Below are 57671 nucleotides of genomic sequence, written 5' to 3'. Positions count from 1 at the left end.
GAAAATACATGACGAACATGCGTTTATTCAAGCCTATCTGATTTGCAGACAATCCAACTCCTTCACGCAAGTTGAACTTCTTTTGGAGTTTTGGATCCTGACTATTTTTCAGGTATTGCATCATGCATTCCAACGTTTCACGATCTTCATCCGAAATCGGCAGGCTAACTTCATCCGTTACCTGACGCAGAATGGGATCCCCTTCTCTGACGATATCCTTCATCGTAATCATATAGTCTTTTATAAATTTACTCATAAAACTTCACACTCTTCTACCATTTTATTTTTTCATGACTTAGACCATTTCACTTTAGCATTTCGCATTTAAAAAGTCTAATATGCCGGTTAGATTAAATATTTCTTAATTGCGGACTCTTTAAACTTTCATAATAAATATTATTTCTTGACCTTAACATTATTTACCTTTAATTTAAGGTATAAAAACATGTTTAAAAATTTTATACTTAATATATATTCTTAAAGGAGATGAAAAATTGAACTCGAACTCTAAATTAGTTTCGAAATTGCTGCCGTTCCTTACGGCTCTCATTGTGATAATTGCTGGAATCAGTTGGTATGTTGTTACTCAGTCAAAGGAAATGGTCATTCCCTTTTCTTCGGTAGAAAAGACGATTAAAGCCCAAAATGGAGCCCTTGTCACCATTGAAGAAAAGAGAAATGGCACTCTTCATATCACCACACCGGATGGAGAATACGTTTCTAGTATTCCTCCCAACAGTCAAATGATCAATAAACTTGTCGAAACTTATAACGTTCAATATTCTTTTTCATCAACTAATAAATCAGCATTATGGATTTTAGGCGGATTAATGGCGGCTCTCGTCACAACCGGTGTCATTATACAGAAAAAATCAAAGGGCGGATTGCGGATCGGCAGCAAAAAACAAAGCCTTTCCACCCCGAAACCCCTGCCAGAGATAACTTTGGATGATGTAGGCGGTTTGCAATCCGAAATCAAACAGGAAATCCTTCAGACACTCACTACACTAAAGGAACCTGAACGTTCAGCTAAAATTGGAATTAAGCCGCCTCAAGGCATTTTATTATATGGCCCCCCTGGAACGGGGAAAACGCTGCTTGCACAGGCAATTGCAAAAGAGCTTGGTGCAAACTTCTTCTCAACGAGCGGTTCAGCCTTCAACGAAATGTTTGTTGGAGTAGGTGCAGCCCGTGTCCGCAGCCTTTTCCAAAATGCACGTAAGCAATCGCCAGCTGTCATTTTCATCGATGAAGTGGACGCGTTGGCTGGTAAAAGGAAAGCCCATGGCGGGGAAGAAGGCGAAAAAACGTTAACTGAACTGCTTGTGCAATTAGATGGAGGCCATCCAAATGAAGGCATTTTATTCATTGCAGCGACCAACCGGAAAGATATGCTCGATGAGGCATTTCTACGTCCGGGCAGGATCGATTTCTCTTTCCAAGTCCCACTTCCAGATACACAAGGAAGAAAGGAAATCATCGATATCCATACGAAGGGAAAGCGTCTAGCGACAGATGTCCTGGCTTCCCTGGATGAGTTGGCTGAAAGTACATCCGGTTTCTCCGGCGCTGACTTAAGCTCCCTGTTCGATACTGCCTCACGTCATGCCCTGAGGAATGAACAGGATATGATTCGTAAACAGGATCTTGATTACGCCATTGACCGTACGATACTTGGAGCGACATCACGTACCTTGAATGATGCGGATACGAAGCGACGTGTGGCCATTCATGAAAGTGGACATGCCCTGATTGCAGCTTTGACAAAGCCGGGTTCCGTTCGAAAGGCGACCATCATTCCGCGTGGGGAAGCCCTTGGATATGTAGCGCCGATACCAAAAGAACTCCATCTGGCAACAGCCAGTGAATTGCTTGATCAAGTCAAAATGATCTTAGCAGGCGGCGTGGCGGAAAGAATGTATTTAGGAGAACATAGCATTGGTGTAGGCGGAGATGTACAGCAGGCGAAACATCTACTGGAACAAATGGTCGATACCGGAATGCTTCAAGATGGATTTACCCTCACCTTTAATAAAGGTGAGAAGGAGCAAAAGATGCAGGAATTATTCACGAAAGCGATTCAAGAAACGGAAATGCTGATTGACTCGAATCGCTTACAGTATGAAGAGCTCGTTGAAGAGCTATTGAAAAAAGAGACACTAGAGGGTTCAGAAGTTCAGCGTATCGTCGATGCTTCAGAAATAACCGGCATTTGCTCGAATGCTTAACGTGTTTAAAAGACTAATGTAATGTTTAGAGCCTGTTCGAATCGAACAGGCTCTTTTTTATATATGGTAGTGAGCCGCAAATCCAATCTTTAATTAATATTTTATGTAGGCAGTCCCTTTACTGCTAGAAAAATGAGAGGGAGGTCACTGGCAAATCACAGTTATCCGCTTCTGACCTGGTTTTACATTAAGGGATTTAGCCATATTCTGTTTCGGTATCTTGGCCTTAAAATAAAATCATCCTTGTGCAAACACATCGCAAATAATAGGGCTATGACGAGCAAAGCCACAGAACCGAGGAGAGCAAATTGATAGGATGTTAAATTACATGCTGCTCCCCATTCGTTCCCATCGAGCTAATGCCCACTGCCCCCAGAATGCTGGCTAGGATGCCGACAATGCTAATCAATGTATAAATGATGATTGTACCAAGCAGCCCTATCCGGATCACCGGATTTCTGCTGGATCTTCTTTCAAAGAAAAAAACTGCAGGCAAACTCGCTTTTCATCGAGTTTGACTAAAGTCTAAAAAGGGATGTCGACAATGTCGACATCCCTTTTTAACACGTTTTATAGTTTTTCCAACTGGATGATATCTGGTGCATTTTGTTTCTGGATCCCTGGCTTTTGCAATTTCACTGCCGTTCCTTCTGGTAAGTTAGTGAATATAATAGGAGTGACCGTTGATGGTGCATTCCGTTTTATGAAATCTAAATCAATTTCCAAAAGAGGTGTTCCTTTTGTTATTCTTTGACCTTCTTGCACAAGGGATGTGAACCCTTCTCCATTTAACTTAACTGTATCTAAGCCAACATGGATCAGAATTTCCAGACCATTATCCATTTTCAATCCCAGTGCATGATTTGTCGGGAAGATACTTAGAACTTCCCCATCGATTGGGGATACTAGTTTTCCATTGGCTGGCTCGATAGCAAAGCCATCCCCCATCATTTTCATCGCAAACACTTGATCGGGAACTTGTTCTATCGGTAAAACGGTTCCTTCAATTGGAAGGACAAAGTCAATTGCACCCAAAGCTTGGTTTTCTTCCATTCCATCCTCTGCCACTTGTGCAGATGGACTTGTTTTCACTTTGCTTGGGTCGACGCCATTCTTGACAAGTTGTTTCATTGCATTTGCAACGAATTCAACATTCGTTCCAACAATGACCTGCACACTCGATTTGTTCAACTTCATGACACCGCGCGCACCATGCCTTTTTAAGGCTGCTTCATTCACATTTCCTGAATCGGCCACTTGTAAACGCAAGCGCGTTGCACAGTTATCAATTAGCATTATATTCTCTTTACCGCCAAGATCTTGAATGAAAAGCGATCCCATATCGGTATATTTATCCCCTGTTTTCACAATGGTTTCTTCTTCCACAACTTCCTCATCATCTTCACGGCCAGGTGTTTTTAAATCCATGATCTTGATGACAAAATAGAAAATCACGAAGTAAACTGCCGCGTATACCAATCCAATCGGGATTAACCATAGCGGTTTTTGCGCTATACCAAAGTTCAAGAAATAATCAATGGCTCCTGCGGAGAATCCAAACCCATGATGGATATCCAATATAACAGCTAGCGCCAGAGAGACCCCGGTTAAAAGGGCATGTATTACATATAACACCGGTGCGATGAACATGAACAGAAATTCAATCGGTTCAGTGATTCCTGTTAGGAAAGAAGTGAAAGCCAACCCAACAAGCATCCCCGTCACCAATTTACGTTTCTCTTTTTTAGCAGCTGCAATCATGGCTAATGCTGCAGCTGGAAGGCCGAACATCATGATCGGGAAAAAGCCGGTCATGAAGGGCCCAGCAGTCGGGTCCCCTGCGAAGAAACGATTTATATCACCTGTCGCTCCATTGTATTCACCAAAAACGAACCAAACCATACTATTCAAGACATGATGCAATCCTACTGGAAGCAATAAGCGATTCAATACGCCGAATACGCCGGCACCCAAGGCCCCTGCACCCGTAATCCAGTCTCCAACACTATTGATTACATCTTGAATCGGCGGCCAAACAAAACCAAATATTCCCGCAAGTATAATCATCGCTAGCGAAGTGATGATCGGGACGAATCGTTTCCCTGAAAAGAATCCAAGCCATTCAGGGAGTCTTATGTCGGAGTATCTATTATATAGAAGAGCTGCAACTATACCTGATATAATACCGCCTAATACAGCCATGTTGATATCTTTATTAATCGCTTGTGTACCATTCGTTAATACAAAGTAACCAACAAGACCCGCTAATGCCGCAGCACCGCTGCCATCTTTAGATAATCCAATCGCTATACCTAAAGCGAACAATATGGCAAGGTTATCAAAAATCGCTTGTCCCGAGGCAGCCATGAATGGAATATTAAGTAAATCCGGTTGCCCTAAACGAAGCAATAAAGCCGCTGCCGGCAAAACAGCAATCGGTAACATCAAAGCTTTCCCAATCTTTTGTAAAAAATTTAACATCGAACTCATCTCCCTTGTTCCTAACTTCTTTTAATTCAGCAGAACGAAAAGACGTATAAAGCGTTTTCATTTTATCAATATAATAACTTTTCTTTGGCTTATACTAGCACAAAAAATATATAGATGTCTATACCAATTTACTTGAAAGTATACTATATTCTTCGAAAATAAAGCAAAAATATCTTTTTTATCCGGTTCCCTCTCAACTGGTCTAGACAACTTTTAATAAAAACGATAAAATGAGGGCAAAATATATGAGACCATTTCATGACTCATTCATTAAGTTTTACTTTCATAAAGGGGATTATGTATGAAAACATTCATTATTAATAATCTAATAGTTCATAGCGAAAAGGAAACATACAAAAATGGGTACATTAAAGTCGTGGATGGAAAAATTGCCGAAGTTGGTCCAGTCAGCGAATACAAACAGGACGATGATGCCAAGGTAATTACCCTTTCACCGGATTATCAGGTAATTCCCGGTGCGATCGACATTCATATTCATGGGGCATCCAATTCCGATGCAATGGATGCCACACATGAAGCATTATCCACAATGGCAGAGACCCTTCCCAAAGAAGGAACCACCAGCTTTCTGGCCACAACAATGACCCAATCTACCCAAGCTATTGAATCAGCACTTCTTAATGCTGGTAAATATATCGAAAATCAAACTCAGGAACACGCTGAAATAGTTGGGATCCATTTAGAAGGTCCTTTCATTTCACCTGCCCGTAAAGGAGCACAGCCTGAGGAGTATATCGTTGATCCTGATGTCACTCTATTTAAAAAGTGGCAGGAAATGGCCGAAAATCAAATCAAGCTTGTAACGCTTGCTCCTGAACAACCAAATGGATTAGATCTTGCCGCTCACTTAAGAGGGACTGGCGTCGTGGCCTCCATCGGCCATTCAGATGCAACATTTAACCAAATAGATGAAGCAATACAGGCAGGTACTACCCACGTTACACATCTTTATAATGGGATGCGTGGACTCCATCACCGCGAACCTGGTGTTTTGGGAGCTGCTTATCTTCGAGACGAGCTATATGTTGAACTTATTGCTGACGGCATTCACTGCAGGCCGGAAATGGTAAAACTGGCATATAACCAAATAACCAGTGAACGCATGATCTTGATAACGGACTCGCTGCGTGCCAAATGGCTTGAAAAGGGTACCTATGATTTAGGTGGTCAGCCTGTTAATGTTGACGAAACAAGAGCAACGCTTTCAGACGGTACACTGGCCGGAAGTATATTGAAAATGAACGATGCCATCAAAAATACATTGGAATATACCGACTGTTCCATGACTGACATTATAAAAATGACGGCAGAAAACCCTGCCAAACAGCTTCGGATATTTGATAGAAAAGGGAGCATCCAGGTCGGTAAAGACGCGGATCTTGTAATTTTGAATGACCGCTTGGACGTTGAAATGACGTTTTGCAGAGGAAATTTAGCTTTTAAAAAGGAGAATGTAAAATGAATATCATTCAAGTGCGGGATTACGCAGAAATGAGCCAGACAGCCGCAGAAATAGTGATCGGAAAAGTTAAAGGAAATCCAAATATCAAATTGGGCCTTGCAACGGGCGGTACCCCAAAAGGTATGTATGATAATTTGATTGAAGATCACGGGCGTAATCATACCTCATACGAAAATGTAACGTCTTTTAATCTTGATGAGTATATCGGCTTAAAACCAAATGATCCAAACAGTTACCATTATTATATGGATGACTCCTTATTCACTCACATCAATATAAATAAAGAGCGTACTCACCTGCCAAATGGGACGGCCGATGACACCAACGGAGAATGTAAACGGTATGACGAAATGATTGATTCCGTAGGAGGAATCGATCTTCAGATACTAGGTATTGGCCAAAATGGCCATATTGGTTTTAATGAACCTGGAACTCCCTTCACATCCGGTACACATGTCGTGACTCTTGAAGATTCAACGCGCCAAGCGAATGCACGTTATTTCAATTCCATAGACGAAGTTCCGACACATGCCGTTACGATGGGCATTTCCACAATCATGAAAAGCAAAGAAATTCTGCTGCTGATTTCTGGTGAAGAAAAAGCCGAAACACTGAAGAAATTGTTACACGGTGACATTTCCGAGGAGTTCCCTGCATCTATCCTAAAAAAACATAATAATGTTACAATTATCGCAGACCAAAAAGCGTTATCCGGAGTGATAATACCTTAAAAGGAGCGAAAGTCGATGATTGATAAAAACTCACCTCTTCCGATTTATTTTCAAATCGAAGAACAAATAAAAAGACAAATAGAAAACGGTGAGTTCCAAGCGCACGATGCCCTTCCATCTGAACGTGAATATGCCGAGCAATTCGAAATTAGCCGGATGACCGTCCGGCAAGCCATAAATAATTTGGTGAATGACGGATACTTATACCGTCAAAAAGGAAGGGGAACCTTTGTCGCCGATAAGAAATTGGAGCAGCAGCTCAATGGGCTGACCAGCTTCACCGAGGACATGAAAGCCAGGGGATTAAAACCAAGCAGTAAGCTGCTGAGTTTTGAAATCATTCCGGCTGATAAGAAAATTGCCAGTGAATTGCACATTTCCCTTTATGCTCCCGTATATGAAATAAAACGCATTCGGTTGGCTGATGATGTTCCAATGGCATTAGAGACCGTGTACATGTCCGCCAATTTAATTAAAGGATTGACGGAAGAAATCATTAACCTTTCCCTTTACCAATATGTAGAGAATTACGTTAAACTAAAAATAGATTATGCTACACAAACGTTGGAATCATCGATTGCTTCTGAATTGGAAGTCACCCATTTAGCGATTCCAAAGCACTCACCCATATTATTCATTAAAAGGCATACTTTCCTAATAGACGGAACTCCCCTTGAATATGTTAAATCGGCTTATCGTGCGGACAGGTATAAGTTCACGATAACCATAAGCAGATAAAATTGAATATTTTCATCACTATAGTCTTTTAATTGCGATAGGTAATCGGAGGGGTCACATATATGAACTCATACTTTGAAGAAGTGCAGGCTTTACTCTCAATTGTGGGAGAACAGGAAAAGCAATCAATTAAGGAATCTGTGGAACATATCTCAAAAGCAGTGATGTCAGATGGAATCATCCATCTATTCGGAAGCGGACACTCTCACATTTTGACCGAAGAGGTATTCTACCGGGCGGGTGGGTTAGCCGCAATTCGTCCCATTTTCGTTGAAGATTTGATGCTTTTCAAGGGAGCTTCAAGGTCATCCCAACTTGAACGGCAAAATGGCCTATCAGAGAAATTCATGCATGATGAGGATATCCGTCCTGGTGATGTCTGTATCGTCATTTCATCATCCGGCGTAAATCCCGTTCCAATAGATGTCGCCATTGGCGCAAAAGAAAAAGGGGCCTTCGTCATTGGACTAACATCACCGGAGTATGCAAAAAGTTGTTCTTCACGGCATAAACAGAAGCATTATCTCCACGATGTCGTTGATTTGGTCATAGACAATCATATTGCCAAAGGTGACACATTACTGAAATCAAACAATATATCTTTTGGTTCCGGATCGACCGTGATCGGGGCCGTTCTCCTCAATATGGTTTTCACGCAAGTCATCCAAACGATTATTGAATCTGGGGAAACCCCTCCCGTATTCCTAAGCAGTAATATCGAAGGGGCAGATGAACACAATCAAAAGATCATCGCGAAATATAAAACAAGAATCCCCCAATTATGATTCGATTTAGCCAAAAAGGAATACATAAGCTTTTATGTTCCTCATAAAGCGGTCATGATGAAATATTAAAGAAGGCATCCATGCGGATGCCTTCTTTAATTTAAGGGGTACTCCCCATTATTCCTTATTTTTTAAAAATGGCCACCAATTCGCGTTTCCAAACGTTGCAACCATAACCGGTATAAACAATGGCAATATGACAAACGCATATAAAGCAAGCCCCACCAATATTAAAGTGGCTATCTCCAAAAGTGATAAAACTCCTGCTGGCATCATGGCAGCAAAGGTTCCCCCCAGAATGACAGCCGCCGAGATGATCACCGTTCCCATTTTTCTCATTGACAGTAACATCGCTTCCTTGACCGGCTTATCTTTCCACTCGTTAAAGCGATCCATCAAGAAAATGCTATAGTCAATGCCAAGAGCAATCAAGATGACGAATGCAAAGAAAGGAACTGCCCAGCCGATGCCGGCATAACCGAGAATATTAACAAAAATCAACTCTGTAATGGCTGCCGCTGTATAATAAGTCAAAACGAGCGACACAATCAAATAGACCGGCATGACCAGGGATCGCAGCATGAAAAAGAGAATGATTGCAATACCCGAAAGCATCAAAACGACAGTCCTTGAGAAATCCTCCTCAGACATCATGCCCAAGTCATGATGTGTACTTGTGATTCCCCCTATCGTCACCTGTGCGTTTTCAAGCTTTGTATCTTTCGTTACTCTTTCAACGGTTGCCTCAATAGAATCGATTTGCTCGATTGCTTCATTGGAATATGGATTCGCCTTGAATACCACATCCATGGTCATGATTTTACCATCTTCAGATAAATACGCGTTCAATGCTTCCCCGAATTCTTCGCTTTCGACCACTTCTTTGGGAATGTACATGCCTGTTACCGTTTTATCCGTTTTTGCCAGCCCTGATAAATAACCCTGTGCGGACGATAGTCCATCATGGACTTCATTCAGACCATCCGCACTTTCATTTAAGCCATCAGTCAAATCAGTAAGTTGTCCGCCGAGGCTTGAAAAACCATTTAGGAGTTCTTGCTGCCCATTACTTAAGCTGGTAAGGCCTCCTTTAAATCCTGACAGATTATTTATGACTTCCCCCTGACCATTGGCCATGGTACTTAAACCTTTTTGTAAAGTGCCGACACCTGAAATCAATTGGTTCAGGCCCTCCCCAAGAGAATTTTGACCCTTTACGATCTCTTCCATATTTTCGTTCGCCGTATTCAAACCGCCGGACACTGAAACAAGATTCCTATTGAGCTCTGAAAGGCCTGCTGCCATGGGCTCCAAGCCACCCTGTGCCCCTTGAACTGTTTGCTTGATCGTTTGATAGGACTGATCCGCCTGTAATTCTGGATAAGTGGCTTCCATTTGCTCAAAGGAAGGATTTAAACCGGCAAGGCTTTGTGATACGCCCGTAAGGTTTGTTTGAATTTCTTTATATCGACCTGTGAGCTCGCTTAACCCATTAGCTGATTGTTTGTAGCCTTCGAGTAGCTGTCCGCTTCCGGTGGCGAGCTTCTCCAAGTTTGACTTAACCTCATTCAATCCGTTTTTTATGTCCCCAGTCCCTGAAGACCCATCGCGAATGCCTGCTTCAATACTTGTTAACGCCTTCTCCACCTGACCTACGCCGCTCTTTAATTCATTGGTCCCGGATATGAGCCCGCCTATTCCGTCTGTCGCTTGCTTCAATCGCGGTCCTGAATCGGAAAGCTCACTGCCTGCCGTTTTCAATCCATCGCTGATTTGTTTAATGCCTTTATTTCCTTCCCCGATTCCCTTTTCCAAAGTTTCGGCTTGATTGGAGACAAATAAGTCCTTAATGGGTTCACCTGTCGGGCGGGTCATGGATCGAATGATATCGACTTCATCCACCTTGACGATTTCCTGGCTGATTTTTTCAGCAAGTACGACGTAATCTTCCGAATCCATACGTTCGTCATTTTTTATGACAATCTGTGTTGGCATCGATTGTCCCGGACCGAATTCATCGGAAATGATATTAAATGCCATGATGGAAGGAACATCATCACCCGCTTCTTCAAGGGAGTTATAAGAAATCTTCCCATCATACATAAACAAAAAGGGGACACAGACGATTGCGACGATCATAAGCGCCAATAATGGGCGGTTCAAAGAGAAGTTACCAAGAATTCCCCACAGTTTACTTTCACTATGCGCAAGCTTCCCTTTCGCCGGCCAGAATAGCTTCTTGCCAAGAACCGCCATGAACAATGGAACGATCGTATAAAGGGCGATCATTAAAATGAAAACCCCTATGGCAACGGCCGCCGCAGATTGATAGAGCTTAAAAGTAGAAAAACCGATTGCCGCAAAGCCAATCATTACGGTCAGCCCGCTGAATAAGACAGTCTTACCGGCGGTTCGGTATGTCTCCACGATGGCTTCAGGCAAGGACTCCCGAGACGATAGCTCCTCCTTGAAACGACTAAGAAGCAGGATGCAATAATCAGTCCCGATTCCAAATAAAATACCTACCAGGAATATTTGGGTGTAAGACGAAATCGGAAAGTCCCATTTATCCACCAGGAATGAGACTATGGATTGTGAACATAAATAAGTGAAACCGACAGTTACTAACGGAATGATCGGTGTCACCACTGAACGGAAAACTATCAACAATACAGCCAGGATGAAGACAACCGTAATGCCTTCAGTTTTCTTCAGCCCCTCTTGGGAATTGGCATTAAGATCTTCATCGATCATCCAGCTGCTTGTATAATAATGCTCGACTTCCACTTGTTCCAACTCTTTATAAAGGGCATCGATCACTTCATTAGCTTCCCGGTCCCCCTTGACCATCGTGATGGATGTCAAAACCGTTGATTCATTCTCCGAGACCAACTGACCTTTTAGCGAGGGGTCTTTAAAATGGGTCATGACCTCTTTGATGCCAAGCTCTGCTTTATTCTTTTCAAGCTTTTGGATCGCTACCTCGATCTCTTTCAATTCCGAGGAAGATAACTTCTTATCACCATGAAATACGAGAGCCACTTGTGACTCATCCTTATCCTGGATCTCTTTCATTAGCTCATTGGCCATTCCAGAGGAATACTCTGCAGGTACATCCAGCTGGCCCTTATTCCGGACAAGCTCCGCCATATTCGGTGCCGCAAACAATAACGCTGCCGTAATTGCAACCCAAGCGATAATGACCAGCCATCTTCCCTTTATGATTCCCCTCATTTATATTTCCTCCCATTCCTCATTCTTCATTTGAATGAAAATCTGTGAAAGCTTCTCATATGTATCAAGGAATTTAACAATCTCTTCATAATCGAATTTCGTCATGATGCTCTCTACCAATTTATGAATCTTATTTTCCGTTTCCTGTAACAACGCTTCCCCCACTTTGGAAAGCTTCAAGTGAAAGACCCTTCGGTCAACCAGGTCCTGTTCCCGTTCTATCAATCCTTTGCCTTCCAGCCTGTTGATGTTGGACGTGACGGCACTCTTATTAATATAAAAGGCATCACTGATTTCCGTCGATGTACACAACCGCTTTTGTTGAATGAACCGTAAAGTATAGTATTGTTCGTTCGTCAGCACATCACAAATCTGATCTTTTATTAAAAGCTCCCCCATCTTATTGACATAGAAAGAAACCTTCATATAGCGATCAATCAATCCAGAAACTTTTTCATTAGTCATCGTTGCGCCTCCCAAAAAGTAGTTCAGTCATTTAACTATATGTAGATTACTATTGTTTTATTTATTATGTCAATCCCGTGATAGTTTATTATTTCCAGTTTAACTTATGGTAAATAAGGGAAAACCCAAAATAAGCAAACAATCTACTATTCTAAAGGAGGAAATATAAATGACTCAATCAACTATCGAAACTCAAACGAATAGCAAACTTTTAAAAGGGATTCTAATCGGGGGGCTTGTCGGCGGTGCGTTGACCTTACTTGACTCCAACACAAGAAATAAAGTAAAGCGATCAGCCGTCCTTTTAAAAGACAACTCCATGAATATGATTGAACAGGTGAAGGAAAATCCCGGCGAAATGAAGGAACAGATGGTATCAGGAGTCAAAGGGGCAACGGAGACGATTAAAGAGGCAATCAATGACGTTGAAACACTATATGAAACCGTCAATGAAGACGTGGTAGGTAAAGTATCCGAAGTAAAGGATATCTCCACTGATGCACTTGGTACGGCGAAGGACGCAACAAGTGAATTAAAAGACATCAGTTCAAAGGTGGTCGTTGCCGGTAAGCAGCTAAAAGAAACACCATCACAATCATTGAAATCCGATAATGATAAAGGTGAAAAAGAGAGTGATGAAATCGTTAAAAAATCAGGATTATCCAATCAAAAATCCATTTCATCCAACTTCTAATATATAAAAAAGCTGAGGCATTATGCCTCAGCTTTTTTTGTAGAGAAAATGGGCCCGGAAAATGTGCGTTTCATCAATGAAGTTCCCGAACAACCAAAACAACACCTTCAACTAAATAGGGATGGTTTTATCTAAATTTAAAAACAGAGTTGATTGGAGTGAAAGGTACGAGACTCCTGCGGGAAAAGCGCGTCTAGGGGAGACCCCGCAGGCGCAAGCCGAGGAGGCTCCACGACCGCCCGCGGAAAGCGAGTGCCTGAAGCGGAAATCAACATCCAAATCGTACAAGCCATAATAAAAGCTGAGGCATTTTGCCTCAGCTTCTTTGTTTCAGTATATCCTTCACTTGATACCTTAGTTAGAGCCCTCCAATTTATTCGTTATCTCATGGTCTTTTTTCACTTCGGCTAACCAAACGGGATATTCCTCTTGTAATCTTTCGGAAAGAAGCGTTTCTTTAATTACATCTTTACTGTCTTCTAAATTAGCTTTTTTTGCTTCCTTCTTACCGGTTACTTTTATGATATGGTACCCATATTCGGATTTGACTGGATCACTGACTTTATTTATATCAAGATCAAAGGCAACATCTTCAAACTCTTCTACCATATCGCCTTTTCCAAAATATCCTAGGCTTCCTCCGTTATCCGCCGTTTCAGTATCAGTGGAATATTCAGCTGCCAACTTAGCGAAATCACCGCCTGCTGCAAGCTCTTTCGCAACTTTTTTTGCCGTTTTTTCGTCTTCGACTAAAATATGACTAGCTTCCACTTGTTCCGCTTGAGCAAATGTATCTTTATTATCTTCAAAATACGTACTGATTTCATCGTCCGTCACGGTAATTCTCGGTTCTACCAGTTTTTTCGTTTGCAGGTAAACCACGATGTCCTTTTTTAAGGCATCCATCGAAGAACCGCTTGCTTCCAATTGCTCTTCTAACGACTTTTCATCGCCATAGGACTCAGCCATAACATCGATTTCTTTCTGGATTTCTTCATCCTTAATTTTAATTCCTGCTTTTTCCGCTTCCAATTCAACCAATTTATTAGTAATTAACAGGTCTAAAGTATCTGCTCCGTATCCCGCAACAAGTGCGTCATACAGCTCATCCTTATTTATTTTCTCGCCATCGATACTCGCCATTGTCTTATCCGCGGACGAAATCATCGCAAATGCCATGATTCCGGCAATGATTAAAATGCTCCCTGCCCAAATATATGCCTTCGTGCTCCTAAATAGTTTCATGAATACTCTCCCTTAAGTTTTCTATTATGATAGCTTGGAAATATTAATTAATCCTTAAGATTTTAATTCAACCTTCAATATGCACTAACTCAATCATTATACTAACATACTTAAATCCCTACAGATATTTTAGAGTATTCATTCTGCTACAGATTTACATTAAAATTTTGATTGATCATTACAAAAAAATATATTATACCGTTATATCAACTTTTTATATAGGTAACAAATGAGTTTGGAGCAAATACTCGCGAGTTTCAGGCTTTTACTCGTGAATTTGGAGCAAATACTCGTGAGTTTCAGGCTTTTACTCGTGAATTTGGAGCAAATACTCGTGAGTTTCAGGCTTTTACTCGTGAATTTGGAGCTATACTCACGAGTTTCGGGCTTTTACTCGTGAGTTTGGAGCAAATACTCGCGAGTTTCGGGCTTTTACTCGTGAATTTGGAGCAAATACTCGTGAGTTTCAGGCTTTTACTCGTGAATTTGGAGCAAATACCCGTGAAACACAGAAACGAAAAAGCATGGTGTACGGAGGGAATTCCTACACCATGCTTTTTTTTCTTTTGTTATTTACGATGCATCTTGAATTCAAGGAAGAGTTCGTTGTAATGGGCCAAGTTTTTCTTCCCAAGGTTTTCGTATACTTCCAGTTTCTTCGTCAGTTCAGGTGATGGATAGAAACGTTCATCCTTCACCACTTCTTCAGGCATATATTTCAGTGCTTCTTTATTGGGTGTCGAGTAACTTACATATTCAGCATTTTGTGCCGCAACTTTCGGGTCCAGCATGAAGTTGATGAACTGGTGAGCCGCATCGACATTTTTCGTTGTTTTTGGGATGACCATATTATCAAACCATAAATTGGACCCCTCTTTTGGAACAACGTATTCCAGATCTTCATTTTCAGCCATGATTTCAGAAGCAACTCCCGACCAAACAAGGCCAATTGCCGCTTCCTGGGCTTCCAATAGCATGCGGCTTTCATCACCTACTATCGCTTTAATATTCGGAGTGAGGGCATCAAGTTTGGATTTTGCCTCTTGAAGGTGTTCTTCATCTGTATCATTCAATGAATAATTCAAAGAGTTCAGACCCATGCCCATCACTTCTCTAGCCCCATCCGTCAAAAGGATTTCATTTTTTAAATCTTTATCCCATAAATCCGCCCAGGCCGTTATTTCTTTGCCATCGAGCATCTTGGAATTATAAACAATCCCAACCGTTCCCCAGAAATACGGGACAGAATATTTATTCTCCGGATCGAATGGCAGATCGATGAATCGCTCATCGATATTTTTCAAATTCGGAAGCTTGGAATGATCTAAGGGAACCAGCAAGTCTTCTTGCCTCATCTTATCGATCATGTACTCAGACGGAATGGCAATATCATAAGTGGTACCGCCCTGTTCGATTTTAGTCATCATGGCCTCATTCGAATCGAAAGTCTCATAAATGACCTTTATACCTGTTTCTTCTTCAAAACGTTCGATTAGATCCGTATCGATGTAATCGCCCCAATTATAGATGGTAAGCGTATTGCTGCTCGTAAATCCCTGTGATGAATTCAAACTTGAAATTGCATATAGCAGCAAAGCGGATACGAGGGAAATGAGCAAAAACATTTGGAGAAGCCTTTTCATCGTTTCCCCCCCATTCCCGTTTGCCTAACACGTTGAGTTATAAAGTAATATACGACAACCAACAGCAGTGTCACGACGAACAGAAGTGTCGATAGTGCATTGATATTCAATGAAATTCCACGTCGGGCCAATGAATAGATTTCCACAGAAAGAGTGGAGAAACCATTACCGGTCACAAAGAACGTAACCGCAAAATCATCAAGTGAATAAGTCAATGCCATAAAAAAACCAGCAAAGATACCTGGTAAGATGTATGGAAGGATGACCTTCGTCAATACATCCCACCGGCTTGCTCCTAAATCCCGGGCCGCATCAATTAAAGTAGGGCTCATTTCCTGAAGTTTCGGAAGTACCAGCAGCACAACGATCGGGATACTGAATGCGATATGCGACAACAGTACCGAGTAGAATCCTAGCTTGATCCCGGCCATCGTGAATAAAATCAGGAAGGAAGCACCGATGATCACATCGGGACTGACAATCAATACATTATTCAATGACAATACCGTATTCTTAGCTTTACTGCTCGTAAAGGACCGAATTCCAATTGCCCCTATCACCCCGATGATCGTTGCGATCAGTGCAGATAATAAAGCAATCACAAGTGTATTCAATACAATGATCAACAGCCTCGTATCTTGGAACAGCTCCTTGTACCACTCCATCGTGAACCCTTTAAAGTCATACATCGTTCCACCGCTGTTAAAAGAGTAAAAGACTAAAAAGAAAATCGGTGCATAGAGAATGAGAAAAATCAAAACGAGAAACGCTTTTGATATTGGTGATAATTTATTGCCCAATTTACACACCCTGCTTTCGGTTACCCGTTACAAACATAATCAGGAACATTATAATAATCAGAAATACCGCGATTGTGGAACCCATTCCCCAATCCTGTGTTACAAGGAAGTGCTGCTCGATAGCGGTACCAAGTGTAATGACTCGGTTACCGGCAATAAGTCTTGTAAGCATGAACAATGAAAGTGCCGGGATGAAGACTACCTGGCATCCCGTCTTTACACCATCTAACGTCAATGGAAAAATGACACGGCGGAATGTCATCCATCGGGACGCTCCCAAGTCATTGGCCGCATCCAATAGGGTTGGATTCATTTCATCAAGCGCATTGAATATCGGTAAAATCATAAACGGGATGAAAATATAAACCGAAACGAATATGAAGCTGAAATCCGTAAAGAGAATCTGCTGCTTTCCGATACCTACCGCCTCCAGGAAACCATTCGCCACACCATACGTGCCAAAAATACCAATGAAGGCATAAGCCTTCAAAAGTAAATTAATCCAGGAAGGCACGATAATCAGCAAAAGCCAGAACTGCTTATGCTTGGTTTTCGTTAACAAATAGGCTGTCGGGTAAGCGACTAAAAGGGATATTCCCGTAATCAGGAAAGCATACCAAAATGAGCTTAATGTCATTTTTAAATATACTGGCGTAAAGAACTTTTGATAGTTAATCAAGGATAGATTGCCTTCAATGTCAAAGAAGGAATAGTAAAGGATCAATAAAATGGGGGCAATCACGAATAAAGCAATCCATAAGACATAGGGTATGAAGTAAATATTCCGGGATATTTTATTCCTCATGACTTTCCCCATCGTGATACGCTTCCAGACGCTTATCGAACTCTTCTTCAGTTTCACCCAATCGCATGACATGAATCGATTCCGGATCGAAATATAGCCCTATTTCATCTCCTACTGTCACTTTTTTCGTTGATTGGACAAGCCATTCATTACCATCATGGTCATAACAGCTGATTTCATAATGAACACCGCGAAATAGCTGGGAGTCCACCCGAACTTGCAGTTTCCCGCGATCGACCGAAGTAATCTCTAAATCTTCCGGGCGGATGACAATATCGACAGCTTCATTACTGTTCAATCCTTGGTCGACACATTCGAACTGTCTGCCTACGAATTCCACGAGGTAATCTTCAATCATTTTTCCTTTTACAATATTGGACTCACCGATGAAATCGGCAACGAATCGATTCAGCGGTTCATCATATATATCCGTAGGGGTCCCGCTTTGCTGAATTTTCCCTTTGTTAAGGACAAAAATTTCATCTGACATCGCTAATGCTTCCTCTTGATCATGAGTGACGAAGATAAACGTGATTCCAAGCCTCTGTTGCAGCTCCCGCAATTCATATTGCATTTCTGTACGCAATTTCAGATCGAGGGCAGATAGCGGTTCATCCAGCAGAATGACTTCAGGTTCATTAACAATAGCCCTGGCAATGGCTACCCGTTGCCGCTGACCGCCGGACATTTCCCTGATCTCCCGTTTTTCATAACCCTCCAAATTAACAAAGCTGAGTGCTTCCTTCACCTTGATTTCCACTTCAGAATTCTTCATTTTTTTGATCCGAAGACCAAATGCTACATTTTCAAACACATTTAAATGCGGAAAAAGTGCATAATCTTGAAAAACCGTATTCACTTGCCTTTTATTGGCTGGTACATCATTGATCTTTTTTCCTTCAAAATAAATATCACCTTTGGAAGCTTCCGTAAAGCCGGCAATCAAACGAAGGATCGTGGTCTTCCCACATCCGGAAGGACCCAATAGCGTATAGAACTTCCCTCTCTCGATTTCAAAACTAACATTATCGAGAACCACCGTTTCATCATCAAATTGCTTCGTAACCTGATCGAAGCGTATTATATTCCCATTTGCCATAGCTTCTTCCCTCTCTCCATTACCTTACTCATCAATCATCAACGATTGGTTTGTTTTGAATTCTATAAGTATGATTCCGTCACCACGAGTAATAACTCGGACGCTCCTTCAAAATCATTGATGATTTGATGTTCATCTGAAGCATGAAAATAAATCGATTCCCCTGCCTTGACGAAATACGTATGTGTACCTAGCTTTACAATGACTCTTCCGCTTAATACATAACCGAATGTTTCCGACAAGGATGGTTCAAATTGTTTGAACTCCCCTTTTTCCTGGAGAGTCAGACGAATAGGTTCCATTTCCTTTTCATTCGATTCAGGCACGAGCCACTGAATTTGGTATCCCCGTTCTTCATCGATGAAAAATGTTTGTGCTTCTTCTTCATACACTACTTTTTGGACTTGATCCTCATCATCGAAGAACTGCTTCGGCTTGCAGCCGAGTACTTCTAAAATATTGAACAGAGTTTCAATTGAAGGGGAACTAAGATCCCTTTCCAACTGTGAAATATATCCTTTGCTTAAATCGGTTCTTTCGCCCAATTCTTCCTGGGTCAAACCTTTTTTCAAGCGAAGGTTCTTTATTTTTTTCCCAATTTGCATTCCATAACCCTCAATCAGTTTACTTATAGTAAACCCAAAGTAGATAAAGTTTTATATAAGTAAACTTTCAGTTTATTTTTACGAATATCATTATACAGGAAATGCCAGAAACTTCAAACGTAATTTCCAGCATTCGTTAAAAAAGGACTGCCCTTACAGTATAGTTTGCAGATAAACCCAAAGAAAATTATCTACAGTTTTTTTGAGTGATTGTTGAATTGGAACATTGATTTCCCTCCAGGCACTCGCTTTCCGCGGGCGGGGTCTCCCCTGAACACGTTGTGCTTGTTTTAAAATTAAAGATACTTTCTAACATGATTTTATTTCCGCGAAATCGACTTGAAATGATTACTGTAAATCAATAGGTGCGATGAGTAACAATGTTGAAGTCGGCACGGTTGTAACCAAGTATGATAATAATATCCTAGCGCCTCTATTGGAAAACGTGATTGAAAGAGGACACCAAACGAATTTGCGTTTTTTTATAGTACGATGTGCAGAAAGAAAAAGTGGGTTAACACGTCACATTCGAAGTATACGCGGAAGAATCATGAGGGGTAACTATTCTCTATACCTGCTACATTTCCAATAGTAAAAGGACCGCCACCTGGCAGTCCCCCTTTTATAACTTCAGACATATCTCTTCCGCTTTCTTTTCCCCATCAGCAATACAGTCCGGGATTCCGACACCATTGTATGAACAGCCCGCAAGTAATACATTCGGATAATTCTCGGAGATTTTCGCCTCCAGTGATTGAACGATTTGAGGATGTTTAATATGGTAGTTCGGCATATTTTCATGCCATTTCGTCACTTCACTCGTAATTGGATTCCCAGAAATGCTTAGACTGTTCTTAATGTCGCGTAAAGCCACAGAGATCAATTCCTGGTTTGTAAGTGACTGTAATCGTTCATAGTCCGGACTAGAGCTTTTATAAAAAAGCCTTACCAAAAGTTGACTGTTTTCAGAAGTATGCTCCCATTTCCGGCTTGTCCAGGTACATGCATTACAGATCAAATCACTATTATCACCTGCAATGAAACCTGTCCCGTCTTTAGGAAGCATGCTGTCCGGGATATCGAATCCAAGATAAACGCTAATCATCGAACTATTGATCAAGCCGTCGAAGTCCTCATCCAGCTCCCGATCACCCAATAATTTCTGGGCAATTGTATGCGGTGTACTCAATACGATAAAGTCCGTTTCCAGCGTTTCACCGTTTGCCAATGAAATGATGTACCCCTCATCATTTCTTCCGATTTTATCTACACTGACCCCTTTTAAAATCTCGACCATATCGAGCCTTTCCTCTATTCGTTCAACCAATGTTGATAAGCCATTTTTAAACGAAAGGAATTTCTTATTTCCCTTGCTTTTGTATTTCTGCTTATTTTCCGATAGTCCTCGTATTATGCTGCCATATTGATTTTTATAATCCAGCATCTCTGGCAGTGTTTTGGCAATGGTCAATTCATTTAACTTTCCTGAGTAAACACCTGAAAGGACAGGCGATATCTGCTTTTGCACCAATTCCTTGCCTAAGAAGCTTTCAAGAAATAAACCGATGGAGTCATTCTTCGTAAATGTCTCATTCTTTGTGTAGAAATCCTTTAAGGCCTCGACCTTCCCTTGGGCGGAAACCAGATCACTTTTCGCCAGCGACTCCAGACTCATTGGTATTCCGAATAGGGCATCTTCAGGGATTCCCTTCAGCATCCCATCTGTATGGATGAATGATTTTCCCGTCGCATTATAGACGACTTGATCCTCCAGGTTCAATTCTTTAAGAAATGGTTGGATATTCTGTTTCCTTGCGACGATCGAATCGGCACCCGCTTCAATTTTAAAAGGACCGTCGTGCACAGTCCTTATTTTACCGCCTAATTCCTCATTTCCTTCTATTAATACTAATCGTACGGAGAGACTCCTCGCTTTAACTGTTTTTTGTAAATGATACATGGTTGATAATCCGGTAATGCCTCCACCTACGACTACGACTGTTTTCATTAGGACTACACCTCGATTAACGAATTTTGCAATAAGTAAAGTGTACCATAAGGCAGCGGCATTATTAAAAGCAGCCCTTCTAAATCACTGATTTCTTAATGAAACCTGTAACAAATTGGACAAAAAAGACCTCTCCTTTTTGGAAAGGTCTACATGCCAATTATTTTTGTTATCCATCCCTTATTCCATATCCTTGTTCACCGCATCCACTCTATATTCCATTATCTCCATCAACCCGCTTCTGCCTTCCTTTTGAATCCCTGTATCCTGAAACCCCGATTTCGCATAAAGCGTTTTTGCAATCACGTTCTTGATGTTCACTGCCAGAATGATCGAATCCTTGTTTGGAAAAATCCCTTTTACGAATTCCGGAAGGATTTGCAAGGCTTTCTTCGCAATCCCTTTTCCCTGATGTTTTTGATCAACAAGAAATCCCCGGAGCAATATCGCTTTTTTATCGCTGGTGAAAGGGGTGATGTTTTCGCCAATGTGTAAAACGAAAAAGCCAACTGGGATACCATCGGCCAATATTACGATAGGGTGCCTGTCGCAATCTTCCCGGCAATATTTCAGTGACTCTTCCGGCAGAGCTGAAAAAGGGGTTTGTGCATTCGGTAAATAAAACTGGGAAAGCTGGTGAAGATGTTCCGGTAAATAAGGCGTTAAAGTTATGGTCTCGATTTCCTTTTCCATTAAGCACACTCTCTTTCATCAATTATTGAATACAATAATGATTCGATGCCCCGTCCGATATTCCCTTCACAAACCGGAAGGAGCACTGCCGAATATATCGACAGTGCTCCTTCTGTATAATCAATGTGTATTTTCATTGATAGTCAGTGCTTCTCGTAAATTGATTTGCTGGCGGAGTATGTTGGCAACATCACGGGAAATTTGTCGTTTTTCAAACATATCCTGCACTTCGTCCCGTTCTGCCTGGATCGCTTTATAGAACAGCTCTCTTTCATATTCGGCCATTTTACTCGGGGTACGGCCTCTGTTTTCACGTTTGCATTTTAAAATCAACACTTTATACTCTTCTATGATCATCGAGGATGTCTTATGATTATCGGATGTAATTCCGGCTTGTATCTCTTGGATGGCAGCTTTATACATCCTGATTTTAAGATCCCGGACCCTTTCCAATCTCTCAAGATTGATTTTTCTTATTTTACTTTTGTCAGGGAAAAATAATTTTAAAAGCCTCAACATACTTCTTCTGAAAAGCGTTACTGACCTGAAAAAACGGAACTTCAGCCGATTTGTCACGGCACCTTCCATACGCTGGATGTATTCCTTGCATATATACGCCGTTTCCCGGTCCACTTTTTCATCCTTAATGAGTTTATCCAGGAATCTTTGCTCTGCTTCAAGGGCCTTGAAGCGAAGTTCCTTCTCTTCTTCCCTTAATGCAGCCGGTTCTTTCTCCTGTTCTACATAGGACAGTTCATTGATCTTGGTACAATACCTGGAAATGATCGATAAAGCCGCTTCCCGGTTTTCATCTGTCATTTGGGACTCAACCACCCGAATGGCCGCTTGATGTGAGTGAATGGCAGCAGCTTTCGTTTTGTCAGCCTGCTTGTTCACCACTTCCTCTTCTTCCGACCGTGCCACGATTGGCAGGAATACACTCGCAACAATCAAGGTCAGCAATATGACACCTGCTGCAATGAAAATGATTAACGAACGCTCAGGAAAAGGACTTCCATCTGCCAACACATACGGAATCGAAAACGAACCCGCTAACGTTACAGCTCCGCGAACACCGGAAATGGTAATGATCCCGGCAGCTTTGAAGTCCGGTTTTTGGGCTCCCGCTTTTTTCGTCATCCAGCCAATCGACCAGGCAGCCGTAAGCCAAATGAAACGTAAAGCGAAAAGGAAAAGTGTAATGATCACGATATAAAGGATCACTTGTCCATTATTGAAGGCTGGGTCTTGAAAGATTGTTTTCGCAACGCTTGGGATTTGCAAGCCAAGCAAAACGAATACAAGGCCATTCAATACATATAAAATGACGGACCATGTACTCTTTGAAACGACTTGAAGTTCCACTGTTGGTGATATTTCGCGATCTCGTTCAATGGCATGGACTATTCCCCCAGCCACGACTGCCAAAATCCCAGAAAGGTGGAAATGTTCCACAGCGAGGAAAATAATAAAAGGAGTTAGGATTTGGATCAGCATATGCATCGTGACATCTTCCATCCCTAAACGGCGAAGAAATATACGAAGCCTGATAATGATGAAAGCTAGTATTGCTCCACCTACAAAGCCACCAGTTGCAATCCATATGAAACTGAAGGTTGCGTCGACTAAGGAGAAAACACCCGTGACTGTAGCAGCAACGGCAAACTTAAAGGCAACTAAACCTGAGGCGTCATTCATTAGCCCTTCGCCTTCGAGAAGGTGCATGATGCTCTTCGGCAATTTGACACGACTCGCCAAAGCGCTTACTGCCACTACATCCGTAGGTGACAAAATGGCTGCTAAAGCGAACGCTGCCGGCAATGGTATTGAAGGAATCATCCAATTAATTAAATATCCGCCTACCCAAACCGTTATGAATACGAGGCCCAGTGCAAGCATCAGAATGGGTGCCCTCAACTTCCATAGTGCTGTTCGGGGTACATTTTTACCATCATTGAATAATAGGGGTGCGATGAATAATAGCAAAAATAATTCCGTCTCCATCTCAACATGCATACCCAGGGGTAATAGTGCCAATATGACACCTAGTGCTATTTGTATTAATGGTACAGGTATAAAGGGTATAAAATGGTTAATTACATTAGACACTCCAATCAATATAAGAAGCGCTAATATAACAAGAAAAAACTCCATACAAACATCAAACTTCCTCTCTCATCCATAATCGTAACTATAAGCGTAACATACTTATACCCAGTCATTCATGCATTAACTATTCTAACCTGGAATCCCCCTGAATAATGATACCTTTTATAAAAGCGAAGGAGCTTACGTCGTGCACGATGAACACCGCCAACAAACTTCATCAACAAGCTTGGGTAACCTCATAGAAAAAAGCTGATTGGCTAACCCATAATCAGCTTTTCCCACATGATGAATGAAATTGGCACTAAACGGCTCATTTAGTTCCCGGGACGAATAGACGAAGATGTTTATGCAGTACATTTGCCTGGAAAGGAAGAAGAATGCCTTCATCGCCATCGATATTGACTGCAAGTTCCTCTGATGTGGTTAAATGGAGCTTGGATGTTTTAATATATTCAACTTCGTCATTCCCCATGATCTCCCCCCTGATCAAACTGGGAATGATTTTGACGATGAGAGGAAGAGATAAATCCTTGATGATGAATGTGTGCAGCTTTCCATCATTCACTTCCGCCTCTGGTGCGAGTTGTTCAAAGCCTCCGACAGAGTTAGTCATTGTTGCAATTAGTAAATGAGCCTCCCCCATCCACTTTCCGTGATCATGTTCAACCGTTAAAGGAAAAGGAGTCTTTTTAATGATCGCTTTTGCTCCTTCAATGAAATATGCAAAAGACCCAAGACGGGTTTTTTGTTCAATGGTAACATTATAGGTGGCCTCGGCGATTGCCCCTACCGCCAACACATTCATGAAGTAACGGTCATTGATCTTCCCTATGTCCGATTCCTTAATATGCATATCCTTCAATATCTTGATGGCTGCATTGGGATTCAGTGGTATTCCCAAAGACCTGGCGAAATCATTGATGGTTCCTAGTGGAATGATCCCGAAGATAGGCCGATGCTGCTGCTCGCCCAAGCCATTCACTATCTCATTCACCGTTCCATCCCCACCCATGGAAATGACAGCATCTAATCTTTCTGCACAGGCCTCCTTTGCAAAACCCGTCGCATCCCCCTCTCCTTCCGTTTTACGAACGCATACCTCATCAAAAATTTCACCAAGTGCCTTTTCCGCTTTCGGCAAAATCTTCCCTGCCTTTTCCTTGCCTGAAGATGGATTGACGATAATCATCGCTTTCGACATATGCTACCTCCCATTATTGTACTTCTACTAGCAAGTTACCTCTTTACTGATGTATTAAAACCACACAGACAGAAACTTACATATAATCGCAGCCGCTCGAATTTTGCTGACATTTTAGAACAAGCTCTTTTATGTTACATCGACTGTGAAATAGCATTCATTGATCATTGAACTTCCTGTTTCCCATCTGTTACATTAATGCCCATCTCAACACATCGAAAATTGTTTGTCTCTCTCACTCCCTCTTTGTTTTTTCGTTTTATAAAAAGCATTATTTCTTTGAATTCCTACTTGCCTTGAAGAAAAATAAAAAAATAAACAGATGATAATTCCCTTTCCCATAGGGTTTTCACACTATGGGTGAAAAAAATTTTAAATTTTCTGTAAAATACCTATACAATTTCCAAATTCGGGTATATACTGTATTATAACAACAAACAAATAACAAAAACTGTACTATAAAGAGGGGGCGAGACATGCAAGCAAATCAATCAGATTTACTCACAATCGATTCATTTAAACATTGCCCGGAATGTGGTGAAACACATGTGGACCAATCAGATGCCTATCTGATGGAATGCGATCGCTGCCTTTCCAAACGTGAAGAATAAAGCGATCGGAAAATATATCTAACATTAAAAGGAGGAAATCATCATGCAAATGAAAAAATCCATTGAGTTTTTTAACAATATCCCTGCTAAACATTGCCCCGAGTGCGGTGACCATATTATCGAGCATGCTGAATCCTACTTAATGGAATGTGACCGCTGCCTTTCCAGACGTGAAGACTGATTAAACCAAATCAAAAAGGAGGAACCATCATGCAAACTATAAATCCACTGGAATTCTTCAGGACACTGCCGCCTAAACAATGTACGGAGTGCGGAACCCATATCACTGAACAAGCTGAATCCTACTTGATGGAATGTGACCACTGCCTTTCCAAACGCGAAGACTGATTAAAACCAAATCAAAAAGGAGGAACCACCATGCAAACTATAAATCCACTGGAATTCTTCAGGACACTGCCGCCTAAACAATGTACGGAGTGCGGGACCCATATCACTGAACAAGCTGAATCCTACTTGATGGAATGTGACCACTGCCTTTCCAAACGCGAAGACTGATTAAACCAAAATAAGGAGGAATCATCATGCAAACCAAAAACCCATTGGAATTCTTCAGGACACTGCCGCCTAAACAATGTACGGAATGCGGGACCCATATCATTGAACAAGCTGAATCCTACCTCTTGGAATGTGATCGCTGCCTTTCCAAAAAAGATGAATATTAATAAAAGATGCTGACATCAAGGAGCTATATAGGCCATTTTGATGTCAGCATTAACCTTGTTATCTGCCTCCCTTTCCTTGCATTCAAAAAAGGATGTCCCCTGGACACCCTTCAGTCTTACTTATCTTTTTATCTCCCAATATATTTGTCTACATACTTCCCGCTGATCTTCCTGCTGCTGTATTGTAAGAAGTCCAATGCAAAAATCATGAATTCAAGGCCCAAACGCTTATCGGAACGCATAAAATCAGAACCTAGCAGTTTCTCCAATTTTTCAAGCCTGTGATATAACGTTTGCCGGACAATGAATAATTGTTTTGATGTTTCCTGTTTAGAACCGTTACAGGCAAGGTAGGTCTTCAGGGTAGGCATTAACTCCCCATTGTTTTGCTTGTCATATTCAATGACAGGACCTAAATATTCATATACCGTTTCCTCCAGATTGCCATGTTTATTTATGAGTGAAATCATGCGATGCATATGTAAGTCCTGATAAAAGAAGCTCCTGTTATCCTCTGGTAATGTATCCTGAAGCAGCAAAGTCTCACGGGCCGTTTCATAACTTTTATAAATCTCACTTAACCTTTGAACATGCTTACCAAACCCAATGGAAAGCAGACCCATTCGATTACGCCCGCTTACATCCATTTTCATGATTCGATCCACCGCGCTTGTAACCCTTGATTTCCAATCTTCGGATGAACGATTATCACCTAAAATAAAAACAAGATGCTGCTGTATTTCAATGGAAAATATCTGAAAGCCGTACTGTTCAAAAACCGTTCTAAACATTATCTTAAAATAGGTTCCATCTAATTTTGCGGAATTTTTATTATACTTTGGGTGTTGTTTGCAAATGCAAACAATTCCACCATCCAACTGCATTTTCGGATCAATATAGGAAAGCCTCTCCCGGATTGCTTCGTCACTATATTCACCTTCAATCCAATTTGTAAGCCATAAACTTTCTTCCGACATTTTCTTTTCTTCTATATATAACTCCCTTAATAAATGCTGTGCCAATGCGGTAGCCGTTCGATCCATGATCAGTGAATCAAAATCAGTCAACTCTCTGCCGTTGCTGCAAATGAGCAGTTCCGCATAATTTTCACCAAGCACTTGAATCGGCTGTCCAAGAACGGTTTTATCCAATTTCCGCTTCTCATCGTATATGTCCGCTACCATTTGATAGGTTGTTTTTTTCTTTATTTTTGGAATGCTGGCTATATCATTTTCATTAAAGATAAGAATAACCTGTACATTTAAATAACTGTGGAGAAATGTTAGAATTGGTTCATAATGGTCAATTTCGAGGAGATTTTTATTTAACTGCTGTGAGTAGTTTTCTAAGTTGGAGATCATCTGATATTGTTTATTGATGATAAGGGAATGTATATCCTGCGTGATTTCTACGAAAGGGACTTCTTCATGAAATAGGATGATAGGGAATTGCCGTTCATTTGCGAGATCGATGGCACATTGCGGCACTGCCATGGTGTTGGCGCCAATCTCTATACAGAGCCCAGCTGCATCACATTCTATTAACTGTCTTAAATAGGATAGAAATGTGTCATCGCAGTCTTTCCACCCTAAACCGGTAGTCAGTATCAGTTCGTTTCCATTTAGCAAATGGCTGATTTGGGTGACTTCCATGCAGTGGACCCACTTCACTTGACGCTTTATCCCACTGCTGCCTGCAATTATATCAGTCTGATTAAAATGCTTGCGTGTTAGAATTTCCTCGATTGTAATCGATGTATTCATCCAGCCACATCCTTTTATAAAACTGCTTTAAAATCTATTATAAACGGACAACCCTTAAATCTCCATACACTTGTCAGAAAATCTAACGTCAAAATTCTACAAAAAACTCGAACAAAAAGGACCCATTCGTGAGGAATAGGCCCGGTCCATAACCATTTCAATTCAACTTTTTTTTGAAAAGCAATGTAGAGAAGTATTTCCTTCCTTCCGGGGTTTTGATGTTCAATTGCTTCCATTCCTGCTTCGTTCCTTCAATCAGTTCAAAATCGAGAAAGGCTCCACTTAAACTTTCGGAAACCCGGGTGATTCGATATCCTCTTTCAAGCAAAAAATCGATTTGTTCCCTTTCTAAGCGATACTCTTGATATTCGGACATTTCCATTCCCCCTTTTTCAAACGTTCTCCTTGCCGGTCGAAGCTGTAAAAACCATCTCTTCCTCAAGTTCTGGACCTTTTCCGATTATCCAATCCCTTCCAACTGAAATGCCTAGATATTTCTCGTCGCTCGGATCAATGATTTCAGCTTGTTCATATCGCTTGAACCACCAATACTTAGCTAATATAAAATAACTTGCACCGCCAAGAAGAAAGCCAATAATAAACGAATAATTTGAAAAAATCGTGGCACCAATCCCTCCAATCACCCAAGAAATGATTCCTGCCCAATTCACTCCATTCAAGTACTTATACTGGCCTTCACTTTCATAGAGTTCTTGTACATTCACTCTCCGTTTACGAAGGAAATAGTAATCCGCTACCAGGATGCCGACAATGGATGCCAGGATTCCACCTATTATTAATAAAACTTCTATTATGATCCCGAAAAGGCTCCATGGCTGAACTACTATCCCAATAACCCCCGCTACGACGACCCCCGCCCAAAATGGCATTTTAGGACCCAAGACATTGGAGAAAATGGTAGCCGCGGGAATGACATTGGCCGTAGTATTCGTCGACCATTGAGCAAATACAATCATGATCAAAAGGACGCCGAGGGCAATTCCGCTTGCTGATCCCTGTATGGCAACTACAGGATCATAATTGGAAACAGCCATATAAGAAACCGCTCCGATAATCACCATGAACGTCTGGGTGATGGGATAGGTGATAATATTCCCAATTATTTGCCCCTTATTGCGCTTGAACCAATTTTTTTCATTTTTTGGTGCCTTTATATAGCGGGAAAGCGTGGGCATATCTGCAGTCAACGTGCCCCAAAATCCCATATTTGCCATTATGACGACCATGAAAGCCGTGGCGGCTGCCCCGCCAGTGACCGGGCTTTCAATCCAGGACCATACATCCCTTCCTTGGGCCACAGCCTGATCGGATAGGGTGAAATACATCCAGCCAGAAATTAAAATGATGACGGGCGCCGCCAAGTCGGCGAATCGTTCAATCGACTTTATTCCCATTGCCGTGTTGACTAATTGTAAAACGGCAAAAATGAGGAAGCAGATAAACCAATTATCAAAGTCAAAAAGAGTTGTGAAGATCGCGTTCATTGCAGTGGCTCCAAAGTAAGTATTGAGGCCGAACCAGCATGACGCTACAAAACCGCGTACAACCGAAGGGATGTGGGTGCCAATCGTACCGAACGGCGCCCTCATATAGACTGGGAATGATATTCCATGCTCAACACCAATATCCCCTGTCATTGTCATCAAAAAGCCGAGAACCACACAGGCAATGACCGTTGCAAGAACGACCCAGCCTAAGGATAAACTTTGAACACCGTTCCCACCGATCGCGAAGGCAGCCAATACTACAGCCATGCCCACCCAAATGAAACCAAATCCGGCTGCACTTATGTTTTTCTCACTATGAGGTATAGGCAGCAAATCGGGAGACTTTAAATAATCTTTCTTCTCACTCATAAAAATCCCCCTAAATTAATTTGCAAGATTCCTTACCGAAGTTAGACTGTAAGCTTTTTCCCGGTATCCGGCTTCAGCGCCGCATTATATTTTGCCCGTTTCAGGAATTGTCCTTTTCCAGCTTCACCTACAAATTGTTTGTCTTTAATGACGAATTGACCTCTCGATAAAACCGATACCGGTTCACCCGTAATTTCCATACCTTCAAACGCATTATAATCCACAGCCATGTGATGAGTATCTGCAGAAATGGCCCTTTCGACTTTCGGGTCAAAAATGACTATATCAGCATCCGAACCTACTGCAATCGTCCCTTTCTTAGGGAATAATCCAAATAGTTTGGCAGCGCGCGTAGAGGTCATGTCGACAAATTGATTCAAGGTAATTCGCTCTTTCATGACCCCTTCAGAAAAGAGGATACTCATGCGATCCTCAATCGTTGGGCCGCCGTTCGGTATTTTCGTGAAATCTTCACGTCCAAGTTCCTTCTGTCCCTTAAAATCAAAAGAGCATTGATCGGAGCCGATCGTTTGGAGCTGCCCCATTTTCAAAGCATTCCATAGCACTTCCTGGTTTTTCTTATCCCTTAACGGCGGGGACCATACATACTTTGATCCTTCGAAATGGGGCTTTTCAAGATAAGACTGGTCAAGAACCAAATATTGCGGACAAGTCTCACCCCATATATCCACCCCTTTATTTCTTGCCTCAGTGATCTTTTCAACCGCATCTTCACAGGTGACATGGACGACATAGAGCTGGCCATTTGCCATTTCCGTCAGTTTAGCTGCACGTCCAGTTGCTTCCCCTTCAAGCTCCGGAGGCCTTGTTAATGCATGGTAAATTGGATCGGTGTTACCTTCAGCAAGCGCCTGCTTTGTAAGATAATCGATGACATCACCATTTTCAGCATGAACCATGACAAGTGCGCCAAGTTCCTTTGCTTGCAACAAAGTGCGGTATAGTGTGGCATCATCAGCTTGAAAAACATTCTTGTAAGCCATGAACACTTTAAAGGAAGAAATCCCTTCGTTATCGATGATACTTGGCAACTCAGCCAATACATCATCATTAATCTCACTGATCATTAAATGAAAACCATAATCTATGGCCGCTTTTTCATGGGCCTTTTCATGCCATGTTTCAATTGCTTTCTTTAACGGCACCCCTTTTTCGGTCAGGCAAAAATCGATGATCGTTGTCGTGCCTCCATATGCAGCAGCGATTGTACCCGTTTCATAATCATCCTTTGTCGTTGTCCCGCCAAACGGCATATCGAGATGGGTATGCGGATCAATGCCCCCCGGAAAAATATATGCGCATTTTGCATCAATGATTTCAGCTCCCTCAGCCGGCAGGTCCTTGCCAATCATTGCAATCTTCTCATTTTCAATCAATATATCCGCTTGATACGTATCTGCAGCCGTTGCAATCATTCCATTTTTAATGATTTTCTTCATATTCGACCCCTCCATCATTTTACGAAATCAACACTTTCACTGCTTATGCCCCCAAGGAGCGATTGGCGTTCATTCCAAGTCATTGGCGGTAATTCATTTGTCAATTCGATCATATTGATCGCCCCATCTACCGGACAGACGATCGAGCAAAGATTACAGCCCACGCAATCCTCTTCGCGCACTCTCAAGAAGGAGCTGCCTGACGCGTCCTTTAACATATCTATACATTGATGGGATGTATCTTCACACGCAATATGGCATTTATTGCAGTTAATGCACACATCATTATCAATGCGTGCAACGACCTTATAATTAAGGTCTAAATTCCCCCAGTCGGAATAGCGCGGTACGGACTTACCGACAATATCCATCACGGAGGAAATCCCTTTTTCATCAAGGTAATTGGACAAGCCATCGATCAAGTCTTCAACTATTCTAAAACCGTGATGCATGGCAGCCGTACAAATTTGCACCCCCGTCGAACCCATCAATAAAAATTCCACCGTATCCTGCCAATTTGAAATGCCGCCAATTCCCGAAATGGGAACATTGATCATTTTATTCCTTGCACACTCTGCCACCATATTCAAAGCAATCGGCTTCACGGCGGGACCGCAATACCCTCCGTGAGCACCCTTTCCGCCTACATGGGGAATCGTATTCCATGAATGGATATCCACTCCTGCCAAGCTGTTGATCGTATTGATCATGCTTATTGCATCCGCTCCGCCGCGCACCGCCGCTTCAGCCGTAACCGTAATGTCGGTTATATTGGGTGTAAGCTTGACGATGACGGGTTTGGATGCAGCTTCCTTCGCCCAGTATGTTTGCTTTTCCACTAGTTCGGGAACCTGTCCCGAAGCAGCTCCCATCCCACGCTCTGCCATACCGTGCGGGCAGCCAAAGTTCAACTCGTAACCATCAACCCCTACATCTTCTATACGCTTGATGATCTCATGCCACTTTTCCTGTTGTGGCTCCACCATCACCGATGCAATGATTGCATGATCAGGGAACCTCTTCTTCGTTTCATATATTTCTTTCAGATTCACTTCAAGCGGACGATCCGTAATCAATTCTATATTGTTGAACCCGGCAACTCTTTGTCCATTAAAACTGACCGCTGCAAAACGTGATGAGACATTCAGGATGGGATCACCCAATGTCTTCCAAACAGCTCCCCCCCATCCAGCTTCAAATGCGCGCTGGACTTGATAACCCGAATTAGTAGGTGGTGCTGAAGCAAGCCAAAAAGGATTGGGAGATTTAATACCTGCAAGATCAATTGATAAATCAGCCATGATAAGCCTCCTATTTTTCATAGTTATTTAAGCAATATCCACCGCTTCGCCCATCAAAATCGAGTCAATTTCATAGGCTGTCTTCTTCCCTTGCTGGGCAGCTGAAACAACCATTGCCTCACCTTGGCCTTTTCCGAAGATCACGTCACCGCACGCAAAGATCTTTTCATTCGATGTCCTGTAGGAATCACCATCCAATGTTACGACGCCATCATCATGTTGAATGCCGAACTGTTCAATCAATCCTACATACCTGGATTGGCCTATGGCACGAATGACCCCATCGACCGGTATGACGAACTCTGATCCGGTAATTTGGACTGGACGGCGCCGGCCATCTTCACCAGCCTCGCTAAGCACCATCTTTACGCACTCGATACCCGTAACCTGACCGCTTTCATCCGATAGGATCCTGGAGGGGGCAGTCAGCCAGTGAAACCCGACACCTTCTTGTTTGGCAAACTCAAATTCAAAATCATAGGCAGTCATTTCCTTTTGGGTACGACGATAAATAATGCTCACCTGTTCGGCGCCCAGGCGAACAGAACAGGTCGCGGCATCGATCGCCGTGTTTCCAGCCCCAATTACCGCCATCTTCTTCCCAATGAATTTATCAGTGATTGCCCCTGTTTTCGTTGCCTTTACGAAATCGATTGCATCATAAACTTCAGCCAAATCCTCCCCTTCAATCCCAAGCTTAGGAACATCGGACATGCCGATCGCTAAAATGACCGCATCATAGTCGGCAGTCAGCTGATTTGCGGAAACATCCACCCCGACCCGTGTATTCGTTTTAATATCAACATCCAAACTCTTTACTTGTTCAACTTCCCAATAAGAAATGCTCTGAGGTAAACGGAACGATACAATTCCGTAAGTATTTAATCCGCCTGGATTCTTTTCAGCTTCGAAAATGGTTACACTGTAGCCAAGCAAGGCTAACTCCCTTGCTGCAGACAAACCCGCCGGACCGCTTCCTACAATGGCAACTTTTTTGCCATTCTTCTTCCCGGCCTTGAATAGGGCTTGTTTATTTTGGATGGCCCAATCTGTGGAATAACGCTGGAGATTGCCAATCATGATCGGCTTTGTAGAATGGTTCAGGACACATGCCCCCTCACATAACTCTTCAGTCGGACATACCCGCGCGCAGCTGGCACCGACAGGATTGGCCGTCATGATTGTCTTGGCCGACCCTTTAAAATTACCTGAAGCTATCTTCTTAATAAAACCAGGAATATCTATTCCGGTCGGACAGGCTTGGATACATGGGGCATCATAGCAGTATAAACATCGATTCGATTCTTCCAAAGCTTCCCTTGGGGATAAACCCCTCTCCGCTTCCTGAAAGTTAATCTCTAGACCACCTTTTAACGGGCTCGTCATACTCATCCACTATTTCTCCTTCCAAACATTTATTTTCGAAAAATAAAAAGGGAGGAATTGCATGCATTAACTCTACTGTCCTCATATTTAAACGATTGAAAGCATTGCCAATATGGTTTCCATCAATTTTTTCACCTAACAAGTCATGGCGATTTCCCAGCCAAAAATCTCTTATTTTGTTCATTATTTTCTATCATTCTCTCACTGGTCACGCCTCGGTCCCTGCTTCCTTCTAACACAAAGAGCCCCCCCTACTAATCATAAAAACCCAAATCCTGATGATAAATCTGAGAATTGAGTATTCTTTATTTTATAATGTTGAAAAGCAAGTTACATTATACAAAGTGTAAAGTGTTTCCAGATGCTAAATATGCAATATGTAATATTCATGTTATATTTCCTAACAATAAGTGATAAACATCGTCATTTTTCTACATTCAAACTTACTCTTCATCATACTTACCGATATTCTTTAGATGATTTGTTCCGAAAACCTACTTATCAACACTTTGTCCACATAACAAAAAGCCCAGAAACGCAAATCTTGGTTTCCTGGGTCTTTTCACTCTTATCCACAACTTATTCACATATTATACGGCACTATTCTCTTTGTTTTTGCAGAACAGAGGCATTTCACCAGAAGTTATCCACATTAACGAATCGACTTTTCCACTTACCAACAAACCGTTAACAATTTATCAACAGGCAGGTTCATTCCGGATGAATAACGTATCGTTTATATTTCTCATAATCCGTTCTCTTGCACTCAAGCTTTATTCGATATCCGATTTCCTCATATTCCGTTTCCGTTATGTGACCATTTTCATTGAAATAAGAAACCAGCTGTCCTTGATCAAATGGAATCAGCATTTCACAGTGAGTATAGTCGACAAAAATATGCTTGCGAATTTGATCTATCAATTCTTCGATGCCAACTTTGTTTTTTGCTGACATATATACAGAGCCACGATTCACCTGAGGGATATCCAAATCGGTAAGGTCCGCTTTATTATAGGCAAAAATCGTCGGAATCCCTTTAATCCCTATCTCGTTTAAAGTCTTTTCCGTTATCTCCATTTGCTGCTCATGATTAGGATTGGAAAAATCGACAACATGGATCAACAGATCCGCTTCTACCACTTCTTCTAATGTGGATCGGAATGCTTTCACTAGATGATGCGGCAATTTAGACACAAATCCCACCGTATCCGTCAATAAAAATTCCTTTTTATCCGGCAGCGGAATGTTTCGGACGGACGTCTCAAGCGTAGCGAACAGCATATCCTTCTCCAACACCTGCTTCTCGGCATTTGGATGGAACATCTCAATCAGTGCATTCATGATCGAAGATTTACCTGCATTGGTATAACCGACTAAGGATACGACAGGGATGGCATTCTTTTTCCGCTGTTTCCTCTGCGTTTGCCTATGTGCAACAAGTTCTTCCAGTTCTTTATTCAAAACACTTATATTTTCTTCGATTCTCCTGCGGTCAAGCTCTAACTGCTTTTCACCTGCACCTTTGTTTGTACCGACCCCGCCACTCTGACGCCCTAATGACTCCCTTAAACCAACGAGACGCGGGAGCATATACTGCAGCTTTGCCACTTCTACCTGAAGCTGTGCTTCCTTTGTTTTCGCCCGATGCGCGAAGATATCCAGAATCAAGATTGTCCGGTCGATTACCTTGCAATCCATATCCCTCTCCAGATTACGAAGTTGCGAAGGGGAAAGCTGATCATTAAAAATGACGACATTAGCTTCTTTATGCTCAACGAGATTTTTTACTTCCTCGATCTTCCCGGTACCGATTAAATGTGATGAGTTCACTCGATGCAAATTCTGTGTGATGGTCCCTAGAACCTCTACCTCACATGCTTCCGTTAAATTGGCCAATTCCTCCATTGAATACTCAAAATCCTTTTGACCGTTGAGATTGACTCCAACCAAGATTGCCCTCTGCTGTAATTCCATCATTTCAAATCCCTTCCGTACATACCTTACTCCCTTTAATATACTTAAACAAACCTATCATACTGCCTAAAACAGCCACATTGTAGCATACCAGGCATCACTTGCATAACGATTCCTGCCCTTTAATAAAATTAAACAAAAAAATAACAGGATCGATTAATTTTTTTCAAAGTTTCACATGAAACAATTGGAAAGCTATAAATAAAAGCTCCCTGGTGCACCTTAAGATGCACCAGGGAGCCCATATTATTCTACTCTTTTATTCTCAATAACCTAAGACTGTTCAATGTAACTAATAACGTCGCACCCATGTCGGCAAAAATTGCCATCCAAAGTGTTAACCAGCCCGGAGCTATCAATAATAAGGCCAGGATTTTAATCACCAATGAAAACGTGATGTTCTGCTTAATGATTTTTAATGTTTTACGGCTTAAGCGGATAGTATAAGGCAGCTTCGATAAGTCATCACCCATTAAGGCAATATCGGCTGTTTCAAGGGCCGTATCAGTGCCCGCCCCGCCCATTGCGATTCCTACCGTGGAAGCGGCCAAAGCCGGGGCATCATTGACACCATCGCCTACCATGGCCACTCGATCGTATTTTTGTTTCCATCGTTTGATGATGGTCAATTTATCCTGCGGCAATAGCTCCGCCTCAATCTCATGAACGCCAGCTGCCGCTCCAATTGCTTTTGCCGTTCCGATATTATCGCCAGTCAGCATGATCGTTTTTTCAATGCCCAAAGCATGCAGTTTCCGAATCGCTTCCTTACTGCTTTCCCTTATTTCATCAGATACCGCGATGAGTGCCAGAAGCTTCACTTGATCGCCAAGCAGCATCACCGTTTTCCCTGTATTTTGATAGCCGCTGATTAATTTAAGCACATCATCAGAGAAAACCATACCTGCCTCTTCTTCAAAAAGGTGAGGTTTACCAATGTAATAGATTCCTTGATTGATTTTCCCTTTTATGCCTTTACCGGTGATCGCAGTAAAATCCTCCACCAATAAAGAATGATAGTCCACATCGTGGTTTTCCGCCTTTTGAAGAATGGCCGTGGCAAGGGGGTGCTGTGATCTGCTTTCTAAAGCAGCAGCGATAGCCAGCACGTCCTGTTCATTCAACACATCAGATAACACCATGAAATCAGTCACTTCAGGTACGCCCTTTGTTAAAGTACCCGTTTTATCAAACGCGATTGCCTTTAAGGCGCCTGCTTCCTCCAAATGGACCCCGCCTTTAATCAGCACACCATGTTTGGCAGCATTTCCGATTGCTGTCACGATGGCGATGGGCGTTGAAATGACCAAAGCACAAGGACAGCCGACAACCAGTACAGCCAATCCCCGGTAAATCCATTCACTCCAATCCCCGTCCATCACAATCGGGGGTAATACGGCAATGGCCAAGGCAATGAGCATGATGGCCGGCGTATAGAATTTTGCGAATTTATCCACGAAGGCTTGGGAAGGGGCCTTTTCGGCCTGTGCTTCTTCAACAAGGTGGATGATTTTTGCAATCGTCGTATCCTCGACTCGCTTCGTGACCTCCACTTCGAGCAGCCCTTCACCATTTAAGGTTCCGGCAAACACTTCACCATCAACCGTTTTAAAAACCGGCTCGGATTCCCCAGTAATGGCTGCTTGATTAAGTGTCGAGGCCCCATTCATGATCCGGCCATCCATTGCAAGTTTTTGACCCGGTTTAACGATCATGATGTCGCCCACTACAATCTCATCAACAGCAACCATCATTTCGTGATGCCCTCTACGGATCAAGGCTTCTTTAGGTGCGATGTTCATTAATGATTCGATGGAATTACGGGCTTTATCCATTGAATATTTTTCCAGTACCTCACTTATCGCAAATAGGATGACGACGGTCGCCCCCTCTCCCCATTCACCAAGCACGGCCGCTCCGATGATGGCAACCGTCATAAGGGTGTGCATATCAAAGCGAAGCCTTACAAGGTTTTTCAATCCACTGACAAATAATGAATATCCCCCAACTATGATTGCTGCCGCATAACCGATTACCGGCATGATGCTTCCATCAGCATATCGATTATCCAATATCCAGCTGACCAGCAATAGGATAACCGAAAACACCACTTTAATATTTTCTTTTTGCTTCCAAAATGGTTCCTTTTGCGTTACCTGTTCCTGTTCACCGCGGATCTTCAGGTTATCGAAAGCTCCCGCCTTTTCAATCTCTTCAATGGTAGCGCTGCCCTGTACCGAAATCTTCGAGGCCCCAAAGTTGATTTTGGCATCCTTCACACCCTCTAGTTCACGGACATTGTTCTCGAATTTAGCCGCACAATTCGTGCAGGATAGACCCTGGATACGATATGTTTTCATTGGGGACTCAGCCATCGACCCTTACCTCCTGCTGATGTTCTAATGCAATGAGAATCAATTGCTTAATATGGTGATCATCCAAAGAATAAAAAGCCAACTTTCCTTCTTTTCGGTATTTTACGATTGCATGTTTATATAGGGTACGAAGATGATGTGACGTTGTCGCCATCGAAGCACCAATGATATTGGCCAGATCGCACACACACAATTCCTCGTCCGTACAGAGCGCATAAGCTATCTTCGCCCTATTTTCATCGCCTATAACTTTAAACAGCTTTGACATGCTGGATATATCCACCTGGCCCATTTCCTCTTGAATGCGATTGACCTTCACTTCATCATGCAGGTGAACATCACATATATCTTTCAGTTCCGTCATCTTCTCACACCCTCATTCAAATCTTCGTTTGATTATAATATAACATAATACCCTGAATATTCAAATCCATATTTGAATGTATGGGAATCTTTTCTCCTTCCTCCAAGTTAGTGAAAGCGCCCTTATGTCTTTATATGTGGGCCATCGTTTTTTTGTTTCCCTTTTTGAACAAAATGGTCATGCTGTTCTCTTCCCTAATCTTCAGGCAAAAAAAAGATGGGACATAAATTCCTTTACGCCCCTTCAATCCGATGATTTCAGTAATTACCTATCGTTACCTTGATAAGTATAATATATTTAATTTAGTATTTTTTAGAAAAACTATGATATACTTAGTCAAACCTTTTTAAGCGTTTTACTTTACTTGTACCATTTACCCTGCTTATCGTTTAGCGGGGTTTTTTGTTATGTATTTTCATAAAACAAAAAAAGGCGGACCCTATAACAAGGATCCGCCTTTTTTTGTTATTGAAATTATGCTTTTTGAACGTTAGAAGCTTGAGGTCCGCGTTGACCTTGTTCTACTTCAAAAGTAACTTCTTGGCCTTCGTCTAAAGATTTGAAACCTTCGCTTTGGATAGCTGAGAAATGTACGAATACGTCGTCTCCGTTTTCGCGTTCGATGAATCCAAAACCTTTTTCTGCGTTAAACCATTTTACTTTACCTTGTTCCATTGTTGTTGCCTCCTAGTGCATCTAAGCACAATGTATTACTATCCTTGCTCTAAGTCATCATCGAAAACGAAAAGTAGTACTTTTAGTATCCTTAGTACCGAACAAAAATAATTAAGACTAAGCATAACATTAAATGGTAGCGATTGCAAATAGTTTGGGGAAACTTTTTTCCAGCAATTTTTAAATACTCTCTAAATTCGATAAAAAAACAGTAACCAAAGTGGCTATCTATTACAGCCCTCAGCCAACATGAACACTCACATGCATTCATCCAAACAAAAACCGCATACAAAGTTAAAGAGGTTTCAGACTGTAGACAAACTCGATATCATTTAAGATTGCTATATTTTTTTGAGGGAGTGTAAAACGGAGCATTTCCTCCAGGCAATCTCTTTCCGCGGAAGGTCCGCCCTCGGCGCCCTTAGCACCAGTGGGATCTTCCCCGCAGGAGCCTCGAACACCCGCTCCACTCAACTATGTTTCAGATAGAACCCCTACAAAAACCTCGAAAACAAAGTTAATGAGAAGTTTTTGCAGATGTTTATATATTTCATTTTTCGGTAATGAACTTTTCTACCATTTCTTCTAAAATGGCCGATTCTTTTGCTAAATCTTCATTTTGGTCCTTCAATCCAGTCATTATGGTATTTTGTTGAATTGCAGCTGCCGAGATTTGCTCAGTTGTCGCGACTCCTTCTTCTGAAATCGCCGCAATTTCTTGAATGGATGCCAGGCTTTCGTCCGAAGACTCATTGATTTTTTTCGAATGGACGGCCAATTGTTCTGTGCCTTTCAGCAATTTCCCTACGGATTCGAATATCTTATTGAAAATCTCGCCATTGTTTTCCACTAAGGAAACACCATTTAGTATATCCTGAAAACTCTCGTCATTATTTTGAATGACTTTGGCTGTTTGTTCATTAATCCGCATAATGGATTCTGAAATGATATCGATGGATTCATCTGTTTGCACAGCCAATTTTTGCACCTCTTGAGCGACTACGGCAAAACCTCTGCCGGCATCGCCCGCCCGTGCCGCTTCAATGGAAGCATTCAGGGACAGCAGGTTCGTTTGGGAAGCAATCACCCTTATTAAACCAATCACTTCATTTATCTTCACTACATCCTCTTCCAGGCTTACCAAATTGGCTTTATTCGCTTGGCCGTTTTCCATGATTTTATCCATCTGGTTCGTTACATCTTGCACTTGTTTACTTCCTTGTTCTGCAAGTGTATTCGCATGCATCGTAAATTCATTCATTTCATTCGTTTGCTCGTTCATTAAACGGATCGTATCCGTTAAGTCACTGATCATATTGGAAATTCGGTCAATATGATGGGCACGTTCTTCCGAGGCTTTTGCTTCTTCCGTTGTCCCCGTCACTATCTGGCCATAGGATTCCACCATCTCTTCAAAGGATCGCTGAATGGAAACTGTCGTTTGATTCATCGTTTGAGCGTGTTCACGGACATTCTGGATAATATGGGCCAAACTTAATCTCATATCTTCGAATCCATTTGACAGATCGCCAATCTCATCCTGTCTGCTAACGGGAATCGACTTACTTAAGTCCCCTTTTGCCATTTCATTCGTGTAACCAACGAGTTCATTGACGGGTCCCGAGATCTTTTTCCCGATGACAACGGCGCATAGCACACCTAATATAACGGCACTTGCAAGAAATAAGATATTATAGAATATCATTGTGCTTTTCAATTCATCAATGAATTTTGCATCCATATCGATTCCGACAATCGCGTCCGTTCCTTCGATTGGCGTAAAGTACGACTTGTGTGTACCCCACTTATCTTTATATATTTCACTTAAGACGTCTTCATTTCCATTTATCGATTTTGCCTGTTCCGGTGTGAAGGGGGATTCCACCATATAGTCATCGCTGCCGCTCAAGGCTACAATCATGTCGGCATCATTCTCCCGCTTCAAAACATAAACATATTCAATTCCCTTTTTATCTTCAACAAAGGCATCCAGTTTCCGCTTAATCTCTTCGCCCCGTTCGGAAGCATTGTTTATCAAAGTGGGATTGAGGCTCGCTGCTAAACTGTGGGCATTTTCAGAAAGGCGATCATCGAATTGCGGAAGGACGTTCTCATTGATCATTTTATTAGTAATATAGGAAAAGCAAAGGCCCATGGCCCCTGCGAAAATCACGAAAGGAATAATATAAAACAAGAATAGTTTTGCCAATAAAGGTTTTTTAGGATTCAGCTTTGAAAATCTCATTTTCATGCCCCCCTTAGTTGAAAACCAGGTGTTTTATAGTCAAATATGGTATTAAATCCAAATGAAGCAATTGGAGGTTTTTATTCAAATCCTCACTTCTATAAAAGATGATTGCCATGCTACGGTCTTTTTGAAAAGGAAGCTGCCTATATTCCAAAACATGTTCGAATTCATGACGAAGTCCATCATGATCAATACGTGCAACATCTTCCAGACTTATTTCCAGTGGGACCTCTGCAAAGAAAAAGCTATATATTCGATCGTCCATCTCTTCCAATATCCGATTCCAATCGGGTTTCGTTCCTGAAAAATAGTGTTCATACATATTCATTCCATAGGCATGGTAACCTAGATCCGTTGTACCCGCTCCTGCAAAACGCAGGGGATTGATTTCAATGGGTATCACCCGGTTTCCCTTTTTGCGAATTTCAAAGTGTACAGGATAATTCCTAAGCGGAAGGACCGTTTGGATATTCTTCATGAACTTCAGTGCTTCATGATAGATTTCATTAATGGCCAACTTCGAAGTATAATAAATTCGATCGGAAGTATCGTAATCATCCTTGAATAACCGTTTGAAGACATTCAAAATGACCGGTTCACCATCTTGATTGTAATAACCGTCAATGGCATACTCTTCACCCTGAATCCACTCTTCTATTAAAACGGCCTGGGAACCGACCACTTCTGAATCATATAATCCATCCGAATGAAGTAAATCCGCTTTAAGCTGGTTCACGGCTATATCCCAATCCTGCTCATTCTTGACTTTGTGCACCCCTACACTGGAATAGCCAATATTGGGTTTGATGACTACCGGATACGGTATTTGATTTTTATCCAGGTCACTTATTATGGATAAATCGATATTTTGGAAATAAAAGTCAGGATATAAAGATTTCGTCAAATTTCGCACCTGACTCTTATCCTTCAAAAACTTTGACCATATGTATTCATTGCTATTCGGTTGAAAATGACCTAATAGTGTTATGCCATTTTCAGAGTTTGCAAGAATTCTTTTGTCCTTTTCCATGGACTTGAAAAATTCTGTATCCTTTTGAATGTTTAACTTTTCTGATGTTAATGTGTCTCCCCATTGCCCTTGTTCCAATACTGGAATTCGCTGTTCCTCTAACACCTTTAGAAGAATTGGCGACACAATGGACTCATTCAAAATAATCATTTTTTCCACCTAACTTATACTGTTTTTTGTATCTCCATATTTAATCGGTTAAAAGCGGTAAGTATTTAGCTTATATAGGTATTTATTATTAAAAATCAATTCAAAAACAAGATATCACTATATCTTTTTACCTATAACCCTAGTCTAGAGATCCTTACACATATTCCTTCACTCTTACTGTTAACCATCGAATATTTATTTTTCTTGTATCTTCATGAAAAAAAAACCGACACTATTTTAAATGTCCGCCATATTTTTCCGAATTTATCCTCCAGAAAAGGTTCACCAGTAGTTTCGTGGAATAATTAAGACTAGTTCATATTCAATTCATAACTTCTTTATATACTTCTCTGTAATGAAGATCGAGAAAGGATGTATTTACATATGTCAGAAGCAAAAAAACAAAAAGGATGGCGCCAGTTCGTTCGATTGGTTCAACAAACGAAGCCTTCTAAACTAATGATAGGGATTGCATTAGCATTAAGCCTAGGCACTACAGGTGTAGCTTTATTAGTCCCATTATTCACAAAAAATCTAATCAATGATTTTTCAGTCAGTTCACTAAGCACTGAAAGGATCCTGCTCCTCGTTCTTGCCATCATTGTTCAAGCATTGGCCAGTGGATTTTCCATCTATTTATTGAACCGGATCGGACAATCTGTAGTGGCGGGCATCCGCGATCAACTATGGAAAAAATTACTCGTATTACCCGTGAGTTATTTTGATGAACATCCTTCGGGAGAAACAGTCAGCAGAATGACAAATGATACAACTGTAGTGAAGGGATTAATCTCTGAACATCTCACTAATTTCGTTACAGGAATCATTTCCATCATAGGCTCCATGATCGTGTTATTCGTACTGGATTGGAAAATGACATTATTGATGTTCACTGCAATTCCACTCTCTGTTTTGATATTAATGCCGCTAGGGAAAAAAATGCATAAAATATCAAAAGGGATGCAGGACGAGACAGCAAGCTTCACCGCAGTCCTTCAGCAGGTTTTAACGGAAATACGCCTTGTTAAAGCATCTAATGCTGAAGCTTTGGAATATCAAAATGGCAAAAAAGGAATCCAGAAATTATTTCAATTCGGATTAAAAGAGGCAAAAATCCAAGCGTTGATTGCGCCGCTAATGAGTTTTGTCATGATGGCATTACTCGTGCTGATTTTAGGATATGGGGGAATGCGCGTTTCTTCAGGAGCCCTGACAGCCGGAGCTCTGGTTGCATTCATCATGTACCTTTTCCAAATAATCATGCCAATGGCTCAATTAGCCAGTTTCTTTACTCAATTCCAAAAAGCAACGGGTGCAACAGAGCGCATCATTTCCATTCTGGATTCAGTAGAGGAAGAAGATGCGAAGCAGCCCGTTCAAAATATGAGTCAATCTATCAGCGTGGATCACCTGAACTATAGTTACAATAATGGAGAACAGGTACTTAAAGATCTAAGCTTTAACATCGAAGCCGGTAAGGTCACTGCAATTGTCGGCCCAAGCGGCAGCGGAAAAACGACCCTTTTTTCATTATTCGAGCGTTTCTACAAACCACAGCAAGGGTCCATATCCATAGGCGGGAAATCCATAAATGATTTCACACTCCATTCATGGAGAAGCCAGATTGGATATGTTTCACAAGAAAGCCCTATTGTATCAGGTACAATTCGAGATAATATTTGTTATGGCATCGATCGGGATATAACAGATGAAGAATTAAATCAAGTGGCTAAAATGGCGTATGCAGACCCGTTCATTTCTGAGCTTCCGAACGGATATGATACAGAGGTTGGTGAAAGGGGCATGAAATTATCAGGCGGTCAAAGACAAAGAATTGCAATCGCTCGTGCATTTTTAAGAAACCCCAAAATATTAATGCTTGATGAAGCTACCTCAAGCCTGGACAGCAAATCTGAAAAAGTGGTTCAACAGGCATTAAATGATTTAATGAAAGGCAGAACAACAATAGTTATCGCCCACCGCCTATCGACCGTTATCGGTTCAGATCAAATCATCTTCCTTGAAAAAGGGAAAATTACAGGCAGCGGAACACATAAAGAGCTATATAATACGCACTCATTATATCGCGAATTTGCCCAACAGCAGTTGCACAAAGTTGAACTGGCCTAGTTCACCGAAAGGAAAGAAGAAGGATGACAAAAATATTGATAGTCGATGATGATGCACATATTCGCGAACTTATAAAGCTGTTGTTAAGAAAAGAAGGCTTTGATCTATATGAAGCCTCAGATGGAATGCAGGCATTAAGTAAAAGGATTCGGGCTTGGGGCAGATGATTATCTTGTAAAGCCATTTGAACCAATCGAATTGGTTCTTAGAATAAAGGCATTATTAAAACGGTATAAAATCACTATTTCACAAACATTAAATATCGGCGAATTAAAGATGAATCGCAACACGCATGAAATGTCATTCAAAGAACAGGAATATACGATTCCATTAAAAGAATTCGAATTGTTGTTTAAATTAGCAAGCTATCCTGGAAAAACTTTTTCCAGGGAAGATCTTATCGAAGACATTTGGGGCTATGATTATGAAGGTGATGAACGAACTGTCGATGTTCATATTAAAAGAGTGAGAGAACGGTTTCCAGAATCGGCATTCCCCTTCCGGATTAAAACGATCTGGGGATTGGGCTACCGTTTGGAGACAACGAAATGAGAGGCAATCGATTTTTCAAACAAATGCTTGTCATGCTGTTTTTTGTTACGTTCATTTCAATTTGCTTTACCGCCGGATACTATATCATTCAGCTATTGCCCTTAAGGTTAACCGATTATATTCGGTATCTGGCTACAATCGTGACAAGCATCGCAATCATGATATTAATTGGTCACCTTATCCATGCTATCCATCACAATAAACGGGTGAATATTTACCTCGAGATCATAGACGCCTTAAGGAAAATAGCAAATGGCGATTATAATGTACAACTGGATTTTAATATGGACAAGAGAAACGAAATGACCGATATCATTAACCACTTCAATCACATGGCCAAACAATTGAAGCAAATGGAAGAAATGCGGCAGGAATTCATCTCTAACGTCTCACATGAAATACAGTCGCCCCTTACCTCCATTGTAGGATTTGCCCAAGCTCTTCAATTTAATAAGCTGACAACCGAAGAACGAAATCATTATCTTCATATAATAGAGACAGAGAGCAGGAGATTATCCAAATTAAGTGATAACCTCCTAAAGCTTACATCCCTTGAATCCGAGCATCATCCTTTTGAAAGGACTGATTTCCGGCTGGATCAGCAAATACGAACCATCATTTTGGCTTGTGAACCCGCTTGGTTGGAAAAAGAACTCGAATTGGATATAACCTTAGATAAGATTCCAATAGTTGCAGACCAGGATTTAATGAGCCAGGTATGGACAAATTTAATACACAATAGCATCAAATTCACCCGCCATCGTGGAAAGATCACGATTCTGTTACAACAGGTTGATGACCTGGCATCCATAACGATATCCGACAATGGAGTCGGCATTTCCGAAACCGACCAGTTCCATATATTCGAACGATTCTATAAAGCCGACCTGGCAAGGGAACGCTCAAAAAGCGGGAGCGGTTTAGGTCTATCGATCGTGAAAAGGATTATAGAGATGCATGAAGGGACCATATCCGTGAACAGCGAACTCGAAAAGGGAACGACTTTCACCATTCGGCTTCCTATTTCGTGAAGGATTTTATGATTTTATAGTTAAATCTAGTAATAAAAAACAGCTGCAATGGCAGCTGTTTGTAAAAATCTATTTGTTGGTTTATAAAGTTTTATTATATTTAATTGAACCCTTAAATAATCCGCTTTTTTCATTTCCGCCAAAAAGTTGAACAGTCTGCCTTATCCAAAATATTATACTCTATCATTTTCTCAAGTAATGAGTAATCAACCGGACTGTCCCACTTGATACGTACCAACTGCTTGGTGTGATCATAGCCAGCCTGCACGATTTCATCAGAGAAATGATCGATCCCTGCCTTTTCAGGGGCAACAGCCAAATGATGTTTGGCCACGCTAAAGCCAATAATATATGTGTCATGATCGGTAAACATAGGCTGATTCCACGCAATCTTCGGCATTAGATTTGGAAATTTCCTAGTTACCCAAGCCAGGACTTCTTCCGTTCGTTCCCTATGTTGCGGGTTATCAATATTCGCTAAAAATTCTGCAAAAACTTCCATATCATTCTCTCCTAAAATCTAAAATTATTTTTGAAGATGTTATTTTTCATGCCAATACGCCCCAGCATCAATAGAATTAAAACTTCATTTTCCAAATCGCCTAAATTAAATGCCTTATGGGTTCCTTTCAACAATGCTCCATAGGAAGATCTTTTAGCTTGCTCTAATAGATGCCGTGATTACCTTCCGTTGAACTTGCATTAAATGCTTTATTTATACTGCACACCGATTTATTTCCTCGGTCTTCTAACCTACTTGTCAACTTGAGAGGTTTTCGTTCTTTTAGACATAAAAAAACACCCCTTTGGCTAATCATAGCCAAAGGGGTAAAGCTTCGCAACTTTATAAACAGTTAATCATTATTTAGATCTACATAACATACATTGCATTCATTCCAACTTACTCAACCGTTACACTTTTCGCAAGATTACGCGGTTTATCCACGTCACATTCACGGTGCAAGGCTGCGTAGTAAGCAATGAGCTGCAGAGGGATAACAGAGATAAGGGGTGTTAATAGTTCATTCACTTCCGGGATGACGAAACGATCATCCTCTTCTTCCAGCCCCTTCATGGAAATGATGCAAGGGTTGGCGCCACGGGCAACCACTTCCTTCACATTACCACGGATGCTTAGGTTGACGCCTGCTTGAGTAGCAAGTGCTATGACAGGTGTACCTTCTTCAATCAAGGCGATCGTTCCATGTTTAAGCTCTCCGCCAGCAAAGCCTTCCGCTTGAATGTAAGAAATTTCCTTCAACTTAAGGGCCCCTTCAAGCACAACATAGTAATCAAGGGAACGGCCGATGAAGAAGGAGTTTCTCGTAACGGACAAATATTCACGGGCGATGTCTTCCATCTCTTCTTTCGAATCACATAGGGCTTCCATTGCAGTCGCAACGATTCCAAGCTCTTTTACAAGGTCGAAACCGTACTCCATGTTACGGAATTGGCCTGTTACGTTTGCTAGGATGGATAAGACTGCCACTTGAGCTGTGTAGGCCTTTGTGGAGGCAACGGCAATTTCAGGACCTGCATGCAGCAAGAGCGTATAATCCGCTTCACGTGACAATGTAGAGCCAGGTACGTTCGTGATGGTCAGGGCTTTATGACCAAGCGCTTTGATGGACACTAACACGGCACGGCTATCTGCAGTTTCACCACTTTGTGAAATGAAGATGAATAGCGGTTTTTTCGATAATAACGGCATATTGTAAGTGAATTCCGATGCAACATGGACCTCAACCGGAATTTCAGCCATTTTTTCGATGAATTGCTTACCAATCAACCCTGCATGATAGCTAGTTCCGCAAGCGATGATATAAATACGGTCAGCCTCACTTACGGCTTCAGTAATGTTATAATCGATTGCAAGTTTACCTTCTTCATTTTGGTATGCTTGAATGATTTTACGTATTACAGCTGGCTGCTCGTCGACTTCCTTAAGCATATAGTGAGGATACGTACCTTTTTCAATATCACTTGCATCCAGTTCAGCAGTGTATGGAGCACGCATAACTTCTTCGTTGGAAAGGTTCTTGATCGTTACCTTTTCATTTGTCACTATAACCATTTCCTTATCCATCAGTTCAAGGAATTGATCTGTGACTTGCAACATGGCCATTGCATCCGAAGCGACAACGTTAAAGTCTTTTCCGACACCGATTAGCAGCGGGCTTTTATTTTTTGCGACTAAGATGGTTTCATCATTTTCAGCATCCAATAGGGCAATGGCATATGAACCCTCTAATAGAGTCAGTGTTTGACGGAACGCCTCTTCCACTTCCATGCCCTCGTTTACGAACTTCTCTATGAGTTGAACGATGACTTCCGTATCCGTTTCACTTTTAAAGGCAACATCCTTCAAATATTCACGTTTTAGAATCGCATAGTTTTCAATGACCCCATTATGAACTAAAGTCAATCGACCTGAATTACTTTGGTGAGGATGGGCATTTTCACGGCTTGGCACACCATGTGTAGCCCAGCGCGTATGTCCTATTCCGGTATGTGCCATAGTATTTTCATCCACGGCTGCCCGTAAGTCCGCGATTCTTCCCTTTTCCTTAAAGATTGTCACTCCTGCTTCATTTCTCACAGCAATCCCTGAAGAGTCATAACCGCGGTATTCAAGTTTTTCAAGACCTTTTAATAAAATTTCCTTTGCATCGTTAAGTCCAATATATCCAACAATTCCACACATAATTTCTGTTCCTCCAACCGATTCGAGGGAACAGGAATGCACGGGGGCATCCCTGCCCCCTCATCTCTGATATATATTTTTATAAAGGAAATGCCCTAAAGCACTTTTTCCCATTGTGCATTTCCAACCCTTTGTGCAGTAAGTTGCCCTACTGTTTTAAGATTGGAATTACTGCGGCTGTGCACTTCAGCCGGGAGGTATCCGCCGATCATTCGATAAACCTCCTCCTCGTCAACTAAGTCATTTCTCGTCCAGACTTAGTTCAGGCGCTTTTGTGAATCCGTTCTCTCCTTGCCTACCCTCCTTTTTAAAACAACCATTTTTAGAAAATGAGTTGTAAATCAGGATAATCATACCTTAAACAAGGGACATAGGTCAATTCTTTATTACCTTTACCAACAAAAAAGACTTTTTTATAAAAATATGCATAAAAGGAAATTTCGTTCCTTTTATGCATAGGATTAGTTATTCGTTCATTCCCATTTCCGCTCTTACAACTGCGACGATGCGATCTACATAATTGGTGCATTCCTCAGCTGTCGGTGCTTCAGCCATAACACGGACTAGAGGTTCAGTACCGGATGGTCTCACCAAAATACGACCGTTTCCGTTCATTTCCTCTTCGACTGCCCTGATGACTTCCTGTACCTTTTCATTATCGGTTACAGCGTGTTTATCGGTAACTCTGACATTGATCAGCGTTTGTGGATATTTCTTCATCTCGCCAGCAAGCTCGGATAAGGTTTTTTGGGTGTCACTCATGATGTTCACAAGCTGTAAGCCCGTCAATAAGCCGTCTCCTGTCGTGTTATAGTCAAGGAAGATGATATGTCCGGATTGTTCGCCGCCAAGGTTATAGCCGCCTTTCCGCATCTCCTCGACCACATAGCGATCCCCCACTGCCGTCTGGGCGCTTTGTATACCATGCTCTTCAAGACCTTTATAAAAACCAAGGTTGCTCATGATCGTAGAAACCACTGTTCCCTGTTTCAGACGGTTATTTTCTTTCAAGTATTTCGCACAGATATACATGATTTGGTCGCCGTCCACTATATTTCCTTTTTCATCTATTGCAATGACGCGGTCTCCGTCGCCATCAAAAGCAAGCCCAACATCTGCACCTTTTTCTTTTAAGAATTCAGCAAGTGCCTCAGGGTGGGTGGAACCTACCTTATCATTAATGTTCAAGCCATTGGGCGATGCCCCCATTGTAGAGATGTCTGCATCAAGATCTGCAAACAAATGCATGGCCAAGGCAGAAGTAGCCCCATGTGCACAATCAAGAGCAACATGAATGCCTGTAAAATCTTCATCCACTGATTGTTTCAAATACTGGAGATACTTTTGCCCTCCTTCGAAATAATCGTTCAAATGGCCTAAATCTCCGCCAACCGGGCGTGGAAGTTCATCCTTTTCCTTATCTAATAGTGTTTCAATTTCCGCTTCTTGTTCATCGGATAACTTAAACCCATCAGGTCCAAAGAATTTAATGCCATTATCCGCTACCGGATTATGCGAAGCGGAAATCATGACACCTGCTTCAGCACTTAAGGCCTTAGTTAAATAGGCAACTCCCGGTGTCGAAATGACACCCAGGCGCATCACTTCAGCCCCAATGGATAAAAGACCTGCAACAAGCGCACCTTCCAGCATTTCACCTGAAATACGAGTATCGCGTCCTATAAGCACTTTGGGTTTTTCTGTATTTCTAGTAAGAACGTAGCCACCAAAACGGCCTAGTTTAAATGCCAACTCCGGTGTTAACTCGCTATTCGCTATACCCCTTACTCCGTCTGTTCCAAAATATTTACCCATCTTTATCGCTCCTTCTTCGAATCGTTACTGAATTTAATGATGATGTTAAAGGAAGGTCATGTCTCTTCGTCTTTTTGTGTGATGGTGACCGAAACCGTTTTAGAATCCAGTTCCCATTCCACTCCCTCAGGCACTGTTACCGCCAGATCCACATCATGCGTACCTTCATCTAAATTACTCACATCTACTGTAAGATTAATGTCGTCTTTAGTTATTTTCTTCAAATCATCCGCCTCACCAAGCAAAGTGATGCTAGTTACATCGGATTCCAATTCTGCATCTTGGTCATCCCGTATGCCCACAGGCACTATTTGTATATTGTTGAAAGTTTTAGACTCAATGGCAGCCGCTTCATCTTCTTCTTCTTCTGCTTCTGCTTTTTCTTCGACTACTTGTTCTTCTTGTTTTTGATCGGTTTTTGGTTCTTCCTCTTCTACGACTGGCTCTGCATTCTCTTCATCTACATCAACTTTCTCTGTGCGAATCTTGACCTGCGCCTTACCCAAGGACATTTTTTGTACACTTTCCGGTTTATTAAGATCGAGTTCCAGTTCTGTATCACCATCAATTTTCGAGATATTTACAGGAAGATTTATTTCATCTATTTTCTCAAGGCTCGTTTCCGAACCAAATAAGGTGACCTCTTTGGGATCGACACTTATACTCGTGATCCTGATGCCATCCTTTGCCTTGCCAGTTTGCTTCGGTTCTATCGACACCGTCTTGGAAGGAATGCTCACTTTTAATGAAACGGCAACTGAAGATGGCTCTATCGTCACATCCAGCTTATTCAAGTCCCTGTCCAAGGCTTTAACGGTGGCCTTGCTGTTCACCGTTTCGTTAAGCCCCTTACTTATTTCAAGGTTTGCCTTTACATAGGAAATTTGTTCAATCGCATCTTTAGCACCCGTAATTTTGACAGTTTTCGGGCTGACTGTTGGCTGACCAGCTGTATACCCCTCTTCAAGTAAAGAGCTGTTATACTCGGCTTCAACGGAGAATTCCTTCGTCACCCGTTCCTGAACGTTGACTTCCGCATATTCCGGGTCGATCGTCGCCACTAACTTTTCATTCAACTCACTTATTTTAAATGTGACAGTTCTGTCCCCCATTGAGATTGCAGGATCAGAAAGGTCTACATACACTTTAAAATCCCTTTGGTTTTTCGCATTTATCAATAGGCTTTTTGCTCCCTTTAGAGTAACATCAACTGTCTCAGGTACTCCGCTCACCACTAGATTCTCACGGTCATAGTACACTTCAACCGGTACATTTTCGATGGTCTCCGTACTGATTTCAGGGGCAGTCGATAAACCAAGGGATTTTTTATCCGACTCCATCTCAAAGTTAATGGAAATGAACAAAAGTGCTGCCAAGGCAAAAGCTACGATTCTCATAAACCAAGCGCTATTGGTGAATTTATCCATTCTTTTTCCCCCTCCAGTTAAAGATGCTTGAGGAAGTTGATTTGATATTTTCCACTACCAGTTCACTTGTAAGCATGGCCCTAAATGATTCTTGATTCAAATCCCGGTAAAGTTCCCCGTTTTTAGTGACGGATATTCCTCCCGTTTCTTCTGAAACGACAATCGTAAGACTATCCGTAACTTCACTCATGCCTATGGCTGCCCTATGCCGTGTGCCAAGTTCCTTTGATATGAATGGACTCTCTGATAATGGCAAATAGCAAGCTGCAGCTGCCACCTGGTTATTTTGTAAAATAACTGCGCCATCATGGAGCGGCGTATTAGGGATGAAGATATTAATGAGCAGTTCTGAAGAAATATAGGATTTTAGGGGTATCCCCGTTTCAACATAATCCCCCAGCTCCGTACCTTTTTCTATCGTAATCAAGGCACCAATCCGCCTTTTTGCCATATAGGTGGACGCCTTTAGGATTTCTTCGACTAAACGCTCTTGCTGATTCTCTTCTGGAACGGTGCCCCTTGCAAAGAGCTTCCCGCGTCCTAATTGTTCAAGTGCCCTTCTCAGTTCAGGTTGAAAAATGACGAGAATAGCCAATACTCCCCAATTCATGACTTGTGCCATTAACCATCCGAGTGTATTGAAACCAAACAGGTTGCTTAAGCTTTTTACAATGACAATTACAAAAATTCCTTTTAGCAGCTGAATAGCCTTCGTGCCTCGAATTATAGTTAACAATTTATATATCACAAACCATACAAGGAGAATATCAATGAAATTTACTACATAGTCCCAAACAGTCAAATTGGTTAAAGACATGTTGTTTCCTCCAGTCAGTATTACTCCAAATACCAATTACAATCTTTATACGATAACCTTAATAGTATACCATTTTTTAAATGATACATCTAAAAACTAGTGTGAGAAATTTACACAGGAAAAAAACACCATGAAAAATGGTTCCCCTCCCTTTAAAAAAACAAAGCTGGGCGAAGTCACCGTATATGAAAAACGATGTCCTACCCAGCTTCTATTCCTTATTCCTTTTTCTCCTCTTTAGCAGGAACCAACGAGGTTGCAGTGTCCTTCACTTTATACCACATCCACTCAAAAGCTTGGTCAATAACATGGATGCTTCCAGTCACATTACCTGCTTTAGACATATATTTATGCCCATTTATGATTGTCACATCTCCCTCTACTTCACCATCTATTTGAATATTACCATTTTGAACTACAACATTTCCCTTGATTGTCTCACCCTCAGGCACAATCACCGTTTCACCTTCAACCACTAAGTTAGGCTGCTTTGATACTGAAAAATGTTCGTCCTGATTATAAGTGGAAAAAACAGATCCTGTCATCAATATGATGAACATCGCTGCCGCTGTCATGAAGGGATGGCTTTTGAACCAACGTTTGGCACCTGTTGTTTTCGTTTCCTTTGGCAATTGAGCCATAACCTTTGCTGTAAAGTCATCCGGGGCCTTTATATGGGAAGTGCTTTGTACAAGAGCGACCGCCTTTTTCATTTCATGAAAGTAATCCCGGCATTCAGCACAGTCATGCAAGTGCTTCCGTAAAACTTCTTTATGCTCCGGTTTGATGTCCTCATCTAAATAATCATGCATATATTCAATGATTTCCTCATGGCAGTTCATTTTTCTCACCTTCTTTTTATAAATGGCGTAGTTGTTTACGCAAGGCTTCCCGACCGCGATGTATCCTCGTCTTAACCGTACCGACCGGTAAATCGAGTATTTCACTGATTTCCTTTAGAGATAACTCTTCAATATACTTCAATACGATTACCGATCGGTATTTCTCGGGCAATTTCATTATTTCCACTTGAATGGTTTCCTGCAGTTCTAAAGATTCAACCTCTTCCTCGGGTTTCGCCATATCCGATGCAATTTGGGAATACATATTCAATCCCTCTGTTCCTGCCACCTCTGCATCTAGATAGTAGTCCGGTTTTTTCTTGCGAAGCCGGTCAATACAAAGATTGGTCGCAATCCGATATAACCATGTAGAAAATTTCATTGTTATATTGAAACTTCTAATATTCACGTAGGCCCTTACAAAGGCTTCTTGAGCCAAATCTTCTGCTTCTTGCCTGTTTCCGAGCATCCTGAAACATATTTGGAAAACTTTGTCCTTGTAAATTTCGACAATTTCCCCAAAGGCATTATGGTCTCCTTTTAATACTTGATTAATTCTCTCTTTAATGAGTGCATCCATTTTCCGGTATTACCCCCGCTCATGCGGCTATACGATTACTACGAATCGTAAGCTAAAAGGTTTCAAAAATTTAATACATTAATTTTAACAAAGTTTTACATTTTATGTTTAAGAAAAAAAAAACAGGGCTATATAGTAAGAAATTGTAAAATTCAAGGGAGTGATTCTCTATATGACTGCTGAACAAATTTTAGATCATATTGAACAATACAGACAGAAAATGATGTTTTTGGCTTCCCGTTCTTCGATGGTGGATAATGAAGTTGTTGAAGTTAGCAACAAATTGGATTCTTTAATCATTCAATACATCCATTTAACTAAAAATGGAGATTTCACGGACAGACGTGCTCTCAAGTGAATATGGATATACGATTGCAACCATTTATCTATAGATATGTTCCTGTTACATACACCCTGGTAAATAAACCTACGTCTTATAGCATATAAAAAACAGTAACCCATTACAAGCCGGTTACTGTTTCTTTTAATTATTAGTTATAATAACTTTTCTCCAAATAGCGAACCCATTAGTGCCACGGCAACAATCGCCGTTTTATTTCGCTCATCTAAAATGGGATTCACTTCAACGAATTCAGCGGATGTAATCAAGTTGGATTCCGCAAGCATTTCCATGGCCAGATGACTTTCACGATAACTTATACCACCAATCACCGGTGTCCCGACTCCGGGTGCATCTGCTGGGTCCACTCCATCCAAATCCAATGAAAGGTGGACGCCATCCGTTCTTTCCCTTAAATAATCAATGCATTCTTCCATGACCCGTGTCATTCCCATCCGGTCGATCTCATGCATCGTGAATACTTTAATCCCTTTCTCACGGATAAGTTCCTTTTCCCCTTCATCCAATGACCTCGCTCCAATGATTACGATGTTTTCCGGTTTCACTTTTGGAGCAAAACCATGGATATTGATCAGGTCCGGATGTCCAATCCCTATACTGACGGCTAGGGGCATCCCGTGTATGTTCCCTGATGGTGAAGTCTCTTCCGTATTTAAATCGCCATGTGCGTCGTACCAAATCACACCTAAACTTTCATAGTGCTTTGCGACTCCTGCCAGGGTGCCTATTGCTATTGAATGGTCTCCTCCCAATACAAGTGGAAAGGAACCTCCTTCTATTATTTCATCAACTCTCGTAGCTAACTGTGTGTTACCTTTTGCTACAAGCTGTAAGTTTTTTAAGTTTGTCCCAGGCTCATTTGCATTTTCAGGACGCCCTACAATTATATCTCCTAAATCCTCTACTTCTATATTCAACTTTTCAAGACGCTCGACAATCTCTGCGCAGCGAATGGCACTAGGTCCCATATCCACCCCTCGCCTTGCTTGGCCAAGGTCCATAGGCAATCCGATGACGGAAATTTTCTGAATAGACATGCAATTCCCCCTTTTCACCATTTTATATCGTATATGCCGATTGGTTCAACTCGACATTTCCATGTATAAAGATGCACGTTTTCCGATCACATATGTTTTTTGTGAAAAATATCATTCTGGGGATTAGTTTACCCAACTATGTCTTAAACAAAAAAAAGTCTTAAACCATTTTTGGCTTAAGACGTAAGTTTTGGTGTATGTAGTTGATGGTGGAGCCTAGCGGGATCGAACCGCTGACCTCCTGCGTGCAAGGCAGGCGCTCTCCCAGCTGAGCTAAGGCCCCTAAGGAATTTAAAATATATTAAGCGGAAGACGGGATTCGAACCCGCGACCCCAACCTTGGCAAGGTTGTATTCTACCACTGAACTACTTCCGCAAATGGCTGGGCTAGAAGGGATCGAACCTTCGCATGACGGAATCAAAATCCGTTGCCTTACCGCTTGGCTATAGCCCAATATATGATATGCAATGATTAATGTATAACAAAATAAAAAGGTGGTAATCATATATTTCCCCAATACAGAGAATATATAACTGATCCACAGGATTTTATTAAAATGGTGGAGGGGGGCAGATTCGAACTGCCGAACCCGAAGGAGCGGATTTACAGTCCGCCGCGTTTAGCCACTTCGCTACCCCTCCGCAATATATGGTTATAAATGGTGCCGGCAAGAGGACTTGAACCCCCAACCTACTGATTACAAGTCAGTTGCTCTACCAGTTGAGCTACACCGGCAAATAAAGAATGAAATGGTGGAGGATGACGGGATCGAACCGCCGACCCTCTGCTTGTAAGGCAGATGCTCTCCCAGCTGAGCTAATCCTCCAATATGTTATCTAAATGGTGACCCGTACGGGATTCGAACCCGTGTTACCGCCGTGAAAGGGCGGTGTCTTAACCGCTTGACCAACGGGCCGAACTGTTTTTTTGTTCATAGATAGATTGGGAAGCTCCCAAGCGGATTCGAACCGCTGACCTCTTCCTTACCATGGAAGTGCTCTACCTACTGAGCTATGGAAGCATATGGCTCCGCAGGTAGGACTCGAACCTACGACCGTTCGGTTAACAGCCGAATGCTCTACCACTGAGCTACTGCGGAATAATATAATGTTTCCTAAAACCCAATTAAAGATTTAAATGAACAGCCTGGCAACGTCCTACTCTCACAGGGGGAACCCCCCAACTACCATCGGCGCTGAAGAACTTAACTTCCGTGTTCGGAATGGGAACGGGTGTGACCTCTTCGCCATCATTGCCAGACTATATTCATTTTTGAAGAATTCATTCCTTCAAAACTAGATAATAAGAAGGTATTTCATTTTTTTAAAAGCGTTGGTTAAGTCCTCGATCTATTAGTATCAGTCAGCTCCACATGTCACCATGCTTCCACCTCTGACCTATCAACCTGATCATCTTTCAGG

General features: G+C 41.7%; 49 protein-coding genes, 9 tRNA genes, 2 rRNA genes and 1 pseudogene (1 of these 61 running past the window's edge). 15 read left to right on the top strand and 46 right to left on the bottom strand.

Features of this window, described 5'->3' with window-relative positions:
* Window positions 1–256, bottom strand: the 5' portion of a protein-coding gene (def, locus tag ACIQ0C_RS21820; protein WP_048688779.1) for a peptide deformylase. It extends 323 nt beyond the left edge of the window; the window shows 256 of its 579 coding nt (coding positions 1–256); the start codon lies at window positions 254–256; its stop codon lies beyond the left edge, outside the window.
* A 238-nt stretch (window positions 257–494) separates the two neighbouring features.
* Here def and ACIQ0C_RS21815 point away from each other — a divergent pair, with 238 nt between their 5' ends.
* Window positions 495–2228, top strand: a complete 1734-nt coding sequence (locus ACIQ0C_RS21815; protein WP_403063925.1) for an AAA family ATPase — start codon at window positions 495–497, stop codon at window positions 2226–2228.
* 319 nt (window positions 2229–2547) lie between these two features.
* Here ACIQ0C_RS21815 and ACIQ0C_RS21810 read toward each other — a convergent pair whose 3' ends face one another.
* Both ACIQ0C_RS21810 and nagE read right to left on the bottom strand, forming a co-directional pair.
* Window positions 2548–2679, bottom strand: a complete 132-nt coding sequence (locus tag ACIQ0C_RS21810) for a hypothetical protein (RefSeq protein WP_403063922.1) — start codon at window positions 2677–2679, stop codon at window positions 2548–2550.
* A 119-nt stretch (window positions 2680–2798) separates the two neighbouring features.
* Window positions 2799–4709, bottom strand: coding sequence for an N-acetylglucosamine-specific PTS transporter subunit IIBC (nagE, locus tag ACIQ0C_RS21805; RefSeq protein ID WP_403063919.1), 1911 nt, complete (start codon window positions 4707–4709; stop codon window positions 2799–2801).
* Between the two features lie 310 nt (window positions 4710–5019).
* Between nagE and nagA the strand changes: the two genes are divergently transcribed.
* The 4 genes from nagA (at window position 5020) to ACIQ0C_RS21785 (ending at window position 8455) form a co-directional block, all read left to right on the top strand.
* Entirely contained in the window at window positions 5020–6201 is a 1182-nt protein-coding gene (gene nagA, locus ACIQ0C_RS21800; protein WP_403063916.1) for an N-acetylglucosamine-6-phosphate deacetylase, read from the top strand.
* Window positions 6198–6932 (top strand): glucosamine-6-phosphate deaminase, encoded by a 735-nt coding sequence (nagB, locus tag ACIQ0C_RS21795; RefSeq protein ID WP_403063913.1) that lies wholly within the window; start codon window positions 6198–6200, stop codon window positions 6930–6932. The genes nagA and nagB overlap by 4 nt, the downstream gene beginning before the upstream one ends.
* A 15-nt stretch (window positions 6933–6947) precedes the next feature.
* Window positions 6948–7670, top strand: a complete 723-nt coding sequence (locus ACIQ0C_RS21790) for a GntR family transcriptional regulator (RefSeq protein ID WP_403063910.1) — start codon at window positions 6948–6950, stop codon at window positions 7668–7670.
* A gap of 62 nt (window positions 7671–7732) precedes the next feature.
* Entirely contained in the window at window positions 7733–8455 is a 723-nt protein-coding gene (locus tag ACIQ0C_RS21785; protein WP_403063907.1) for an SIS domain-containing protein, read from the top strand.
* 117 nt (window positions 8456–8572) lie between these two features.
* Here ACIQ0C_RS21785 and ACIQ0C_RS21780 read toward each other — a convergent pair whose 3' ends face one another.
* Entirely contained in the window at window positions 8573–11689 is a 3117-nt protein-coding gene (locus tag ACIQ0C_RS21780) for an MMPL family transporter (RefSeq protein WP_403063904.1), read from the bottom strand.
* On the bottom strand, window positions 11690–12154 hold the full coding sequence (locus ACIQ0C_RS21775; RefSeq protein ID WP_403063901.1) for a MarR family winged helix-turn-helix transcriptional regulator: 465 nt from the start codon (window positions 12152–12154) through the stop codon (window positions 11690–11692).
* Between the two features lie 169 nt (window positions 12155–12323).
* On the opposite strand from ACIQ0C_RS21775, the gene ACIQ0C_RS21770 reads away from it, so the two are divergent.
* Window positions 12324–12848 carry a YtxH domain-containing protein gene (locus ACIQ0C_RS21770; RefSeq protein WP_402842820.1) on the top strand — a complete coding sequence of 175 codons (525 nt, stop codon included), beginning with the start codon at window positions 12324–12326 and terminating at the stop codon, window positions 12846–12848.
* Between the two features lie 354 nt (window positions 12849–13202).
* Here the strand turns inward: ACIQ0C_RS21770 and ACIQ0C_RS21765 are convergent, their stop codons facing one another.
* The 10 genes from ACIQ0C_RS21765 to ACIQ0C_RS21720 all read right to left on the bottom strand — a co-directional run bounded on the left by ACIQ0C_RS21765 (window position 13203) and on the right by ACIQ0C_RS21720 (window position 25056).
* Entirely contained in the window at window positions 13203–14093 is an 891-nt protein-coding gene (locus tag ACIQ0C_RS21765) for a peptidylprolyl isomerase (protein WP_403063898.1), read from the bottom strand.
* 569 nt (window positions 14094–14662) lie between these two features.
* Entirely contained in the window at window positions 14663–15736 is a 1074-nt protein-coding gene (locus tag ACIQ0C_RS21760) for an ABC transporter substrate-binding protein (protein WP_403063895.1), read from the bottom strand.
* Window positions 15733–16536: an ABC transporter permease gene (locus ACIQ0C_RS21755; RefSeq protein WP_034304873.1), complete on the bottom strand. Its 804-nt coding sequence runs from the start codon at window positions 16534–16536 to the stop codon at window positions 15733–15735. Before ACIQ0C_RS21755 ends, ACIQ0C_RS21760 begins: the two co-directional genes overlap by 4 nt.
* Window position 16537: 1 nt before the next feature.
* Window positions 16538–17341: an ABC transporter permease gene (locus ACIQ0C_RS21750; RefSeq protein WP_403063892.1), complete on the bottom strand. Its 804-nt coding sequence runs from the start codon at window positions 17339–17341 to the stop codon at window positions 16538–16540.
* On the bottom strand, window positions 17331–18440 hold the full coding sequence (locus tag ACIQ0C_RS21745) for an ABC transporter ATP-binding protein (RefSeq protein ID WP_402842810.1): 1110 nt from the start codon (window positions 18438–18440) through the stop codon (window positions 17331–17333). The genes ACIQ0C_RS21750 and ACIQ0C_RS21745 overlap by 11 nt, the downstream gene beginning before the upstream one ends.
* A gap of 62 nt (window positions 18441–18502) precedes the next feature.
* Window positions 18503–19045 carry a helix-turn-helix domain-containing protein gene (locus ACIQ0C_RS21740; protein ID WP_402842808.1) on the bottom strand — a complete coding sequence of 181 codons (543 nt, stop codon included), beginning with the start codon at window positions 19043–19045 and terminating at the stop codon, window positions 18503–18505.
* Between the two features lie 622 nt (window positions 19046–19667).
* Window positions 19668–21053: a protoporphyrinogen oxidase gene (locus tag ACIQ0C_RS21735; RefSeq protein WP_403063889.1), complete on the bottom strand. Its 1386-nt coding sequence runs from the start codon at window positions 21051–21053 to the stop codon at window positions 19668–19670.
* Window positions 21054–21233: 180 nt separating this feature from the next.
* Window positions 21234–21746 (bottom strand): GNAT family N-acetyltransferase, encoded by a 513-nt coding sequence (locus tag ACIQ0C_RS21730; protein ID WP_403063886.1) that lies wholly within the window; start codon window positions 21744–21746, stop codon window positions 21234–21236.
* Between the two features lie 120 nt (window positions 21747–21866).
* A complete protein-coding gene (locus ACIQ0C_RS21725) occupies window positions 21867–23900 on the bottom strand; it encodes a Na+/H+ antiporter (protein WP_403063883.1) in 2034 nt (677 codons plus the stop codon).
* A gap of 265 nt (window positions 23901–24165) precedes the next feature.
* Entirely contained in the window at window positions 24166–25056 is an 891-nt protein-coding gene (locus ACIQ0C_RS21720) for a diacylglycerol/lipid kinase family protein (RefSeq protein WP_403063880.1), read from the bottom strand.
* 476 nt (window positions 25057–25532) lie between these two features.
* On the opposite strand from ACIQ0C_RS21720, the gene yhfH (ACIQ0C_RS21715) reads away from it, so the two are divergent.
* Genes yhfH (ACIQ0C_RS21715) through yhfH (ACIQ0C_RS21695) form a run of 5 tightly spaced genes read left to right on the top strand, consistent with a single transcriptional unit; the run spans window position 25533 to window position 26350 of the window.
* Window positions 25533–25667, top strand: a complete 135-nt coding sequence (gene yhfH, locus ACIQ0C_RS21715) for a protein YhfH (RefSeq protein WP_402842794.1) — start codon at window positions 25533–25535, stop codon at window positions 25665–25667.
* Between the two features lie 43 nt (window positions 25668–25710).
* The gene (yhfH, locus tag ACIQ0C_RS21710) at window positions 25711–25848 is read left to right on the top strand and encodes a protein YhfH (RefSeq protein WP_082162914.1); all 138 of its coding nucleotides are present in this window, start codon (window positions 25711–25713) and stop codon (window positions 25846–25848) included.
* Window positions 25849–25877: 29 nt separating this feature from the next.
* A complete protein-coding gene (yhfH, locus tag ACIQ0C_RS21705) occupies window positions 25878–26015 on the top strand; it encodes a protein YhfH (RefSeq protein ID WP_082196596.1) in 138 nt (45 codons plus the stop codon).
* Between the two features lie 30 nt (window positions 26016–26045).
* The gene (yhfH, locus tag ACIQ0C_RS21700; protein WP_082196596.1) at window positions 26046–26183 is read left to right on the top strand and encodes a protein YhfH; all 138 of its coding nucleotides are present in this window, start codon (window positions 26046–26048) and stop codon (window positions 26181–26183) included.
* A 26-nt stretch (window positions 26184–26209) separates the two neighbouring features.
* Complete coding sequence (yhfH, locus tag ACIQ0C_RS21695) at window positions 26210–26350, top strand: protein YhfH (protein WP_072274044.1); 141 nt, start codon at window positions 26210–26212, stop codon at window positions 26348–26350.
* 128 nt (window positions 26351–26478) lie between these two features.
* Here yhfH (ACIQ0C_RS21695) and ACIQ0C_RS21690 read toward each other — a convergent pair whose 3' ends face one another.
* From ACIQ0C_RS21690 to ACIQ0C_RS21635, 12 genes are all read right to left on the bottom strand, one after another.
* Entirely contained in the window at window positions 26479–28113 is a 1635-nt protein-coding gene (locus tag ACIQ0C_RS21690) for a PucR family transcriptional regulator (RefSeq protein WP_403063877.1), read from the bottom strand.
* A 157-nt stretch (window positions 28114–28270) separates the two neighbouring features.
* The gene (locus ACIQ0C_RS21685) at window positions 28271–28489 is read right to left on the bottom strand and encodes a hypothetical protein (protein ID WP_034304894.1); all 219 of its coding nucleotides are present in this window, start codon (window positions 28487–28489) and stop codon (window positions 28271–28273) included.
* A gap of 16 nt (window positions 28490–28505) precedes the next feature.
* Complete coding sequence (locus ACIQ0C_RS21680) at window positions 28506–29990, bottom strand: NCS1 family transporter (protein ID WP_402842782.1); 1485 nt, start codon at window positions 29988–29990, stop codon at window positions 28506–28508.
* Window positions 29991–30031: 41 nt separating this feature from the next.
* A complete protein-coding gene (hydA, locus tag ACIQ0C_RS21675; RefSeq protein ID WP_403063874.1) occupies window positions 30032–31450 on the bottom strand; it encodes a dihydropyrimidinase in 1419 nt (472 codons plus the stop codon).
* 14 nt (window positions 31451–31464) lie between these two features.
* Window positions 31465–32751 (bottom strand): NAD-dependent dihydropyrimidine dehydrogenase subunit PreA, encoded by a 1287-nt coding sequence (gene preA, locus ACIQ0C_RS21670; RefSeq protein WP_403063871.1) that lies wholly within the window; start codon window positions 32749–32751, stop codon window positions 31465–31467.
* A 27-nt stretch (window positions 32752–32778) separates the two neighbouring features.
* On the bottom strand, window positions 32779–34137 hold the full coding sequence (locus ACIQ0C_RS21665) for an NAD(P)-dependent oxidoreductase (protein ID WP_403063946.1): 1359 nt from the start codon (window positions 34135–34137) through the stop codon (window positions 32779–32781).
* Window positions 34138–34848: 711 nt separating this feature from the next.
* Window positions 34849–36114, bottom strand: coding sequence for a GTPase HflX (gene hflX, locus ACIQ0C_RS21660; RefSeq protein ID WP_403063868.1), 1266 nt, complete (start codon window positions 36112–36114; stop codon window positions 34849–34851).
* Between the two features lie 248 nt (window positions 36115–36362).
* Window positions 36363–38486 (bottom strand): heavy metal translocating P-type ATPase, encoded by a 2124-nt coding sequence (locus tag ACIQ0C_RS21655; protein WP_403063865.1) that lies wholly within the window; start codon window positions 38484–38486, stop codon window positions 36363–36365.
* Window positions 38479–38850, bottom strand: coding sequence for an ArsR/SmtB family transcription factor (locus ACIQ0C_RS21650; protein WP_053537069.1), 372 nt, complete (start codon window positions 38848–38850; stop codon window positions 38479–38481). Before ACIQ0C_RS21650 ends, ACIQ0C_RS21655 begins: the two co-directional genes overlap by 8 nt.
* Window positions 38851–39324: 474 nt before the next feature.
* Window positions 39325–39525, bottom strand: coding sequence for a cold-shock protein (locus ACIQ0C_RS21645; protein ID WP_034304915.1), 201 nt, complete (start codon window positions 39523–39525; stop codon window positions 39325–39327).
* A gap of 550 nt (window positions 39526–40075) precedes the next feature.
* Entirely contained in the window at window positions 40076–41770 is a 1695-nt protein-coding gene (locus ACIQ0C_RS21640; RefSeq protein ID WP_403063861.1) for a methyl-accepting chemotaxis protein, read from the bottom strand.
* A 13-nt stretch (window positions 41771–41783) separates the two neighbouring features.
* Complete coding sequence (locus ACIQ0C_RS21635) at window positions 41784–42953, bottom strand: ATP-grasp domain-containing protein (RefSeq protein WP_403063858.1); 1170 nt, start codon at window positions 42951–42953, stop codon at window positions 41784–41786.
* 372 nt (window positions 42954–43325) lie between these two features.
* On the opposite strand from ACIQ0C_RS21635, the gene ACIQ0C_RS21630 reads away from it, so the two are divergent.
* The 3 genes and pseudogenes from ACIQ0C_RS21630 to ACIQ0C_RS21620 all read left to right on the top strand — a co-directional run bounded on the left by ACIQ0C_RS21630 (window position 43326) and on the right by ACIQ0C_RS21620 (window position 46666).
* Window positions 43326–45083 (top strand): ABC transporter ATP-binding protein, encoded by a 1758-nt coding sequence (locus ACIQ0C_RS21630; protein ID WP_403063855.1) that lies wholly within the window; start codon window positions 43326–43328, stop codon window positions 45081–45083.
* A gap of 23 nt (window positions 45084–45106) precedes the next feature.
* Window positions 45107–45635: pseudogene (locus ACIQ0C_RS21625) on the top strand (winged helix-turn-helix domain-containing protein).
* Window positions 45632–46666 (top strand): sensor histidine kinase, encoded by a 1035-nt coding sequence (locus ACIQ0C_RS21620; protein ID WP_403063851.1) that lies wholly within the window; start codon window positions 45632–45634, stop codon window positions 46664–46666. The pseudogene ACIQ0C_RS21625 and the gene ACIQ0C_RS21620 overlap by 4 nt, the downstream one beginning before the upstream one ends.
* 130 nt (window positions 46667–46796) lie before the next feature.
* On the opposite strand, the gene ACIQ0C_RS21615 is transcribed toward ACIQ0C_RS21620, so the two are convergent.
* The 7 genes from ACIQ0C_RS21615 to sigW all read right to left on the bottom strand — a co-directional run bounded on the left by ACIQ0C_RS21615 (window position 46797) and on the right by sigW (window position 54851).
* Entirely contained in the window at window positions 46797–47168 is a 372-nt protein-coding gene (locus tag ACIQ0C_RS21615; RefSeq protein WP_403063848.1) for an iron chaperone, read from the bottom strand.
* Between the two features lie 399 nt (window positions 47169–47567).
* Window positions 47568–49370, bottom strand: a complete 1803-nt coding sequence (gene glmS, locus ACIQ0C_RS21610; RefSeq protein WP_402842746.1) for a glutamine--fructose-6-phosphate transaminase (isomerizing) — start codon at window positions 49368–49370, stop codon at window positions 47568–47570.
* 465 nt (window positions 49371–49835) lie between these two features.
* On the bottom strand, window positions 49836–51185 hold the full coding sequence (gene glmM / locus ACIQ0C_RS21605; protein ID WP_403063845.1) for a phosphoglucosamine mutase: 1350 nt from the start codon (window positions 51183–51185) through the stop codon (window positions 49836–49838).
* Between the two features lie 56 nt (window positions 51186–51241).
* Entirely contained in the window at window positions 51242–52612 is a 1371-nt protein-coding gene (locus ACIQ0C_RS21600; protein ID WP_403063842.1) for a CdaR family protein, read from the bottom strand.
* A complete protein-coding gene (cdaA, locus tag ACIQ0C_RS21595; RefSeq protein ID WP_034304935.1) occupies window positions 52605–53429 on the bottom strand; it encodes a diadenylate cyclase CdaA in 825 nt (274 codons plus the stop codon). The genes ACIQ0C_RS21600 and cdaA overlap by 8 nt, the downstream gene beginning before the upstream one ends.
* A gap of 218 nt (window positions 53430–53647) precedes the next feature.
* On the bottom strand, window positions 53648–54271 hold the full coding sequence (locus tag ACIQ0C_RS21590) for a zf-HC2 domain-containing protein (protein ID WP_402842736.1): 624 nt from the start codon (window positions 54269–54271) through the stop codon (window positions 53648–53650).
* A 16-nt stretch (window positions 54272–54287) separates the two neighbouring features.
* A complete protein-coding gene (gene sigW / locus ACIQ0C_RS21585; protein ID WP_048685727.1) occupies window positions 54288–54851 on the bottom strand; it encodes an RNA polymerase sigma factor SigW in 564 nt (187 codons plus the stop codon).
* Window positions 54852–55023: 172 nt separating this feature from the next.
* On the opposite strand from sigW, the gene ACIQ0C_RS21580 reads away from it, so the two are divergent.
* On the top strand, window positions 55024–55209 hold the full coding sequence (locus ACIQ0C_RS21580) for a Spo0E family sporulation regulatory protein-aspartic acid phosphatase (protein WP_402842734.1): 186 nt from the start codon (window positions 55024–55026) through the stop codon (window positions 55207–55209).
* Window positions 55210–55346: 137 nt separating this feature from the next.
* On the opposite strand, the gene rocF is transcribed toward ACIQ0C_RS21580, so the two are convergent.
* From rocF to ACIQ0C_RS21520, 12 genes are all read right to left on the bottom strand, one after another.
* Window positions 55347–56249, bottom strand: coding sequence for an arginase (gene rocF / locus ACIQ0C_RS21575; protein ID WP_403063839.1), 903 nt, complete (start codon window positions 56247–56249; stop codon window positions 55347–55349).
* 207 nt (window positions 56250–56456) lie between these two features.
* Window positions 56457–56532: transfer RNA gene (locus ACIQ0C_RS21570), tRNA-Ala, on the bottom strand.
* A 21-nt stretch (window positions 56533–56553) separates the two neighbouring features.
* Window positions 56554–56625: transfer RNA gene (locus tag ACIQ0C_RS21565), tRNA-Gly, on the bottom strand.
* A gap of 3 nt (window positions 56626–56628) precedes the next feature.
* Window positions 56629–56703: transfer RNA gene (locus ACIQ0C_RS21560), tRNA-Gln, on the bottom strand.
* Between the two features lie 104 nt (window positions 56704–56807).
* Window positions 56808–56891 (bottom strand) — tRNA-Tyr (locus ACIQ0C_RS21555).
* Between the two features lie 18 nt (window positions 56892–56909).
* Window positions 56910–56985: transfer RNA gene (locus ACIQ0C_RS21550), tRNA-Thr, on the bottom strand.
* Between the two features lie 15 nt (window positions 56986–57000).
* Window positions 57001–57076 (bottom strand) — tRNA-Val (locus ACIQ0C_RS21545).
* A gap of 15 nt (window positions 57077–57091) precedes the next feature.
* Window positions 57092–57166 (bottom strand) — tRNA-Glu (locus ACIQ0C_RS21540).
* A 32-nt stretch (window positions 57167–57198) separates the two neighbouring features.
* Window positions 57199–57271: transfer RNA gene (locus ACIQ0C_RS21535), tRNA-Thr, on the bottom strand.
* A gap of 3 nt (window positions 57272–57274) precedes the next feature.
* Window positions 57275–57349, bottom strand: a tRNA-Asn gene (locus tag ACIQ0C_RS21530).
* Between the two features lie 45 nt (window positions 57350–57394).
* Window positions 57395–57510, bottom strand: a 5S ribosomal RNA gene (gene rrf / locus ACIQ0C_RS21525).
* Window positions 57511–57582: 72 nt separating this feature from the next.
* Window positions 57583–57671: ribosomal RNA gene (locus ACIQ0C_RS21520) — 23S ribosomal RNA — on the bottom strand; the annotation flags it as partial.

It is taken from the genome of Peribacillus sp. NPDC096448, assembly GCF_044762675.1.
GTDB classification, from domain to species: Bacteria; Bacillota; Bacilli; order Bacillales; family DSM-1321; genus Peribacillus; species Peribacillus frigoritolerans_B.
The sequence above is the reverse complement of the archived record's forward strand: the minus strand, read 5'-3'. Positions and strand labels throughout refer to the sequence as shown.

Excerpts from the sequence above, each read along its gene's own strand:
- ACIQ0C_RS21740 (WP_402842808.1), bottom strand. The coding sequence starts at position 19,045 with ATGCAAATTGGGAAAAAAATAAAGAACCTTCGCTTGAAAAAAGGTTTG.
- hydA (WP_403063874.1), bottom strand. The coding sequence starts at position 31,450 with ATGAAGAAAATCATTAAAAATGGAATGATTGCAACGGCTGCAGATACG.
- glmM (WP_403063845.1), bottom strand. The coding sequence starts at position 51,185 with ATGGGTAAATATTTTGGAACAGACGGAGTAAGGGGTATAGCGAATAGC.
- yhfH (WP_082196596.1), top strand. The coding sequence starts at position 25,878 with ATGCAAACTATAAATCCACTGGAATTCTTCAGGACACTGCCGCCTAAA.
- ACIQ0C_RS21725 (WP_403063883.1), bottom strand. The coding sequence starts at position 23,900 with ATGGAGTTTTTTCTTGTTATATTAGCGCTTCTTATATTGATTGGAGTG.
- rocF (WP_403063839.1), bottom strand. The coding sequence starts at position 56,249 with ATGTCTATTCAGAAAATTTCCGTCATCGGATTGCCTATGGACCTTGGC.
- ACIQ0C_RS21775 (WP_403063901.1), bottom strand. The coding sequence starts at position 12,154 with ATGACTAATGAAAAAGTTTCTGGATTGATTGATCGCTATATGAAGGTT.
- ACIQ0C_RS21680 (WP_402842782.1), bottom strand. The coding sequence starts at position 29,990 with ATGAGTGAGAAGAAAGATTATTTAAAGTCTCCCGATTTGCTGCCTATA.
- ACIQ0C_RS21790 (WP_403063910.1), top strand. The coding sequence starts at position 6,948 with ATGATTGATAAAAACTCACCTCTTCCGATTTATTTTCAAATCGAAGAA.
- ACIQ0C_RS21720 (WP_403063880.1), bottom strand. The coding sequence starts at position 25,056 with ATGTCGAAAGCGATGATTATCGTCAATCCATCTTCAGGCAAGGAAAAG.
- ACIQ0C_RS21780 (WP_403063904.1), bottom strand. The coding sequence starts at position 11,689 with ATGAGGGGAATCATAAAGGGAAGATGGCTGGTCATTATCGCTTGGGTT.
- sigW (WP_048685727.1), bottom strand. The coding sequence starts at position 54,851 with ATGGATGCACTCATTAAAGAGAGAATTAATCAAGTATTAAAAGGAGAC.
- yhfH (WP_082196596.1), top strand. The coding sequence starts at position 26,046 with ATGCAAACTATAAATCCACTGGAATTCTTCAGGACACTGCCGCCTAAA.
- ACIQ0C_RS21655 (WP_403063865.1), bottom strand. The coding sequence starts at position 38,486 with ATGGCTGAGTCCCCAATGAAAACATATCGTATCCAGGGTCTATCCTGC.
- yhfH (WP_072274044.1), top strand. The coding sequence starts at position 26,210 with ATGCAAACCAAAAACCCATTGGAATTCTTCAGGACACTGCCGCCTAAA.
- ACIQ0C_RS21760 (WP_403063895.1), bottom strand. The coding sequence starts at position 15,736 with ATGAAAAGGCTTCTCCAAATGTTTTTGCTCATTTCCCTCGTATCCGCT.
- ACIQ0C_RS21770 (WP_402842820.1), top strand. The coding sequence starts at position 12,324 with ATGACTCAATCAACTATCGAAACTCAAACGAATAGCAAACTTTTAAAA.
- ACIQ0C_RS21765 (WP_403063898.1), bottom strand. The coding sequence starts at position 14,093 with ATGAAACTATTTAGGAGCACGAAGGCATATATTTGGGCAGGGAGCATT.
- glmS (WP_402842746.1), bottom strand. The coding sequence starts at position 49,370 with ATGTGTGGAATTGTTGGATATATTGGACTTAACGATGCAAAGGAAATT.
- yhfH (WP_082162914.1), top strand. The coding sequence starts at position 25,711 with ATGCAAATGAAAAAATCCATTGAGTTTTTTAACAATATCCCTGCTAAA.
- nagA (WP_403063916.1), top strand. The coding sequence starts at position 5,020 with ATGAAAACATTCATTATTAATAATCTAATAGTTCATAGCGAAAAGGAA.
- hflX (WP_403063868.1), bottom strand. The coding sequence starts at position 36,114 with ATGATGGAATTACAGCAGAGGGCAATCTTGGTTGGAGTCAATCTCAAC.
- ACIQ0C_RS21785 (WP_403063907.1), top strand. The coding sequence starts at position 7,733 with ATGAACTCATACTTTGAAGAAGTGCAGGCTTTACTCTCAATTGTGGGA.
- ACIQ0C_RS21745 (WP_402842810.1), bottom strand. The coding sequence starts at position 18,440 with ATGGCAAATGGGAATATAATACGCTTCGATCAGGTTACGAAGCAATTT.
- ACIQ0C_RS21635 (WP_403063858.1), bottom strand. The coding sequence starts at position 42,953 with ATGATTATTTTGAATGAGTCCATTGTGTCGCCAATTCTTCTAAAGGTG.
- ACIQ0C_RS21650 (WP_053537069.1), bottom strand. The coding sequence starts at position 38,850 with ATGACGGAACTGAAAGATATATGTGATGTTCACCTGCATGATGAAGTG.
- ACIQ0C_RS21735 (WP_403063889.1), bottom strand. The coding sequence starts at position 21,053 with ATGAAAACAGTCGTAGTCGTAGGTGGAGGCATTACCGGATTATCAACC.
- ACIQ0C_RS21620 (WP_403063851.1), top strand. The coding sequence starts at position 45,632 with ATGAGAGGCAATCGATTTTTCAAACAAATGCTTGTCATGCTGTTTTTT.
- ACIQ0C_RS21750 (WP_403063892.1), bottom strand. The coding sequence starts at position 17,341 with ATGAGGAATAAAATATCCCGGAATATTTACTTCATACCCTATGTCTTA.
- preA (WP_403063871.1), bottom strand. The coding sequence starts at position 32,751 with ATGGCTGATTTATCAATTGATCTTGCAGGTATTAAATCTCCCAATCCT.
- ACIQ0C_RS21615 (WP_403063848.1), bottom strand. The coding sequence starts at position 47,168 with ATGGAAGTTTTTGCAGAATTTTTAGCGAATATTGATAACCCGCAACAT.
- ACIQ0C_RS21640 (WP_403063861.1), bottom strand. The coding sequence starts at position 41,770 with ATGAGATTTTCAAAGCTGAATCCTAAAAAACCTTTATTGGCAAAACTA.
- nagE (WP_403063919.1), bottom strand. The coding sequence starts at position 4,709 with ATGTTAAATTTTTTACAAAAGATTGGGAAAGCTTTGATGTTACCGATT.
- ACIQ0C_RS21730 (WP_403063886.1), bottom strand. The coding sequence starts at position 21,746 with ATGGAAAAGGAAATCGAGACCATAACTTTAACGCCTTATTTACCGGAA.
- ACIQ0C_RS21645 (WP_034304915.1), bottom strand. The coding sequence starts at position 39,525 with ATGGAACAAGGTAAAGTAAAATGGTTTAACGCAGAAAAAGGTTTTGGA.
- yhfH (WP_402842794.1), top strand. The coding sequence starts at position 25,533 with ATGCAAGCAAATCAATCAGATTTACTCACAATCGATTCATTTAAACAT.
- ACIQ0C_RS21580 (WP_402842734.1), top strand. The coding sequence starts at position 55,024 with ATGACTGCTGAACAAATTTTAGATCATATTGAACAATACAGACAGAAA.
- ACIQ0C_RS21590 (WP_402842736.1), bottom strand. The coding sequence starts at position 54,271 with ATGAACTGCCATGAGGAAATCATTGAATATATGCATGATTATTTAGAT.
- nagB (WP_403063913.1), top strand. The coding sequence starts at position 6,198 with ATGAATATCATTCAAGTGCGGGATTACGCAGAAATGAGCCAGACAGCC.
- ACIQ0C_RS21685 (WP_034304894.1), bottom strand. The coding sequence starts at position 28,489 with ATGTCCGAATATCAAGAGTATCGCTTAGAAAGGGAACAAATCGATTTT.
- ACIQ0C_RS21665 (WP_403063946.1), bottom strand. The coding sequence starts at position 34,137 with ATGACGAGCCCGTTAAAAGGTGGTCTAGAGATTAACTTTCAGGAAGCG.
- ACIQ0C_RS21630 (WP_403063855.1), top strand. The coding sequence starts at position 43,326 with ATGTATTTACATATGTCAGAAGCAAAAAAACAAAAAGGATGGCGCCAG.
- ACIQ0C_RS21690 (WP_403063877.1), bottom strand. The coding sequence starts at position 28,113 with ATGAATACATCGATTACAATCGAGGAAATTCTAACACGCAAGCATTTT.
- cdaA (WP_034304935.1), bottom strand. The coding sequence starts at position 53,429 with ATGTCTTTAACCAATTTGACTGTTTGGGACTATGTAGTAAATTTCATT.
- ACIQ0C_RS21600 (WP_403063842.1), bottom strand. The coding sequence starts at position 52,612 with ATGGATAAATTCACCAATAGCGCTTGGTTTATGAGAATCGTAGCTTTT.